Source organism: Arthrobacter sp. Y3223166 (assembly GCF_059090935.1).
Genome location: NZ_JBNHGE010000003.1, coordinates 114,428 through 170,275 on the forward strand (window position 1 = coordinate 114,428; position 55,848 = coordinate 170,275).

The 55,848-nt window shown below is 67.0% G+C and carries 54 protein-coding genes, 1 pseudogene and 1 riboswitch (2 of these 56 only partly in view); of the genes and pseudogenes, 24 read left to right on the forward strand and 31 right to left on the reverse strand.

Features of this window, described 5'->3' with window-relative positions; translation table 11 throughout:
* Positions 1-772 carry the 5' portion of a kynureninase gene (locus AC5RUH_RS03175; protein ID WP_494127858.1) on the reverse strand. The gene continues 458 nt to the left of window position 1, outside the view, so only the first 772 of its 1,230 coding nucleotides appear in the window; it begins with the start codon at positions 770-772; its stop codon lies beyond the left edge, outside the window.
* A 152-nt stretch (positions 773-924) separates the two neighbouring features.
* Here AC5RUH_RS03175 and AC5RUH_RS03180 point away from each other — a divergent pair, with 152 nt between their 5' ends.
* Entirely contained in the window at positions 925-1,368 is a 444-nt protein-coding gene (locus AC5RUH_RS03180) for a YciI family protein (protein ID WP_494013970.1), read from the forward strand.
* An 86-nt stretch (positions 1,369-1,454) separates the two neighbouring features.
* Positions 1,455-2,672: pseudogene (locus AC5RUH_RS03185) on the forward strand (RNA polymerase sigma factor).
* Positions 2,673-2,691: 19 nt separating this feature from the next.
* Here the strand turns inward: AC5RUH_RS03185 and AC5RUH_RS03190 are convergent.
* From AC5RUH_RS03190 to AC5RUH_RS03200, 3 genes are read right to left on the reverse strand one after another with little or no spacing between them, the layout of a single operon-like run.
* Complete coding sequence (locus AC5RUH_RS03190; RefSeq protein ID WP_494025906.1) at positions 2,692-3,588, reverse strand: MaoC family dehydratase; 897 nt, start codon at positions 3,586-3,588, stop codon at positions 2,692-2,694.
* Positions 3,585-4,925: a 3-oxoacyl-ACP reductase gene (locus tag AC5RUH_RS03195; RefSeq protein WP_494127859.1), complete on the reverse strand. Its 1,341-nt coding sequence runs from the start codon at positions 4,923-4,925 to the stop codon at positions 3,585-3,587. Before AC5RUH_RS03195 ends, AC5RUH_RS03190 begins: the two co-directional genes overlap by 4 nt.
* Positions 4,925-6,262: an acetyl-CoA C-acetyltransferase gene (locus AC5RUH_RS03200; protein WP_494127860.1), complete on the reverse strand. Its 1,338-nt coding sequence runs from the start codon at positions 6,260-6,262 to the stop codon at positions 4,925-4,927. Before AC5RUH_RS03200 ends, AC5RUH_RS03195 begins: the two co-directional genes overlap by 1 nt.
* Positions 6,263-6,340: 78 nt before the next feature.
* On the opposite strand from AC5RUH_RS03200, the gene AC5RUH_RS03205 reads away from it, so the two are divergent.
* The 6 genes from AC5RUH_RS03205 to AC5RUH_RS03230 all read left to right on the forward strand — a co-directional run bounded on the left by AC5RUH_RS03205 (position 6,341) and on the right by AC5RUH_RS03230 (position 16,342).
* The gene (locus AC5RUH_RS03205) at positions 6,341-7,126 is read left to right on the forward strand and encodes a TetR/AcrR family transcriptional regulator (RefSeq protein WP_494127861.1); all 786 of its coding nucleotides are present in this window, start codon (positions 6,341-6,343) and stop codon (positions 7,124-7,126) included.
* 73 nt (positions 7,127-7,199) lie between these two features.
* Positions 7,200-9,308, forward strand: a complete 2,109-nt coding sequence (locus AC5RUH_RS03210; protein ID WP_494127862.1) for an acyl-CoA dehydrogenase family protein — start codon at positions 7,200-7,202, stop codon at positions 9,306-9,308.
* Positions 9,309-9,547: 239 nt separating this feature from the next.
* Positions 9,548-11,008: a DUF3375 domain-containing protein gene (locus tag AC5RUH_RS03215; RefSeq protein ID WP_494023098.1), complete on the forward strand. Its 1,461-nt coding sequence runs from the start codon at positions 9,548-9,550 to the stop codon at positions 11,006-11,008.
* Positions 11,008-11,820 carry a DUF4194 domain-containing protein gene (locus AC5RUH_RS03220; protein ID WP_494127863.1) on the forward strand — a complete coding sequence of 271 codons (813 nt, stop codon included), beginning with the start codon at positions 11,008-11,010 and terminating at the stop codon, positions 11,818-11,820. Before AC5RUH_RS03215 ends, AC5RUH_RS03220 begins: the two co-directional genes overlap by 1 nt.
* A gap of 1 nt (position 11,821) precedes the next feature.
* Entirely contained in the window at positions 11,822-15,148 is a 3,327-nt protein-coding gene (locus tag AC5RUH_RS03225) for an ATP-binding protein (RefSeq protein ID WP_494127864.1), read from the forward strand.
* A gap of 171 nt (positions 15,149-15,319) precedes the next feature.
* Complete coding sequence (locus AC5RUH_RS03230) at positions 15,320-16,342, forward strand: DUF808 domain-containing protein (RefSeq protein ID WP_494049963.1); 1,023 nt, start codon at positions 15,320-15,322, stop codon at positions 16,340-16,342.
* Positions 16,343-16,490: 148 nt separating this feature from the next.
* On the opposite strand, the gene AC5RUH_RS03235 is transcribed toward AC5RUH_RS03230, so the two are convergent.
* Both AC5RUH_RS03235 and AC5RUH_RS03240 read right to left on the reverse strand, forming a co-directional pair.
* The gene (locus AC5RUH_RS03235) at positions 16,491-16,760 is read right to left on the reverse strand and encodes a DNA gyrase subunit A (protein WP_494127865.1); all 270 of its coding nucleotides are present in this window, start codon (positions 16,758-16,760) and stop codon (positions 16,491-16,493) included.
* A 323-nt stretch (positions 16,761-17,083) separates the two neighbouring features.
* On the reverse strand, positions 17,084-18,649 hold the full coding sequence (locus AC5RUH_RS03240; protein ID WP_494127866.1) for an endonuclease VII domain-containing protein: 1,566 nt from the start codon (positions 18,647-18,649) through the stop codon (positions 17,084-17,086).
* A gap of 727 nt (positions 18,650-19,376) precedes the next feature.
* Here AC5RUH_RS03240 and AC5RUH_RS03245 point away from each other — a divergent pair.
* Positions 19,377-20,069, forward strand: coding sequence for a hypothetical protein (locus AC5RUH_RS03245; RefSeq protein WP_494127867.1), 693 nt, complete (start codon positions 19,377-19,379; stop codon positions 20,067-20,069).
* 54 nt (positions 20,070-20,123) lie between these two features.
* Positions 20,124-21,248: a YncE family protein gene (locus tag AC5RUH_RS03250; RefSeq protein WP_494127868.1), complete on the forward strand. Its 1,125-nt coding sequence runs from the start codon at positions 20,124-20,126 to the stop codon at positions 21,246-21,248.
* Positions 21,249-21,316: 68 nt separating this feature from the next.
* Here AC5RUH_RS03250 and AC5RUH_RS03255 read toward each other — a convergent pair whose 3' ends face one another.
* The 7 genes from AC5RUH_RS03255 to AC5RUH_RS03285 all read right to left on the reverse strand — a co-directional run bounded on the left by AC5RUH_RS03255 (position 21,317) and on the right by AC5RUH_RS03285 (position 26,957).
* Entirely contained in the window at positions 21,317-21,643 is a 327-nt protein-coding gene (locus AC5RUH_RS03255; protein ID WP_494127869.1) for a hypothetical protein, read from the reverse strand.
* Between the two features lie 108 nt (positions 21,644-21,751).
* Entirely contained in the window at positions 21,752-22,012 is a 261-nt protein-coding gene (locus AC5RUH_RS03260) for a hypothetical protein (RefSeq protein WP_494127870.1), read from the reverse strand.
* A gap of 93 nt (positions 22,013-22,105) precedes the next feature.
* A complete protein-coding gene (locus AC5RUH_RS03265) occupies positions 22,106-22,606 on the reverse strand; it encodes a hypothetical protein (protein ID WP_494127871.1) in 501 nt (166 codons plus the stop codon).
* Between the two features lie 380 nt (positions 22,607-22,986).
* Positions 22,987-23,829 carry a hypothetical protein gene (locus AC5RUH_RS03270; RefSeq protein WP_494127872.1) on the reverse strand — a complete coding sequence of 281 codons (843 nt, stop codon included), beginning with the start codon at positions 23,827-23,829 and terminating at the stop codon, positions 22,987-22,989.
* A gap of 191 nt (positions 23,830-24,020) precedes the next feature.
* Positions 24,021-25,364 carry a hypothetical protein gene (locus AC5RUH_RS03275; RefSeq protein WP_494127873.1) on the reverse strand — a complete coding sequence of 448 codons (1,344 nt, stop codon included), beginning with the start codon at positions 25,362-25,364 and terminating at the stop codon, positions 24,021-24,023.
* 3 nt (positions 25,365-25,367) lie between these two features.
* Positions 25,368-25,850, reverse strand: a complete 483-nt coding sequence (locus tag AC5RUH_RS03280) for a hypothetical protein (RefSeq protein ID WP_494127874.1) — start codon at positions 25,848-25,850, stop codon at positions 25,368-25,370.
* 261 nt (positions 25,851-26,111) lie between these two features.
* Complete coding sequence (locus AC5RUH_RS03285) at positions 26,112-26,957, reverse strand: hypothetical protein (RefSeq protein ID WP_494127875.1); 846 nt, start codon at positions 26,955-26,957, stop codon at positions 26,112-26,114.
* A gap of 196 nt (positions 26,958-27,153) precedes the next feature.
* Here AC5RUH_RS03285 and AC5RUH_RS03290 point away from each other — a divergent pair, with 196 nt between their 5' ends.
* Positions 27,154-27,591, forward strand: coding sequence for a protein-tyrosine phosphatase family protein (locus AC5RUH_RS03290; protein ID WP_494127876.1), 438 nt, complete (start codon positions 27,154-27,156; stop codon positions 27,589-27,591).
* Positions 27,592-27,604: 13 nt separating this feature from the next.
* On the opposite strand, the gene glgA is transcribed toward AC5RUH_RS03290, so the two are convergent.
* Positions 27,605-28,801: a glycogen synthase gene (gene glgA / locus AC5RUH_RS03295; protein WP_494127877.1), complete on the reverse strand. Its 1,197-nt coding sequence runs from the start codon at positions 28,799-28,801 to the stop codon at positions 27,605-27,607.
* 89 nt (positions 28,802-28,890) lie between these two features.
* Here glgA and glgC point away from each other — a divergent pair, with 89 nt between their 5' ends.
* The 4 genes from glgC (at position 28,891) to AC5RUH_RS03315 (ending at position 34,880) form a co-directional block, all read left to right on the forward strand.
* The gene (gene glgC, locus AC5RUH_RS03300; RefSeq protein WP_493999684.1) at positions 28,891-30,183 is read left to right on the forward strand and encodes a glucose-1-phosphate adenylyltransferase; all 1,293 of its coding nucleotides are present in this window, start codon (positions 28,891-28,893) and stop codon (positions 30,181-30,183) included.
* Between the two features lie 190 nt (positions 30,184-30,373).
* Positions 30,374-31,393: a YeiH family protein gene (locus AC5RUH_RS03305; RefSeq protein ID WP_494127912.1), complete on the forward strand. Its 1,020-nt coding sequence runs from the start codon at positions 30,374-30,376 to the stop codon at positions 31,391-31,393.
* 39 nt (positions 31,394-31,432) lie between these two features.
* Positions 31,433-34,048, forward strand: coding sequence for an aminopeptidase N (gene pepN, locus AC5RUH_RS03310; protein ID WP_494127878.1), 2,616 nt, complete (start codon positions 31,433-31,435; stop codon positions 34,046-34,048).
* Positions 34,049-34,226: 178 nt separating this feature from the next.
* Entirely contained in the window at positions 34,227-34,880 is a 654-nt protein-coding gene (locus AC5RUH_RS03315; RefSeq protein WP_494127879.1) for a dihydrofolate reductase family protein, read from the forward strand.
* Between the two features lie 28 nt (positions 34,881-34,908).
* On the opposite strand, the gene lplAB is transcribed toward AC5RUH_RS03315, so the two are convergent.
* The 4 genes from lplAB to AC5RUH_RS03335 all read right to left on the reverse strand — a co-directional run bounded on the left by lplAB (position 34,909) and on the right by AC5RUH_RS03335 (position 37,374).
* Positions 34,909-35,970: a lipoate-protein ligase LplAB gene (lplAB, locus tag AC5RUH_RS03320; protein WP_494127880.1), complete on the reverse strand. Its 1,062-nt coding sequence runs from the start codon at positions 35,968-35,970 to the stop codon at positions 34,909-34,911.
* A 284-nt stretch (positions 35,971-36,254) separates the two neighbouring features.
* Complete coding sequence (locus AC5RUH_RS03325; protein ID WP_494013950.1) at positions 36,255-36,590, reverse strand: DMT family transporter; 336 nt, start codon at positions 36,588-36,590, stop codon at positions 36,255-36,257.
* A gap of 10 nt (positions 36,591-36,600) precedes the next feature.
* A complete protein-coding gene (locus AC5RUH_RS03330; RefSeq protein WP_493978495.1) occupies positions 36,601-36,915 on the reverse strand; it encodes a DMT family transporter in 315 nt (104 codons plus the stop codon).
* Between the two features lie 10 nt (positions 36,916-36,925).
* Positions 36,926-36,991, reverse strand: a riboswitch (guanidine-III (ykkC-III) riboswitch).
* 89 nt (positions 36,992-37,080) lie between these two features.
* The gene (locus AC5RUH_RS03335; protein WP_494013949.1) at positions 37,081-37,374 is read right to left on the reverse strand and encodes a hypothetical protein; all 294 of its coding nucleotides are present in this window, start codon (positions 37,372-37,374) and stop codon (positions 37,081-37,083) included.
* 812 nt (positions 37,375-38,186) lie between these two features.
* Between AC5RUH_RS03335 and AC5RUH_RS03340 the strand changes: the two genes are divergently transcribed.
* Both AC5RUH_RS03340 and AC5RUH_RS03345 read left to right on the forward strand, forming a co-directional pair.
* Entirely contained in the window at positions 38,187-39,032 is an 846-nt protein-coding gene (locus tag AC5RUH_RS03340) for an HNH endonuclease family protein (protein WP_494127881.1), read from the forward strand.
* Between the two features lie 401 nt (positions 39,033-39,433).
* Positions 39,434-40,228 (forward strand): hypothetical protein, encoded by a 795-nt coding sequence (locus tag AC5RUH_RS03345; protein WP_494127882.1) that lies wholly within the window; start codon positions 39,434-39,436, stop codon positions 40,226-40,228.
* Here the strand turns inward: AC5RUH_RS03345 and AC5RUH_RS03350 are convergent.
* Both AC5RUH_RS03350 and AC5RUH_RS03355 read right to left on the reverse strand, forming a co-directional pair.
* The gene (locus tag AC5RUH_RS03350) at positions 40,208-40,570 is read right to left on the reverse strand and encodes a tyrosine-protein phosphatase (RefSeq protein ID WP_494127913.1); all 363 of its coding nucleotides are present in this window, start codon (positions 40,568-40,570) and stop codon (positions 40,208-40,210) included. The two genes, AC5RUH_RS03345 and AC5RUH_RS03350, sit on opposite strands and share 21 nt — an antisense overlap.
* Positions 40,455-41,324: a tyrosine-protein phosphatase gene (locus tag AC5RUH_RS03355; RefSeq protein WP_494127883.1), complete on the reverse strand. Its 870-nt coding sequence runs from the start codon at positions 41,322-41,324 to the stop codon at positions 40,455-40,457. Before AC5RUH_RS03355 ends, AC5RUH_RS03350 begins: the two co-directional genes overlap by 116 nt.
* Between AC5RUH_RS03355 and AC5RUH_RS03360 the strand changes: the two genes are divergently transcribed.
* Positions 41,274-41,660, forward strand: a complete 387-nt coding sequence (locus AC5RUH_RS03360) for a hypothetical protein (protein ID WP_494023119.1) — start codon at positions 41,274-41,276, stop codon at positions 41,658-41,660. The two genes, AC5RUH_RS03355 and AC5RUH_RS03360, sit on opposite strands and share 51 nt — an antisense overlap.
* A gap of 55 nt (positions 41,661-41,715) precedes the next feature.
* Here the strand turns inward: AC5RUH_RS03360 and AC5RUH_RS03365 are convergent, their stop codons facing one another.
* From AC5RUH_RS03365 to AC5RUH_RS03385, 5 genes are all read right to left on the reverse strand, one after another.
* Positions 41,716-42,210: a hypothetical protein gene (locus AC5RUH_RS03365; RefSeq protein ID WP_494127884.1), complete on the reverse strand. Its 495-nt coding sequence runs from the start codon at positions 42,208-42,210 to the stop codon at positions 41,716-41,718.
* Positions 42,211-42,368: 158 nt separating this feature from the next.
* Positions 42,369-42,626, reverse strand: coding sequence for a type B 50S ribosomal protein L31 (locus tag AC5RUH_RS03370; protein ID WP_493978504.1), 258 nt, complete (start codon positions 42,624-42,626; stop codon positions 42,369-42,371).
* A gap of 105 nt (positions 42,627-42,731) precedes the next feature.
* Positions 42,732-43,544 carry a TrmH family RNA methyltransferase gene (locus AC5RUH_RS03375; RefSeq protein ID WP_494127885.1) on the reverse strand — a complete coding sequence of 271 codons (813 nt, stop codon included), beginning with the start codon at positions 43,542-43,544 and terminating at the stop codon, positions 42,732-42,734.
* Positions 43,541-44,317 (reverse strand): sulfite exporter TauE/SafE family protein, encoded by a 777-nt coding sequence (locus tag AC5RUH_RS03380; RefSeq protein WP_493999668.1) that lies wholly within the window; start codon positions 44,315-44,317, stop codon positions 43,541-43,543. Before AC5RUH_RS03380 ends, AC5RUH_RS03375 begins: the two co-directional genes overlap by 4 nt.
* 14 nt (positions 44,318-44,331) lie before the next feature.
* A complete protein-coding gene (locus AC5RUH_RS03385; protein WP_493999667.1) occupies positions 44,332-45,120 on the reverse strand; it encodes an ABC transporter ATP-binding protein in 789 nt (262 codons plus the stop codon).
* Positions 45,121-45,226: 106 nt separating this feature from the next.
* Here AC5RUH_RS03385 and serB point away from each other — a divergent pair, with 106 nt between their 5' ends.
* Together serB and AC5RUH_RS03395 are read left to right on the forward strand one after the other, a co-directional pair.
* Positions 45,227-46,120: a phosphoserine phosphatase SerB gene (serB, locus tag AC5RUH_RS03390; protein ID WP_494127886.1), complete on the forward strand. Its 894-nt coding sequence runs from the start codon at positions 45,227-45,229 to the stop codon at positions 46,118-46,120.
* A gap of 192 nt (positions 46,121-46,312) precedes the next feature.
* Complete coding sequence (locus AC5RUH_RS03395) at positions 46,313-48,202, forward strand: transketolase (RefSeq protein WP_494127887.1); 1,890 nt, start codon at positions 46,313-46,315, stop codon at positions 48,200-48,202.
* Positions 48,203-48,220: 18 nt separating this feature from the next.
* Here AC5RUH_RS03395 and AC5RUH_RS03400 read toward each other — a convergent pair whose 3' ends face one another.
* Both AC5RUH_RS03400 and AC5RUH_RS03405 read right to left on the reverse strand, forming a co-directional pair.
* Positions 48,221-48,973 (reverse strand): SDR family oxidoreductase, encoded by a 753-nt coding sequence (locus AC5RUH_RS03400; protein ID WP_494025888.1) that lies wholly within the window; start codon positions 48,971-48,973, stop codon positions 48,221-48,223.
* A 154-nt stretch (positions 48,974-49,127) separates the two neighbouring features.
* Positions 49,128-49,850, reverse strand: a complete 723-nt coding sequence (locus AC5RUH_RS03405) for a beta-ketoacyl-ACP reductase (protein WP_494127888.1) — start codon at positions 49,848-49,850, stop codon at positions 49,128-49,130.
* A 129-nt stretch (positions 49,851-49,979) separates the two neighbouring features.
* On the opposite strand from AC5RUH_RS03405, the gene AC5RUH_RS03410 reads away from it, so the two are divergent.
* Genes AC5RUH_RS03410 through AC5RUH_RS03420 form a run of 3 tightly spaced genes read left to right on the forward strand, consistent with a single transcriptional unit; the run spans position 49,980 to position 51,697 of the window.
* Positions 49,980-50,570, forward strand: a complete 591-nt coding sequence (locus AC5RUH_RS03410) for a DUF3099 domain-containing protein (RefSeq protein ID WP_494127889.1) — start codon at positions 49,980-49,982, stop codon at positions 50,568-50,570.
* Positions 50,567-50,797, forward strand: a complete 231-nt coding sequence (locus AC5RUH_RS03415; protein WP_493999662.1) for a hypothetical protein — start codon at positions 50,567-50,569, stop codon at positions 50,795-50,797. The genes AC5RUH_RS03410 and AC5RUH_RS03415 overlap by 4 nt, the downstream gene beginning before the upstream one ends.
* On the forward strand, positions 50,798-51,697 hold the full coding sequence (locus AC5RUH_RS03420; protein WP_494127890.1) for an SURF1 family cytochrome oxidase biogenesis protein: 900 nt from the start codon (positions 50,798-50,800) through the stop codon (positions 51,695-51,697).
* Positions 51,698-51,808: 111 nt separating this feature from the next.
* Here AC5RUH_RS03420 and abc-f read toward each other — a convergent pair whose 3' ends face one another.
* Positions 51,809-53,407 (reverse strand): ribosomal protection-like ABC-F family protein, encoded by a 1,599-nt coding sequence (gene abc-f, locus AC5RUH_RS03425; RefSeq protein ID WP_494127891.1) that lies wholly within the window; start codon positions 53,405-53,407, stop codon positions 51,809-51,811.
* A gap of 145 nt (positions 53,408-53,552) precedes the next feature.
* On the opposite strand from abc-f, the gene ypfJ reads away from it, so the two are divergent.
* Positions 53,553-54,452: a KPN_02809 family neutral zinc metallopeptidase gene (ypfJ, locus tag AC5RUH_RS03430; protein ID WP_494127892.1), complete on the forward strand. Its 900-nt coding sequence runs from the start codon at positions 53,553-53,555 to the stop codon at positions 54,450-54,452.
* 43 nt (positions 54,453-54,495) lie between these two features.
* Here the strand turns inward: ypfJ and AC5RUH_RS03435 are convergent, their stop codons facing one another.
* From AC5RUH_RS03435 to sufC, 3 genes are all read right to left on the reverse strand, one after another.
* Positions 54,496-55,320 (reverse strand): Pr6Pr family membrane protein, encoded by an 825-nt coding sequence (locus tag AC5RUH_RS03435; RefSeq protein ID WP_494127893.1) that lies wholly within the window; start codon positions 55,318-55,320, stop codon positions 54,496-54,498.
* Positions 55,321-55,405: 85 nt separating this feature from the next.
* On the reverse strand, positions 55,406-55,735 hold the full coding sequence (locus tag AC5RUH_RS03440) for a metal-sulfur cluster assembly factor (RefSeq protein WP_493999657.1): 330 nt from the start codon (positions 55,733-55,735) through the stop codon (positions 55,406-55,408).
* 2 nt (positions 55,736-55,737) lie between these two features.
* Positions 55,738-55,848, reverse strand: partial view of a Fe-S cluster assembly ATPase SufC gene (gene sufC, locus AC5RUH_RS03445; RefSeq protein WP_493999656.1) — the 3' end only. It continues 651 nt past the right edge of the window; only the last 111 of its 762 coding nucleotides appear in the window; the start codon falls outside the window, past its right edge; it ends in the stop codon at positions 55,738-55,740.

A 55,848-nucleotide genomic window follows, 5' to 3' on the forward strand; every position in this document is an offset into this window, starting at 1 on the left:
GGCTCAGGTGCTGGTGCTCGGTCCGCACGTAGGCCCAGGCCGGGGCGCCCGGACCGCCGTTAAGGTACTTGTAGCTGCAGCCTGCGGCCAGGTCGACGCCCCAGCCGTCCAGTTCCACGGGCAGCACCCCGGCGGAATGGCACAGGTCCCACAAAACCAGGGCACCGGCGTCGTGCGCGGCGGCGGTGATGGCCGGAATGTCCGCAACATAGCCGGAGCGGTAGGCCACGTGGCTGAGCAGCACGAGCGCCGTGTCGGGGCCCACGGCGGCCCGGACCGCTTCTGCCGTCACTCCCCCGGCGTGCGGGGGCTCGAGCCAGTCCAGCTCCAGGCCGCACTCGGCGGCGATGCCTTCAACGATGAAGCGGTCGGACGGAAAATTGTCCCGGTCCACCAGGATGCGCCGGCGCCCCGGGCGCGCGTCGATTGCGGCGCGGGCCAGCTTGTACAGCAGCACCGTGGTGGAGTCGGCCACCACGCATTGGCCCGGCGCGGCTCCCAGCACGACCCGGCCCAGCTCGTCGCCGATCTGCTCCGGCAGCTGGAGCCAGACCTCGTCCCAGGCCCGGATCAGCCGGCCGCCCCACTGCTGCGCCATGACGTCCCGGACGCGCTCGATGCTGGCGGCCAGCGGCCGGCCCAGCGAATTGCCGTCGAGGTAGGCCACGACGGCGTCGTCGTCATGGCCTGCGAACCGGGTCCGGTATCCGGCCAGCGGGTCTGCGGCGTCAAGCATCCGGGCGCGGTCACGCAATTGATCGTCGTTGGTCATACGGCAAGCATAGAGGCGGCTGCCGCGGGGCCGCCGAACCGCGGCGCGAAGAATCCGAAAAAAATTCCCGGGCCTGTCGATATCCACGGCCCCCGTTCGACGGCATAGTAGAAGGCGCATGCCCGCGTCTCGTTCCGAGAAGGAGAAAAGCCATGAAGTACATGTTCATCATGCGGTCCACGGATGCAGCCCTTGAGGCGTCCAAATCCATGCCGTTCGAAGAAATGATCAACAAGATGGGCGCCTACAACGAGGCGATGATCAACGCCGGCGTCATGCTGGCGGGAGAAGGCCTGGCGGATCTTTCCGACGGCAGCGGATTCGTCGTGGACTTCTCGGAGGAGCCGCCGATTGTGACCGACGGCCCGTACGGCGAAACGCACGAACTGTTCAACGGTTTTTGGATCGTCCAGGTGGCCTCCAAGGAGGAAGCCGCGGAGTGGGCCAGCCGCTGCCCGCTGGGACCGGGCTCCAAGCTGGAGGTCCGCCGCGTGACCGAGGCCGCCGATTTCGCGGACTTCGCCGACAACGAGTACATCCGGAAGGAAGAAGGATGGCGCGAGGAAGAGGCGAGGCTCCGCTCGGAGAACGCCTGACCCCCGGGGCCGAGGCCCGGGAGCCCGGGGCGGCGGGGGCCGAGGCCCAGGAGCCTGGGGCGGCGGGGGCCGAGGCCCAGGCGGCAATCCGGCGCCGGATCGATGCGTTGTGGCGGATCGAGGGCGCCCGGATTGTCGCCGCCCTGGCCCGTGCCACCGGGGATGTCGGTTTCGCCGAGGACGTCGCGCAGGAAGCCGTGGCCGATGCGCTGGCCCGGTGGCCGCACGCCGGCGTCCCCCGCAACCCGGCGGCGTGACTGACCACCGTGGCCAAGCGCCGGGCCATCGACTCCTGGCGGCGGGCCGAACGCCTGGAGGACCGTTACCAGGTGCTGGCCCGCGGGCTGCGGGACGAAGAAGACCTGCGTTGGGACCCCGTACCCGACGACGTGCTCCGGCTCGTCTTTACCGCCTGCCACCCGGTCCTCTCGCGGGAAGCGCAGGTATGCCTGACGCTCCGGGTCGTCGCCGGCCTGTCTGCCGAGGAGATCGGCCGGCTCTTCGTGATTCCGGTCGCCACGGTGCAACAGCGCATCGTCCGGGCCAAGAAAACCCTGGCCGCGGCGAAGGTCCCCTTCGAAGTCCCCGAACCGAACGACTGGGGCCCGCGGCTGGGCGCCGTCCTGCGCGTGGTCTACCTCCTGTTCACGGAAGGGTACGCGGCGACCTCCGGGAACCGTTGGATCCGGTCGGACCTGGCCGGCGAAGCCCTGCGGATCGGACGCCTCCTGGTGTCACTGGTGCCCCGGGAGCCCGAAGCGCACGCACTGGTGGCCCTGATGGAGTTCCAGGCGTCGCGTTTCGGCGCCCGCACACGGCCGGACGGCAGCGCGGTCCTGCTCGCCGACCAGGACCGGACGCGTTGGGACCGCGCCCAGATTGAACGCGGCCGAGCCGCCCTGGCCAGGGCCGACGCGCTGGGCCGCGGCCGGGGCAGCTACGCCCTGCAGGCGGCCATCGCCGCATGCCATGCGGCCGCCCCCAGCGTCGCCGGCACCGACTGGGCGCAGATCGTGCTGCTCTACGAAGCGCTTGGCCGGGTGGCGCCGAGCCCGGTGGTGGAGCTCAACCGTGCTGTGGCAGTGTCCATGGCCACCGGCCCCGCCACCGCCCTGGCGATCGTGGACCGGCTGGCCTCGGAAGGCGCCCTGAGCGGCTCCCACCTGCTCCCGAGCGTCCGCGGCGAGCTGCTGGCCCGGCTCGGCCGGGCGGACGAGGCCCGCTCCGAGTTCGCCGCCGCCGCCGCGCTGGCGAAGAATGATCGCGAACGGGAGGTCCTCGAACGCCGGGCCGTCACCGGCTGACCCGGTCCGGCCACGCCACTCAGCCGGCGAGCGTGTGGACGCTGCCCGTGAAGTGCAGCCGGTGGCTGCGCTCCCCCCAGCCGGTGAACTCGGAAGCTTCCCAGGACCCGTCGCGTTCCGTGTCATGGATCCTGACGGCCACGGTGGCGGGCAGGAAGACCGGAGCGGCAAAGTCGATGCGCCAGCTGAAGGGTTCGCTGGCCGTGGCTTCCACGCTGGTCAGGACTCGTGAGGCCAGGTACATCCCGTGGGCGATGGACCGCTTGAGCCCCAGCATCTTCGCGGACACCGCGCTCAGGTGGATCGGGTTGAAGTCGCCGGACACCCCGGCGTACTCGCGCCCGGCCTCCGGCCCGAGCCGCCAGCGGGCCGTCGGCTGCGGCGGCGTGAAATCGGCGCGCTCCGGGCGGGCTGCCTTGTCCAGGCCGGGCAAGTAGACCGCCTTGGCCAGGTAGTCCGAGACACCTTCCCACACGGCCTCGCCGTCGGCCTCGATCCGGGTGTGCAGTTCGACCTGCGTGCCCGCGTGGTGGCCGCGGAGGCCCTCGGCCCAGGCCGTGACGGCCAGGGGCTCGGTGAAGTGGACCGGCCGCAAGTGCCGCACCCGATTGGCCAGATGGACCATGCCGAGCAGCGGCAGCGGAAAGTCCGGCCGCGTCATCACGCTCATCGCCACGGGGAACGCGACCGAGTGCAGGAACACGGAGGGCAGGGTGTCCCGCACGGTGCCGTGGACCAACTGCTGGAATCCGCTGATCCGCTCGGGGGTGATCTGAACTCCGTGCAGGGTATGCCGCGCCGCCGGGACCTGCTCGGCGTGCTGTCCCACGCCCAGCTTGTGCCGCGCGGCCGTCGACGCCGCCGTCAGGTAGAGGCGCGAGAGCGTGGGCATCTCCCCCAGGATGACTTCGTTCATGCGCCGACCATGCTTTGCCCGCAGACCCGCAGGGTTTGGCCGTTGATGCCGCCCGCAGCATCGCTGGCCAAGAAGGAGACGGCCTCGGCGACATCGCGTGGCTGTCCGCCCTGTTGCAGCGAGGAGAGCCGGCGTGCCACTTCCCGGGTCAGGAACGGCATCCGGGCGGTCATGTCCGTCTCGATGAAGCCCGGTGCCACGGCGTTGATGCTGCCGCCGGCCTCGGCGAACCCGGCAGCCGAGGCCCGGACCATGCCGATGATTCCCGCCTTCGACGCGGCGTAATTGGTTTGCCCGCGGTTGCCCGCAATGCCGCTGGTTGAGGCCAGCGAAACCACGCGCGGCCGCCCGCGGAACGCGCCCGAGGCCAGGAGCTGCCCGTTCATCGTCAGCTGCGACGTGAGGTTGACGGCGATCACGGAGTCCCATTTGGCCTGGTCCATGTTGGCCAACAGTTTGTCGCGGGTGATGCCGGCGTTGTGGACCACGATGTCCAGCCCGTGGTGCCGCTCCACGGCATGGGCGGCGATCTTCGCGCCGGCATCGGCCGCGGTGATGTCCAACTGCAGGGCCGTGCCGCCCACCCGGTTCGCGACCTGCGCCAGCTGTTCCCCCGCCGCGGGGACATCGACGACGACGAGTTGTGCGCCGTCGCGGTGCAGGGTCTCGGCGATGGCAGCGCCGATGCCGCGCGCGGCGCCGGTGACGACGGCGACCTTGCCGGCGAGCGGACGGTCCGGATCCGCGGGGAGCGATCCGTCGTCGGAGCCGACCAGCAGGAACTGCCCGCTGACGTAGGCGCTCCGGGCCGAGAGCAGGAAGCGCAGGGGTCCCAGGACGGCAGGTGCTCCGGCGTCCACGCCTTCGCCGAGCAGGATGCCGTTGGCGGTGGCACCGCCGCGCAGCTCGTGGGCCAGTGAGCGCAGCGACCCGTCCACCGCCTGGCGCGCGGCGGCCTGGGCGGGCCGGGCGGCACCGTCGGCGGGCCGGGATACGGTGATCACGCGGCCGCCGGGGGCCAGGTCCCTGAGGCTGGCGCCGGCGCTGAGCATGGGCTCCGACAGGTCCTCGGGCGCTTCCAGCTCGTCGAGCACCAGCACGATGCCGCCGAGGCGTTCCTTTGGTGCCGCATGCCGGCGAACGTCGAGGTCCCACCCGAGCATTTCCTTGGCCACCGTGTCGGCGCCGGCACCCGCGCCGAGCACCAGGACAGGTCCGGGCAGCAGCGGTGCGCCGGGCCGGTAGCGCCGCAGCACGGCGGGCTGCGGCAGCCCCAGCTTCTTGGCCAGGCTCTTCACCGGTCCGGCGTTGACCAAATCCACGTACCGGTCGGTCATCAGTTCGCCTCCAGGATGGCGACGACGCCCATGCCGCCTGCGGCGCAGACGGAAATCAGGCCGCGGGTGGTGCGGGACTCGGCGTCGGCCTTCTCGCGCAGCATCTTGGCCAGGCTGGCCACCAGGCGTCCGCCGGTGGCCGCGAAGGGATGGCCGGTGGCCAGCGAGGAGCCATTGATGTTGAGGCAGTTCCGGTCGATGGCGCCCAGGGGCTTCTCGAGGCCCAGCTTGTTGCGGCAGAACTCCTCGCTTTCCCACGCGGCCAGGTGGCACAGCACCGTCCCGGCGAAGGCCTCGTGGATCTCGAAGAAATCGAAGTCGGCGAACGTCAGGGCCTGCCGGGCCAGCAGCCGGGGCACGGCATAGGCCGGCGCCATCAGCAGTCCTTCCTTGCCGTGCACAAAATCAACGGCGGCGGCCTCGGAGTCCACCACCTCCGCCAGCACCGGCAGGTCGTTGCTCCGGGCGTACTCTTCCGAACTGAGCAGCACGGTGGAGGCCCCGTCGGTCAGCGGCGTGGAGTTGCCGGCCGTCATGGTTGCCTCGGCGCCGAGGTTCTTGCCGAACACCGGCTGCAGCTTGCCCAGCTTCTCCAAGGTGGTGTCGGCGCGCAGGTTGGAGTCCTTGGCCAGGCCCCGGTAGGGCGTCATGAGGTCATCGAAAAATCCGCGCTCATAAGCTGCCGCGAGGTTGTGGTGGCTGGCCAGGGCGAGTTCGTCCTGCGCGTCGCGGCTGATGTTCCAGGCCGCGGTGGTCAGCGCCTGGTGCTCGCCCATCGACAGCCCGGTCCGCGGCTCGGCCGTGCCCGGCGCGTTGGGTGCCAGGTCCTTGGGCCGCAATTTGGCGATGGCGGTCAGCTTCTGCTGCATGCTCTTGGCGCGGTTCAGTTCCAGGAGGACGGCCCGGAGTCCTTCGCTGACCGCGATCGGTGCGTCCGAGGCGGAGTCCACGCCGCCGGCGATCGCGGAGTCGATCTGCCCCAGTTTGATCTTGTTCGCCAAGCCCATCACGGTTTCCAAACCGGTGGCGCACGCCTGCTGCAGGTCGTACGCAGGTGTTTGCGGTGAAAGCGCCGAGCCGAGCACCGCCTCGCGGGTGAGGTTGAAGTCGCGCGAGTGTTTAAGGACAGCCCCGGCGGCCACCTCGCCGATGCGTTCGTCCTGCAGCCCGAACCGTGCCACCAGCCCGTCCAGGGCCGCGGTGAGCATGTCCTGGTTGCTGGCCTGGGTGTAGGCTCCGTTCGCGCGGGCGAAGGGGATGCGGTTGCCGCCGACGACTACTGCCCTGCGCAGTCCGTTGGCGGAGCGGGTGCCGGTGGCGTCAGGTGAAGTGGCCATGTGGGCTCTCCTCGATTGGGTGCGGAGCGGAACAAACGACAGTTACCGTAACCAAGCGTACCTGATACGCTGAGTTACGTGAACACCGCCACAGGCCGCCAGGCCGCCTCGAATCCGGCGACGCCCGCGGACGGCCGCTCGGCCCGCTGGGACCGTCACCGGACGGAACGCCGCCGGGAGCTGATCCGCGCGGCGCGGCACGCGGTACACCGGCTTGGCCCCGACGCGTCCATGGAGGAGATCGCGGCGGCGGCCGGGACGTCCAAACCCGTCTTCTACCGCTACTTCGGTGACAAGGCCGGCCTGCAGCGGGCCATGGGCGAGGTGGTGATCGGCCGGATGCAGGCCCGGCTCCAGGAGGCCGCCGCCACAGCGACGACGGCCCGGGAGGGCCTGCACGCCATGGTGTCCGTCTACCTGCAAATGGCCGAATCCTCGCCGCACGTGTACGCGTTCGTCACCCGCGCCGCGCCGTCCGAGCCGCCGGCCGTTCCGCCACCCGGTCGGGACGATGCGCGGCCGGCGGCCGCACCGGAGGACGGCAGTTCCGCCGTCCTGCAGGACTTTTTCGCCAACGTCACCGCCATGATCGAGGCCCCGCTGCGCGACCACCTGGCCGCGGCAGCGGGGAATGCCGCGGAATTGGCGGCCGCATCCTACTGGCCCCGGGCCGCCATCGGCATGGTGCGTGCGGCCGGTGAATGCTGGCTGGCGGCTCCCGCCGATGAAACCAAGCCGAGCCGGGAAGTCATGACGGGCCTGCTCACCCAATGGCTGCTGGGTGGCGTCGCACCGGACAACGGAGCTCCCGCAGCGGGCTCCGGGCCACCCGGCCGTTCCCACAACACTCCGGGCATGGACTGACCGCCCGCACCCGGCCGCCCCGCCGCCTTCCCCGGCCCCACCGACACACACCTGACGACCGAAGGAACATCCGATGACGTATACGCCCGCCCTGGAAACCCCGGAACCGGTTGAAGACAACGGAGCCACCGTGGATGTGGCCGAACTCGGCCGGCTCCTGCTGGGCCGCTGGGCCGACATCCGCCAGGCGGCACGCGACCTGGCCGGCCGCCCGGAACTCCACCGCATCGGCGGGCTGACGATGGAGGAGCACCGGCAGCGGGTCTTCGGGCAGTTGAAGTACCTGGTGGACACCGGCGCCGTGCACCGTGCCTTCCCCGCACGGCTCGGCGGCGAAGACAATCACGGCGGCAACGTGGCCGGTTTCGAGGAACTCGTCACCGCCGACCCCTCGCTGCAGATCAAGGCCGGTGTGCAGTGGGGCCTGTTCGGCGCGGCGGTGCTGCACCTGGGCACCCGGGAACACCATGACCAGTGGCTGCCGGACATCATGAGCCTCAAGACGCCGGGCGCCTTCGCCATGACCGAAACCGGCCACGGATCCGACGTGGCAAGCATCGCCACCACCGCCACCTACGAACCGGCCACGCAGGAATTCGTCATCCACACACCCTTCCGGGCCGCGTGGAAGGACTACCTGGGAAACGCCGCCAACGACGGCCTGGCCGCGGTGGTGTTCGCGCATCTCATCACCCGGGGCGTCGACCACGGCGTCCACGCCTTCTATGTGCCCATCCGGGACGAACAGCACAACTTCCTGCCCGGCATCGGCGGCGAAGACGACGGTTACAAGGGCGGGCTCAACGGCATCGACAACGGCCGCCTGCACTTCGACCATGTCCGCATCCCGCGCACTAACCTGTTGAACAGGTACGGCGACGTGGCCGAGGACGGCACCTACACCTCCCCCATCGCCAGCCCGGGCCGCCGCTTCTTCACCATGCTGGGAACCCTGGTGCAGGGCCGCGTTTCGCTCGACGGCGCCGCGGTGGCCGCCAGCAAGGTAGCCCTGGCCATCGCGGTGCGCTACGGCACCGAGCGCCGGCAGTTCAATGCGTCCTCGGACACCTCCGAAGAGGTCTTGCTGGACTACCAGCGCCACCAGCGGCGCCTGCTGCCGCGGCTGGCCACCACCTACGCGGCGTCCTTCGCGCACGAACAACTGCTGGAGAAGTTCGACGACGTGTTCTCCGGCGCCCACGACACCGACGAGGACCGGCAGGACCTGGAAACCCTGGCCGCCGCCCTGAAGTCGCTCAGCACGTGGCACGCGCTGGACACCCTGCAGGAATGCCGGGAGGCCACCGGCGGGGCAGGGTTCCTGGCCGAAAACCGCTTCGCGGCGCTGCGCGCCGACCTGGACATCTACGCCACCTTCGAGGGCGACAACACGGTGCTGCTGCAGCTGGTCGCCAAGCGGCTGCTCGCGGACTACGCCAAGGAGTTCCGCCACGCAGACTTCGGCGTGATGGCCCGGTGGGTTGCCCACCAGGCGGCCGACGCCACCTTCCACCGCACCGGCCTGCGCCAGGTGGCCCAGACGTTCGCAGACAGCGGCTCGGAGCGCAAGAGCGCCAACTACCTGAAGGATCCGGAGTCGCAGCGCCAGCTGCTCACCGACCGGGTCTCCACCATGGTCGCCGGCATTGGCGGCGCGCTCCGCAATGCCACGAGGCTGCCCCAGGCGGAGGCCGCGGCACTGTTCAACGAACACCAGCATGAGCTGATCGAGGCCGCCCGCGCACACGCGGAACTGCTGCAGTGGGAGGCCTTTACCGCCGCACTCGGGCAGATCGACGACGACGGTACCCGCCAGGTGCTGACCTGGTTGCGGGACCTGTTCGGCCTGTCGCTGGTGGAGAAAAACCTGGGCTGGTACCTCATGCACGGGCGGCTCTCCGCCCAGCGCGCCCGCATCCTCGGGGGGTACATCAACCGTCTGCTGTCCAGGCTGCGTCCGCACGCCCTCGACCTCGTGGACGCCTTTGGCTATGGGCCTGAGCATCTGCGCGCGAAGATTGCCACCGGCGCAGAGCAGGAACGCCAGGACGAAGCCATGGCCTATGCCCGCTCGCGGCGGGCCAGCGGCGACGCCCCAGTGGACGAGAAGGTGCTCGTCGCCCGCCGGAAGGCCGCCGAAAAGCTCGCCGCGCGACGCCAGAAGGCGCCGGCAAGCAGCTAGGCGAACGACGGCGGGGCCCAGGCCGGAGGCGATCCGTTTCGCCACGGCGGGCACACCGCCGTCGTCAGCGGGTATCCCCCCCGGGCGACACGGCCCACCCGTGACGGCCGCCGCCGTCGTCAGCGGGTTAAGCCCGGGCGACACGGCCCACCCGTGGCGGCCGCCGCCGTCGTCAGCCCAGTTGGAGCGGCTAAGATTTTCTGGGCCCGCTTTTCCCTTCCGCGGGCGGAAAGCACAGCATGTCCTTCACCCAGAACGCCCTTGCCCGCTGGCAGGAGCTGCAGGCCTTGTCCGCGACGCCGGGCCTCAAGCTCGCCGCCGCCAGCCCGTGGGTGCCCGCGCTGTTCCGGACCGCTTTCACGCGCTCCCGGCCGCAGCTGCCGCTGGAGGAGTTCCACCGCAACACCGACGCCATCCTGGCCGAGCTGCGGCGCGCCGGGGTGCCGCTGCGGGAGGATTGGTCCGCCCGCCAGTACGCCGACGACTGGGTGGCCCGCAGGTTCCTCTCCCGCTTGCGCGAGGGCGGGCGGTTCGTTTACGAGCCCACCGAAGCGACAGTGCGCTTCCTGGAGTATCTGGACGGCTTGACCGGAGCTTCCTCCTCCCTGAACAGCTCCCGCCTGGCCACGCTGCTCACCCGGGTCGAGGCCCTGGCCCATGAGACCGATCCCGACCCCGAGGCGCGCATTGCCGTGCTCCGGGCCGAAATCGCCGAACGGCAGGAAAAGATCCGCGCGCTGGAAGCAGGCGACGCGCCGGCGGCGGTGCCCGCAGCCGCGGCGGCGGAGGCGGCACGCGACATCCTGGCGCTGGCGGCCGGGTTGCCGGCCGACTTCAAGCGGATGCGCGACGGCTTGGAGCGCATGCTGCACACGCTGCGCGCCGAAATCGTCGAGTCGAATGCCACCAAGGGCATCACCATGGGCGAGGTGCTCGACGCCGACAAACGGCTGCGCGGCACCAGCGAAGGCCGGACGTACGAGAGCTTCACGGCGTTCCTGAACGACGAGGACCAGCAGCAGCGTTTCCGCCAGGCGATCGCCGACGTGCTCGAGCGGGACTTCGCCGACGGCCTGGAGCCGGAGGACCGGAGGGCCCTGCAGCAGCTCATGCCCCAGTTGCGGGCGCAGGCGGCCGAGATCCACCGCATCTACGGGCGGCTCTCGGAGAGCATGCACACCTTCGTGCAGTCGGACGACTACCGCGAATCGGTCCAGCTGCGCCAGGCGATCCGGGCTGCCGAGGCGGCGATCTTCAAGTCGCGGCACAGCCTGCCGGGCCGGCGTGCGGTGGTACCGGCGCCGCAGTTGTACGGCTCCGGCTTCGAATCGGTGAGCATGATCCGGCTCTACGACCCGCAGGATCACCAGGCGCCGGCGAAGTTGCCGCCGCCGCCCGAGTTCACCGAAGCGGACATCCGCCGCGCGGTACGCACGCCGCAGGCTGACGCCGAGGTGCTCTCCCGTGCGGTGCGCACCGCCGTCGAAGCACGCGGGCCGGCGCCGTTGTCGGCGGTCTACGACCAGCTGGAACCGGAACACCGGCACCTGAACAGCCTGCGCTGGCTGCTGCACCGGGCCTTGAATACCGGCGGCGTGCTCGATCCGGATGCGACCGACAGCGTGACCCTGATCCAAATCGACGGCAGCGAACGAACCGCGGTGCTGCCCGCCGTCACTTTCACGAAAGCTGCAGACTAATGAACGAGTTGACCGAGGACGAGTTGACCGGGGTTTCCGCCCATCCGTCCGCAGGGCCCGAGGACGCGGCCGCACCGGAGGAGGCGGATCCCGCCCAGGCTGCCGGGCCGGAGGAGGCGGATCCCGCCGAGGCTGTAGAGGCGACCGCCCGCAACGAGATTGTGGACGGGCCCGAACTCTTCGACGGCGATACCGGCAAGCTTCCCCTGAAGCTGCGCCAGGCCCTGGTCCGGCTGCTGCGCGGCCCCTACCTGCACGCCGGCTCCACGGACCGGGTCTACGACACCGTGGTGGAACACCGCCGCGTCCTCGCCTCCCGGCTCAGCGAGCTGTTCCTGCAACTGATCATCGACGAAGACCGCAAGGTCGCCATGCTGCGGCCGGTCCCCATGGCCGAACCGCACACCAACGCCCTGCAGCGGCAGCGGGAGATGACGCGCGAGGAGACGCTGCTGCTCCTGCGCATGCGGCTCATCCAGGATCGCCACGCCGGCACCGGGACGGAGCCGCTGATCAGCCGGGACGACGTGATCGACGTGCTGCAGGACTACGTGGACCCCGAACAGCACGACGCCAAACACGTCGAGGACCTGGCCGATGCCTCCATCCGCAAGCTGTCCAACGAGCGCCGGCTGCTGGAAGCCACCGAACTTTCGGACGTGTGGGTCATTTCCCCGGCCCTGCCGCTGGCCTTGCCCTTCGAGAACATCGGCGACATTCCGGCGGTGATCGGCTCGCTGGCCGGTACTCTCCCGCCGGCAGGCGAGGCACCGGAGACCGACCAGTTGGCTGTCGACGGCGAGGAGGCCTGACATGAGCATCGAGACGATCCTGCCCCTCGACGGGCTGCTCAATCCCGGCCAGCACCGCCTCAGCCGCGTGCAGCTGGTCAATTGGGGCACCTTCGACGGCTCCCACACCATCCGCGTGGACCGCGCCGGAACGTTGCTGACCGGCGGCTCCGGGGTGGGCAAGTCCACCATCTTCGACGGCATGCTGCAGGTGCTGGACGCGCGGCCGAAGATGAACGAGGCCGCCCAAACCAGCGCCGGCAGCGCCGCCGAGGAACGGCGCACCGCGTTCAGCTACATGCGCGGACGGCTGGGCGCCACCCCGGCGGACGGCGACGGTTCCCGGAACGCCACGTTCTACCAGCGTCCCGGTGCCACCTGGTCGGCGGTCTGCCTGACCTTCGACAACGCCCTGGGGCAGACCACCAGCCTGTCCGTGCTGCTGGACCTGCCGGCCAACGGGACCGAACACAATGTGGGCCGTTTCTATGTGCTGCATAACAAGGCCCTGGACATTCCCGCCCTGGAGGCCCGCATGCTGGGCCGGTTCAGCAAGACCTCGCTGGAGGCCCTGTTGCCGGGCAGCCAGGTCTTCGATTCGCACAAGGCTTTTGCCGAGCGATTCCGGCAAGCGCTGGGCATCGACCAGGAAAAGGCCTTCGGCCTGCTGCGGACGCTGCAGACGGGCAGGGGCCTGGGCGGCACCGTGAACGACTTCTTCCGCAACCATGTGCTGGACACGCCCCGGACGCTGGCCGCCGCGGAGGAGGCCGTGGAAGACTTCAGCCACCTCAGCAGCATCAGGCGGCAGCTGGAACGCGCCCGGCAGCAGCGGGACCTGCTGGCCCCCGTGCCCCGACTGCATCGGGAGCTGCAGCAGGCGCAGGCCGGGCTGGAGCGCAACCAGGTGTTGGCGGACGAGGCCCTGCCGCTCTACCGGCGACGTTTGGCGCTGGACTGCCATGGCCGGCAGATCGACCGGCTGGAAGCGGAAGCAACGGCGGCGACGGCCGCGCTGGCAACCGCCGAAGCGGCACGCGACGGGCTCCGGGAGAAGGCGGCGTCGCTCAGGGCGCGCTACGGCAGCGAAGGAGGCTCCGCCGTCGCCACCCTGGAACGGGAGCTGGCGGCGGCCCAGGCCGAGCTGCGGGCCCGCCAGTCCGTCGAAGATGCCCTCCGGGGCGAGCTGGCGGCTGCCGGGATTGAAGCAGATTTCAGTCCCGCCGGCCTCGCTGCCGCGCGCAGCCGTGCCGCCGTGCTGGCCAAGGACCTGGCCAAGGAGGCCGAGTCGGCCCGCGAACGGAGCAACGATGCCCAGGGCGAGGCTTGGACCCTCAAGGGCCGGATCCGTGCGCTGGAGGAAGAAATCGAGTCCTTCCGGCGCCGCACCAGCAACATCCGTCCCGACAGCCTGGAGCGCCGCCGGCAGATCTGTGCCGCCACCGGCATCGCGGAAGAGGAACTTCCGTTCGCCGGCGAGCTGATCGACATGGCCGCCGCCGAGGCCCGCTGGCGCCCGGCCGCCGAACGCGCACTGCGGTCGCTGGCCGCCGCAATGCTGGTCCCGGGCGACCGGATGAAGGCCGTCACGCGCTACCTGAACGAGCACAATATCTGTGGCTTCCTGCGGATCATCGACGTCAGCGCCCCGCTGGACGGAAAGGCCGACGCCGGCGACGATGACCTGGTCACCAAACTGGTCACCAAGGACACCGCCATGGGGCACTGGGTCCGGCGCAAGATCACGGCGCACTACGACTACGTCTGCGTCGACGACCCGGACGAACTGGCACACGTCGCCCGCGGCGTCACCCTGGGCGGCGCGGTAAAGCGCAGCAGCAGCACCACGGAAAAGGACGACCGGCACACCGGGGCGTCCGATTATTTGCTCGGCTTCGACAACCAGGACAAGATTGCCGCCCTCGCCGCGCGGTTGTTGGAACTGCGCGAGACGTACGGCACTGCGGATGCCGAATCCGCCGAACGCGCCCGCGAGCAGCAGGATCTGGGCCGCCGGCTGGCCGCAGCCAAGGCCGTGGCGGCCGACACCCGCGACTGGGAGGAGGTTTCCGCCGAAGCACACGCCGCCGCCGTGGAAGCGGCGGCGGAACGCCTGGAGCAGGCCCGGGATGCCAACGCGGACTTGGAGCAGCTGCGGTTCGAGCTGGAAACGGCGGAACTGGACCTCACGGCCGCCACGGAGAAGATCGGTGTGCTCAAGGGCGACGCCGCCCGGTTGACCGTCGAACTGGACGCCGCGCGCAGTCGCCGGGACACCCTGGCCGCCACCGGTGAGGCCGCCGGGCAACTGACGGACGAACTGGCCTCCGAGCTGGATGCCCTCTTTGCCCCCCACGGGGAGATCACCGACCTGGCCTTCCTGAGGGACGTCTGCACCCGGATCGAGCGCGCGCTGCTGGAATCCCGCGGCCTGCTGGAGCGGACCAGGCTGGAGGCCGGCAACCAGCTGGTGAAGATCTTCGAGTCCTACGGCAGGCAGTGGGGCTCAGACCGCGGCACGTCGCTGGAGGCCGCCGCCGACTACGAGGCGCGCTACCACGACATCGTGGGCGAAGGGCTGCCGCAGCGGGAGGCGGAATTCCGCGAGTACTTCAACAACCGCACCTACGAACGCTTCAGCGACCTGCTCCAGTTGCTGGACGAAGAACGCCGCAGCATTGCGTCCCGCCTGCAGCCGCTGAACCAAATCCTGCGGCGCGTGAAGTACCACGAGGACAGCCACCTGCAGATTGAGATCGCCAACGCGGTGCCGGACGCGTCGCACAAGTTCCGCACCGACCTGAAGAACGCGCTGCCGGTCATGGGCAGGCGGCAGACCGCCGAGGACATGGACGCCCGCTACCTCGCCCTGGAGCGGATTGTGGAGAGGCTGGCCTCCGAGGACGAGCGCCGCTGGCGCGCCGAGGTCCTGGACGTGCGGTCGCACGTGGACATCACCTGCACCAATCTCCTGGCGGACGGCCGCGCCTACACCAACCTGCAGGCCAGCCTGATGTCCGGCGGCGAGGGCCAGCGCTTCACCGCGTTCATCATGGCGTCGGCGCTGGCCTACCAACTGGGCATCGCCGGGCAGGGCTTCAGCACCTTCGGCACGGTGATGATGGACGAGGCCTTCGTGAAATCATCGCTGGCGTTCGCCGAGGCCAGCATCAACGCGCTGCACGAATTCGGTTTCCAGCTGCTGTTGGCCGCCCCCGAGGACAAGGTGGACCTGGCCCGCTTCCTCGGTTCGGTCACCGAAGTCCTGCGCGATGAATCCGCCAACCGGTCGGGCATTCTGGAACGAGGCCACTCCCTGGCGCGGCCGGTGGACATCGTGTTGCGCTGATGGGTTGTCCCCGGCCGCCCTCGATGAACGCCTTCCGTCTGGCCTCCATCAACGCACTCCCCCGGGCGGGCGGGCGTCGCGCCGCCGTATACTTTTGAGCATGCCGATCACGCACCTCAACCGTGGCCTCTACGTCCAGCAGTCCGCCGTCGAGCAATGCGGAGGCGATCTGTGAGCGGCGGTCTCGTCGCCCTGCTCGACGACGTCGCAGCCTTGGCCCGCATCGCGGCCGCCTCGGTGGACGACGTCGCGGCTGGCGCCGCCAAGGCCGGGGCCAAGGCCGCCGGCGTGGTGATCGACGACGCCGCCGTCACCCCGCAGTATGTGTCCGGGGCGGACCCGTCCCGCGAACTGCCGATGATCAAGCGCATCTTCTGGGGCTCGCTCCGGAACAAGCTGCTGATCATCCTGCCGGCGCTGCTGCTGATCAGCGCCTTCATCCCGGGGGCGATCCCGTTCATCCTCATGCTGGGCGGCACCTACCTCTGCTACGAGGGCGCCGAGAAGGTCTGGCACAAGCTGCGCGGCCACCACGCGGCCGAAAAGGCGCCGGCGGTCGAGCGGGGTCCGGAGGCGGAGTCCAAGGTCGTCAAGGGCGCCATCACCACCGACTTCATCCTGTCCTGCGAGATCATGGTGATCTCGATGAACGAGGTGGGCGACGCCTCCCTGTGGGTCCGGGCGCTCATCCTGGTCGTCGTGGCGATTGCGATCACGGTGCTCGTGTACGGCGCCGTCGGGCTCATCGTCAAGATGGACGACATCGGCCTGCACCTGACCACCAAGGACTCCGCGGGCTCGCAGCGCTTCGGCGCGCTGCTCGTCAAGGGCATGCCCGCGGTGCTGGCCGCGATCACCTTCGTCGGCACGATCGCGATGCTCTGGGTCGGCGGCCACATCATGCTCCAAGGGGCATACGACCTCGGCTGGCACGCTCCCTATGACCTGGTCCACGTCCTCGAGGGCCCGTTCGCCGGGATCCCGGTGGCTGGCGGCTTCCTGGCCTGGCTCGTGAACACCCTATGCTCGGCCGTCCTCGGACTCGCCTGGGGCCTGGTCGTCATGGCTATCCTGCACCCGCTGCTCAAGGTGCTGCCGTTCGGCAAGAAGAAGGACGGGCACGAAGAGGGCGACGCCCGCGCCGCCACAGCAGGCCATCGGCCGCCGGGACGCGACGCCGATCCCGCCCCCTGATTCATAAGCTGCCGGGTAGCCTGTTTCCCCGCCGAATACTGGCCTTGGGCCCGCGCAGCGGCTCTTCCATAGCGGTCCCACTCTTGAGGAGTGGGACCGCTTCCGCATTCAGAGATGCTCTACCGTGAGCGGATCGCACGTGACCAAGTCAGCGTCCATCGGTCAACATCGACCGGAGTTCGTCTGCCTGGGCAGCAATGGCCCGCCGCTGGTCTCGAGTAAATCTTCTGGCCTGCACGTTCAGGACGGCGAGGCTGCGATCTTTTCCCACCCCCAAAAGTTGACCCACGCGACGGGTTGCTTCGTCTATGTCCTCTGAATCCTCAATCACCTGAAAGACCTCGTCGCGTCGATCCATTGCATCCAGCAGCGCCTCGAGGGTCATCAAGTGACCCCTCGTCTGCTCCTCCTCATTCATGCGGCGATTCTCCCACGCCGGGAAGAACTACACCCTGCGATGCGGCAAGGGCCGGATTAACAGGCCTGGGACCACTTACAGCCGCACCGTACGCTGGGCAGGCATGGAAGGCACCGCCCCCCCTACAGGCCATCACCGCCCCTTCAGGCGCACGTATGAAATGACGTGTACCTCAGGCCCGTCGTCTAAATCACGTTCACGAACGATGCGACACCGCCCTAGCTTGGGCCGCCCCTGTGTGGCCTGAGGAAAATGGCGACGTTCTACGATCGCTTAGTGTCACTCTGGGGCGAATGGGACGCAATGAGAGCTCCGGCTGCGGCTTACTGGGCAAGCATGCCCCGCTCCACGAGGAGGCGGATGTGTTCGGGTGGTTCACCGGTGAGGTAGTCCGCCGCCGCCGTGAGGAGGACCGGGTCGTTCCTCAGGTAGCCGATGCCCGCATTGCACGGTTGGCAGAGCAGCCCCCTGATGCACTTACCACAGGTCCGATCCCCCGGGCAGCAGTCGTGATCGTGGTCGAGCACCAGCACCTTGTGGATGGTCGGGGTTTTTTTGCAGAGGTGGCAGAGTCCTCCCTGGACTTCCACCAAGGCCAGAAACTGTTCATGGCTGATCCCGAAGCGCGCTTCACGGACCGACTGGGCTCCGCACTCCTTGCAGCGTCCGACGAGGCAGTCCTTGTACCCGGCTGCGGATGTGAACTCGCTCTCCAGCAGCCAGCGTTCGCAGTCGATGCACTTCTTCCTGCCGGACTCGTCGCGCACGGTGGAGTCGGACTTCGGCCGCCGCGGCTCGAGGATCGTCATTTCGCCCTTGCGGCGGTACTGGGAAGCGTGCGAATCACAACAGACAATCGGCACCCTTTGCTTGGCGGGCCGCCCGCACTTTCCGTCCACGATGCCGGGCGCCTGGCAGGTAAGCCCGACCATGGTGGAGCCGCCCCGGGCTTTCTTCGAGCCGACGGGTGTGAAGGGCTTGCCCTTTGTGAACTCCCGATAATGCCACGTGCAGTAAAGCCCTCCCTCCCCTGAGCGTTGGTAGGCCGCTTCGGCGCAGTCCTCGACCGTACACACTGGCCAGGTGATGGCGGCAGCCACGGTGGCCTTGACGACCTGTTCCGCGAGAGCACGGATGTGTTCGGGTCGTTCGCCCGTCAGGTAGGTCGCCGCCGCCACTAGGAGGACTGGGTCGTTCCGCAGGTAGCCGATGCCGGCGTTGCAGGGCTGGCAGAGCAACCCCCGAATGCACCTACCGCAGGTCCGGTCCCCCGGGCAGCAGTCGTGGTCGTGATCCACAACCAGCACCCTGTGAATGGTCGGTGGCTTTTTGCAGAGGTGGCAGACGCCGGTCTGGGCTTCCACGAGGGCAAGAAACGTCTCCTGGTTGATTCCAAAGCGAGATTGACGGCTCCGTTGGGCTCCGCACTCTTTGCAGTTCCCGACCCGACCGTCCCGGGTGTTCTTGGTGGGTGTGAACTCGCTCTCGGGCAGCCATAGTCCACAATCGATGCATTGCTTCCGTTCGAACTCGTCGCGCACCGTGCTGTCCGACCTAGGTGGCCGCGGCGCCAGGATCGTCATTTCGCCCTTATGGCGGTACTGGGCACCGTGCGCGCTGCAGCAGATAATTGGGACCCGTTGCCCGGCGGGACGCCCGCACTTTCCGTTTACCAAACCCGGTCCTTGGCAGGTCAACCCGGCGAGCACCGATCCACCTCGGGCGGACCGTGTGCCGGGTGGGGTGAACGGCTTGCCGCGCTGGTACTCCTGGTAATGCAAGGCGCAGTACAGGCCCGAGTCGCCTGAGCGGCTGCATGCTTTGCATTCGCAGCCGTTGACGGTGCAGACTGGCCAATTTTCGAGGATGGCCTTGAGCGCTTCTTCCATGTGCGCATACTAGCGACCGGCTCTGTCGCTTTGGGCGGACAGGCCGATCAGCCACATCGGGCGCCCTCTGGACGTAATCCGGCCCAAGGCGTAAGGCATCGTCTGACCACCGCCAAAACGGCCCGGAACCTCACATCAGCTTGGTCTGTCTCCGACGGCAGCCAGGGCTGCGGTCTGCTTCGGAGCAAGGATGCCGCGGCGGCAGGCGGTGCGCTGGCGGATGAGCCAGGCGGCCAGCGCCCGTTCGGTCGCGTCCGCCGCTGGTTCCAGATGCGGGCCGGAGCCCGGAAAGTCCGTACCCTGCCTGTCTCGGGGTTGAGGGTGCGTCGCTACGTCCTACAAAGGTGCCAGTTGCGGTATTAATAACCACATCGGCACCACGTACAAGAAATCGTGCCTTATCAATCCGATTACCACCGATGGGCTTGAATCAATCCGCAGTGCACCGGCGACGCCTTGGACCGTCAGCGATTTGTGATTACTTGGTGTCGCCAAATAAGGCGTTGGGTTGCCATGTATCAGGCCATGGAAGTCATATCCCCCCCCCATCCTGACCGATCGTCTCCCCACACGTCTTGGCGAGGATCTCGTCTGCTAGCGTGACGTACCCCTTTTTTCCCGTCGAGATATAGGATGTCGGATATCTGGTTGAACGATTGTCTCGCCGTGCAGAGGGCACTTTCTGGGGGTTCATGTGCGTTTTAGGTTGGCTGTCCCCGCGGCGTTGATGAGCCTAGTGCTTGGAGGATGCGGCGCCGCTGCGGAGGCCGAACCGGAGCACAAATGGTCCGGTTCGTTTCAGGTCACGCTCAACGAGGAAACCACGGCAAGCTTCCTCGACGGCTACTCTTTCCAGGTCGATCTGAGCCTGGACCAACCGATGCGTGACCACTTCAATGTCGTAGATGCGGCTGAGCTAGGTATGACCGAGCTCTCCTACAACGTGCCCAGCTTCGCTACGGTTCAAAGCACCACGGAGGGTGACCGCGAGATGCCTTTCGGAATGCTAGCGACCCTGCGTGTGCACGGCACTTTCGATGCGGGCTCTACCGTCTGTTCCACCTTTGCCTCGCCTGCATCCCCTTGCATGCTGCTGCTTAGCAGCATCGGACTTCAGGATTTCGAGGGGACGGAGGTCCTCATGCACGATTACCGCGAAAAGGTGGCGTTTGGCAAAGAGCCCCTGACCTCGCGATCTCACGGACTTATCAAGCCGGAAATAACGGTGCCTACCGAGGACGTCGACGCGCTGCTCGAGGAGATTTACGCGGTCGAGCGGTTGACTGTGACGCTGTTCGATGACGGGGCGGGCCTGGAGATAGATCCGGCCTGTCCCTTGAGGGAAGACCACGGAGCCCCGAAGTACGAGGAGTACCTCGGCATGCTGGACATTCCGTGCGGCGCATCGCAAACCGACTGACACCTTCTGCTGGGCTGGGCAGGAACGGCTACATGGGCAGGTAGAGTCTGCGGCATGGGAAACATGAGACCGGCGCCGGTGATCAATGAAGCTGTTGTGAATCGCTTTCGTCGCGATGCGGAACCCGCGAGGCCTACGCCGCTTGTACCGGAACCCGGGATGGAACCGCCGCTTCCTTCGTACCCACGCTCCGAAAAGCCCCTTCGCCAGCAGAGCCTCGAAACTGTCGAAAAGTGGCCAAAACTGGACGTAATCGGGTCGGTGCTAAGTCCGGAGCTGCGGCATGCAAGGATCTCGGAGACTTTCACCGTGGGCGATCAGTTCTTGGTTTTCACCGGACGTGGGAAGGCTACCGACGGAACTCCGTTCAATCACGTGGAAGTCAGGGCCGCCAGCGGTGAAATCCTGCGCAAGGTCGAGTTGCCCTACCAGGGCTACCTGAACTCTCTCGCAGCCGACTGCGTCATCGCGCACCAAGACGAAATTGCACGAGTCTACTCACCTGATGCCACCCTCGAAGGCGCCTTCTCATTCAAGGATTTGCCCGAAATTGGCGTCGCCAAGAGTCTTCACGATCAGTTTTATCGAGATCAGGATCTTCCCTTTTCAATGCCGCGAAAGGATGTCCGTCCCCGTTGTGTGACCGCAAGCCTTACACGCCGTTTACTTGCCGTCACCATGGTGGACCACGTGTTCGTTTACGACTTTGACGGGAACGTCTTAATGGCCGCCAGCCTCCCTCGGACTCCGTCACGTGAGGACTGGGTTTACTTCGTGCGGTTCAGCCGGAACGGAAGCTCGCTGTACGTCGGTGGCTACTCGGGCTTGGTCGTAAGAGTGGATCTCCAAGGAGTTGTTCAGGACACATGGCGGCTTGGACAGGCCCCGTGGAGGGCAGTCGAATGCGAGGGCGGACTATCAGGTATCACTTCTGCCCACAGTGCGTTCCGCTTGGAGTCGGGCGGTGTGATTCACCTTGAGCCGCCTGCCACGCTCCCCGTCGGGGAGATGATCGGTAGCTTCATGGTCTCGACTGAACGCAAGGAAATTGCGGTCTTCGATCTTGGCTCACTATCCGGGTTCCGCGTGACACTCCCCCAGCCGCGAACAGCCTGTTACTCGGAGAATGGCCGACTAGTATTCGAGACGGCTACTAAGAAGTTCATTTTAAAGGACTAGGTACCAACTGCTGTTGCCAACGACTTAGCGGCCGTAGGAGTCTAGGAATGACTCGGTCTCCCGCTCGCCTAGAGTTCGAAAACAGCATTCGGGTCTTCCATGGCGCGCCTCAGCTCTCCAAGGTTGCCGATGCCAGCGAGGGGTGAAGTCTGCGCAACTTCGACAATGCCTCCGACAATGGTCTGCATTGCCGCGACGTCGCGAGACTCGAGCGCCAAGTCCAGGCTTTCGAACAGCGACTTGTTTGTCTCGCGGCGCTCTTCAAAGATCCGGTCGAAGTACTCCCGCAAAGTCTCCTTATAGGCCTGAATCCGCTGGACCTCAGTCTCGCGATATGTCCTGAGCTTCTCTCGTTTGGTGCTTTCGGACTGGTGGACCTGGACCATCTCGCGCACACCGTCCACTAGATGGATGAGTGCGCCCAGCGCATCGGTTTGGGTGGACTATGTGAAGCCTCAACCACGTTCCCCGAGAGAGTCTCCCCCTTTAGGACGTTCTTCTGATCAGGCATCCGCCGTCTCCGTATCTGCATCTCGGTACTTGAAGGTGAGCTGTTCGGTGTTCGCGTCCAAGGTGCCGTGCTTGTCAACGATCGGTGCTGCTACTACATCCCCCACCGAGGTGACGAGCACCAAAGCCGTCTGGAGCCGCTCCTCGTGAGAGTTCATATTAAAGGGCTCGGATTCGAGCAGGTCGAGAGCTTTCGCTGTCCGAGACACCAGCATGGTCAGGACGTCGCTCAGCTCGCGTGCCCGTTTTCGCACCCCACGGAGGACTTCATCACGTTCATCCAGTCGCGCAACCTCAGATTCCACTTCCGCACAGTGCGCGTCCGCCGCGTTCTGGGCCTTTACTCCCTAACCTTTAACTGCGAGGCCGGCGAACAAGAGACCGGAGCCCGCAGCTGCGACATTGATAGCAGGTCTGCCCAGCTTTCCGCCCCAACCACCGGAAGCTTCGCTTCCGCCGCCGAAAAATGCGAGCATCGCTTTCTCCTGAACCGCCCCATTGAGGGCGACCAGCGGGGTCCCTGTGCTGGCTTTGGCCCAACGTTTCGCTGCCGCGGGAAGGGCTGCGCGGGTCGTGCGACTTGCGGCTAATGAACCGAAGAGGCCAAAGGCCCAGCCGGCGACGTCCGAGTTGAGCTTAGCCATTTCCACTACCGGCTTCGTTGGACCGTCGACTCCGTCTAGGATGAAGCACGCTTTCACCCGGACCTGCTTGTCCTGACGCTCAAGGAAGGCCCGCATCCGGAGGATGACATCCCGAAAGCCGATCCTGCGACCGGCGTCCTGATTCGCTCCGTTGACGATGCCGCCGGAGCCATAGCAGAGAGTGTTCGCGGCGTCTGCAATCAAATTTCAAGGCGCACCTAGGTTCTTGGCTTCCGCGCGATCTCCGCGGCCGTACATCAGGTCACAGCGAAGTGCCCTACCGACTCTCAGCAGGCATCGGAGGAGACCACACGATTGACGACTTCATCGAAGGCTTCGGAAGACAGACAGAAATGGACCGCGGTCATCACATGCATGAGCAATGGGCCGGAGGATGTGCCGGGCGCCGCTAGAGGTTAGCCAGTCAGGAACGCTTGCGTGAAAACCGAAGGAGCCTTGCCTCACGTTCGCGTCGCTCGCGGCGAATCTCCTTCACCGTCTCTTCGAACGGTTGCTTGAGTTCAGCCTCACGCGCTTTTCGTCGAGCCTCCACTATCTCGGGAGCGAGACTTATCGGTCTAAACTCAACGGTCGCTCTGGCTGCCATCCTCTTCACCTCCATCGTTCTCTAATTGTATCGCCACAGAGCCTTTGTCAAGCTCTCGTGCCGACGCGCGCCGCCCGCGTTCCGCCGCTGCACAGAATGAAGCGAGCACATCTGCGACAAATCGGAGATTTACTTCATCAGACTGGTCGAAGCTCCCAGGGGCGGTCGAATCCAGCGAGAGGATCCCATACAGCTCGCTATCCTGTGACACAGACGCTGCGGTGAATGAAGCATAGTCGCGCCCCACAACCTCGTTCTCACGATAAGTTTCACTCACCCCGTTGAGAAGCTCGATCATCGCCGCGAAGCGCTCGGATCCATCCCTGTGTACGCTTGGCTCGTCGGCCCTGCCCTCCGATACAAACGGTACGAGTTGAGACGCTCCGTTGACCGCTGTAAGCGTGTAGAAGACGGCACGGACACCTTCCACGGCAGGATATATCGATCCTGCCAGCCCTCTGACCGCTTCACTGATCGCTTGGTCTCGAACCAGTTCGCGCTCTTTCCTGCCCTTTGTGTTTGTTGCAGGAATTCTTGAGACGAGGGACGCGACAAGCCTCAAGCAGGTACGCTCGCGGGCGTCTATCACGTCCTGGTTCCGCTGAATATGCTCGCCGTAATGCTCCTTCACTCCGAGCGGCACAGCACCGATCAGGATCAAGGCTGTGCCGGACGCGACGTACAGCCAATCCAGATTGCTGCCGATGTGGGTCGAGATGAGAAGGCCACCGAAAACCGGAAGAACCCATGGAGCCACCGCCATGTAGAAGTACCGTCTCGCAACCCAGCCGACGACGGACCAGTACACTCGTTTCACCAAACCTCGATCCTTGGGATCAGTTTTCGCCAGACTCCACCAGAGTTTGCCTCCGCAAACGATGCTAGCTCTTCGAGGCACCCTCCTCGCTTGGGACACGGCTAGGCGTCTGCGCCGGCATGTCTGAGCATGTATCCGCGGCCCTTGCGGGTGTCGTGAATGCCGCGCCCCGCGCCGCTGGTGGCAGATCAGGATCAGGCTGCAGTAGCCGAGAATCCTGCCTCTCGCAGGAGCCAAGCAGCTGCGTTCGCCGCTGCACGCTCATCGTGCCCCTGGTACAGCAGACGCGCCTCGGCCTCCGAACGGACCGCCTCCATCGTCCCTGCCGTCATCCCCCACCCGGCCAGCTTCGAACGCAGTCCGGCCAGCCACGCACGCTGTTCGCTCACGGGCACGGTTACAGCCGGGAAATCGGTGCGAGAGGCGCGCGGACCGTCAAGCGCCATGCCCGCCTTGATCCGCCGCTGCCGGGCCAGAGGACCATCCTCAATCTCCACCTTTGAGAGCACCCAGAAAGCTACTGCTGCGGCCGCTCCCCTACCGGCCACCATTTTCTCAGCCCGGCGGGTCAGTTCGCGCTCCAGAGTGGCGTCCACTGCTGCCGGGTAAAAGCGACCAGCAAACGCTGCGGTTGCAGCAGCAATCCAAGACTCGGTGCCGCCCCCATCACCGCCCTTGGATACCGTTATCCCCTGCAGCACGTGGTCCACAATTTCCTTGGCTTCCATCTTCTTGGCGCGGTGCGTGTTGAACCGCTCGTTGAATTCGTCGGCTTGTTCGCGCCAAGCCTTCTCAGCTGCAGCGCGGGCCTCGGTGCAACCATGCTCGGCGGCGTACGCATCCAGTGCCGTCATCAGTTCCGTGGGGTCCCCTTCCGCGGTAATGCCGGCCGCGGCCAGGACCTTCCGATCGGAGGCAGCATTCCGCTTCGAGACCGCTAAGACGGCGACCGGATCAACGCCGGCAGCATCGGCGACCGCCACCAGCCAAGCCCGGTGACCGAGGCCGTCCGCATACCCCCATGCCGGGTGGGCCACGGAAGCGAGGATGGCGCCGGGCAGGGATTCTGCGCCCTCCTCCCCCGCCAGCCGTTGAGTTGCTTCCCGTTGGTCCTTGGCGGTGGCTTTCTGCTCTGCGGTGAGCCGGCGCGCAGCCCGGAATCGGCGTGGCACCGACTTCCGCGCCGTCGGCAATTCATGGAGCCAGCCCATCTCGACGACCTGATTCAGAGCCCGCTTCGCTGTCGCTGTGGACCACCCGGTCAGCAGGGCCACGCGGGGGTAGCTCAGCTGCGCCGTCTCCCAGCCTTTCTCCTCCACTGAGCCAAGCAACTCAGTTGCCGCGACGGCGAGCATGACCCTGGCTCGCAGTTGGTGCGCCGGACTCATCCGCGCCTGGTTCAGAACCCGCCTGATCCGGTATCGAGTCTTTTGGAGCGTTATCCAGAATTTTGGATAACCGTTGAACGCACTCACAAGGCAAGGGAGCAGCTTTTCAGGCTTATTAGGGTTTATCGCCTTATTTAACTGCCGCAGCATCCTTCACCACGCGATGCCCTCGGTCTTCCGAAATATCTGCAGCACCATTTCCGGGTCCTCTCGCAGCCAGCCAGCCGGCACGTACCGCCCATCGGGGAGATACGTCGTGGGAGCAAAGAGCCACTGCGTCAAGTCGTTCTCGCCGTAACCACGCTCCTTGGCCACCGCGAGCAGCTCCGAAATAACCGGCAGCACTTGGCCGCCGGTGAACTGGAGGGCAGGGTAGAAAACCTCCTCGCCGGGCAGTTCGATCCCGATCAACTTTCCCTGCGCGCGGAGCTCCGCCGCGGATTGGCCAAGCAGCTCGGTGGCCTCGGCTTCGCTATACGGCCGACAACTCTGCCTCAGACGGCGAAAGAACCGAGCAGTGTTGAAGAGCCCTTGCGCATGCTGGCGCGATATCTTCTTCCATCCGGGGCAGAGCTCCTCCACAACAACGGGGACCAGGTCCGCCGCCTCCCGGCAGGCCGCAACGGTGACTGTCACAGTGCGGGCATCATCATCGTGGTCGACACGCACTGTGAGGCCCGGTGAGTCAAGTCGTCCGTCAGTTCCGCCACTTGGGCGGTGATGTCTGCACTGACCGGCAACCGATAGTGGTGGAGTTCCAAGGCGGGTTTCATCATCCCAAGCTAGCGGCCTGCAGTGACGGGAAGGAATCTTCCTCCCGCCGCACACATGGATGCCCATGGAAGAAAAGTTTGCTCGTGAACTTGTCAACGCCCAAGCACCTGAGTGCGATGCCCCTTAGGGCGAGCCGTTTGGAAAGGACCTCATCACAGGCCGCAGAAGCGCTTTGTCATGCACATCTGAGAGGTCTGGAACGCAATTCAGAATCCCCAACCTTGCGAAGTCGCGCTCGGTTTGAACCCCTACAGCCCCGACGATCCCCTCGCCAGAGATGCGGTACATGTTCATTGAGTACTCGGGAGAATTCGGGATCACCTCCCCGAGGCCGCGAAACATGAACCCAACAATCAGGTCCAAGCCCGTAGAAGAGACGTCCACCAAGAACATTTCATGGTCACCAGAGGTGAAGGACACGGGCGAATCTTCGCTAACTCGACCCCGAGCAGCTTCAGACAACTTCGATCTGTCGTAGGCAACCACGTGCAGGGACAAGGACTTCATCCCCGGTCGATCCTGGATGAAGATGGCATCTCGCTGTCTCAGCCTGCCGGCCAGAGGGAGCCAACCCGGAAATGTTGTGTAAACGTGCGCGAATTGTTGCATGTGCAATTCACCCAAAGCGGGCAGCCGGGTCGACAACCTCTCGCCACCCTCTTCGGACTGCGCAGAGGTCCATCCGCTCTTGTGGTAATGGCACTTGGCAACCCCACTTTGGCCGACCTTCACCGTTGTTTCCGCGACCGGCAGGATGCCTTCATTCTGTGGCCTGAATTCAGAGAGAAACAAGCCGCTTCGCCGCTCCCACGGCGTTGACAAGATGATGCCGCCATCCGAATTGACGATGAGTCGTGCGAGCAACCGAAATTCACCGCTCTCGTATTCACGAACGGCGATCCGTATCGACCTCTTGATCTTCGGAGCAGGTTCGATGATGGCGTTCTCAACACTCAAAATCTTATCCATTCAACCGATCCTATGCTCAGTGCGGACACGACTGCGATTGCGGATTGAAAGGTTTCGAAGGCCTCATCTTCCTTGGCTTGTAACGCCGCGTGCGTACACGCTTTTCTATACGTGCGACGTCGGGTGCACTGTTCGCGTGTATCCGATCATTTGATGGGGTGAGACGTGAAGTCCCGTCCCGGCTATCCTCTCTGCCATGGGATCAGCGTGGGATCCCGGGCTGCCGGGAGTGCTGCGGCTGCCGTCGGGGAGGCTGTTGCGCGGCCGCGCGCTGCGTCTTCCGCTGCCGCCGGGTCCCGCGCCGGAATTCGCCTTGTACCTGAAGCACCGGACGCCGGCCCCCACCCTGTGGGAGCAGGGGTGGGTGCGCTGGCGCGATCTCCGGCTGCCGGAAGACCTGTCGGACGCCGAGGCGGCCTTCCGCGAAGCCTGGCTGCGCGCCGGGGACGAACGGGTGGAGGTCGCCTGCTACGGAGGCCGGGGGCGGACCGGCACAGCGCTGGCCTGCATCGCGGTTCTCGACGGCGTTCCCGCCGCCGAGGCCACCCGCTACGTACGTGAGCACTACCGCCCCGGCGCCGTCGAAACCCCGTGCCAGCGACGGTTTGTGCGCCGGTTCCCCCTACGCCAGTAGCGGGCTGCGCCTCCTACGCGAGCACGCTGCGGTAAAGACTAAGGGTCTTCTCGGCGATGGAGTCCCAGGAGAAGTGCTCCTCGGCGCGCCGGCGGCCCGCCTCGCCCTGGCGGCGGGCGGCGGCCGGGTCATCCAGCGTCTTGTTGAGTGCGGCGGCGAAATCGCGGACAAACTGTTCCTCGTCCAGCGGGGTGCCCGTCCCGTCGCTCGCCTGCTCCAACGGCACCAGCGTGCCGGTGACGCCGTCCTCGACGACCTCCGGAATGCCGCCGGTGGCGCTGGCTACCACCGGGGCACCGCAGGCCATGGCTTCAAGGTTCACGATGCCCAGCGGTTCGTAGATCGACGGGCACGCGAAGACGGTGGCATGGCTGAGCACCTGGATCAGTTCCGGCCGCGGGAGCATCCGCTCGATCACCACGACGCCGTCGCGGCTCCCGCGCAGCCCGGCCACCAGGGCATTCACCGAGGCCGCCAGTTCCGGGGTGTCGGCGGCGCCGGCACACAGCACCAGCTGTACTTCCGGCGGCAGCAACGCCGCGGCGCGCAGCAGGTACGGCACGCCCTTCTGCCGGGTAATCCGCCCCACGAAGACCACGCTGGGCCGGTCCGGGTCGATTCCCAAGGCGCGCACAGCGTCGTCGTCGTCATCCGGTTTCCATTCCTGCACGTCCACGCCGTTGTGGACCACGTGCACCCGGTCCGGATCCACATCGGGGTAGCTGCGCAGAATGTCCCTGCGCATCCCGGCGGAAACGGCCACGACGGCGGCGGCCGCCTCGTAGGCGGTGCGCTCCGCCCAGGACGAGAGCCGATAGCCCCCACCCAACTGCTCCGCCTTCCACGGTCGCAACGGTTCCAGCGAATGCGCGCTGAGCACGTGCGGCACATCGTGCAGCAGCGACCCCAAATGCCCGGCCATATTGGCATACCAGGTGTGGGAATGAATCAGGTCCGCGCCGGCGAAGCCGTCAAGCATCTCAAGGTCGACGCCGAGGGTCTGCACCGCGGCATTGGCTTTCCGCAGTCCGGCCGGGACCCCGTAGCTGCGCACCGTCGCGCCATGGAAGTCGGACGGCCGGTCGGCCCCGAAGGCATGCACGTGCAGATCCACCCTGCCGGCCAGCACCCGGCTGAGCTCGGCCACGTGAACGCCGGCTCCGCCGTAGATTTCCGGCGGGAATTCTTTTGTCACAATGTCTACACGCACGACACCTAACGTAGTGCACGCCCGGCCCTTCCTCTACTGTGTGTTGACAAGGGGGACGTGTGTCGGTCCGGCACTGGACCGCGAATGCGATGGGATGGACGATGCCACAGAAGAAGGTTTTGGCCGTTGTGCTAGCCGGCGGCGAGGGAAAGCGCCTGATGCCGCTCACAGCCGACCGGGCCAAACCGGCCGTGCCCTTTGCGGGCAGCTACCGGCTGATCGATTTCGCGTTGTCCAACCTGGTCAATTCCGGATACCGGGAGATCGTGGTGCTGACGCAGTACAAATCGCACAGCCTGGACCGGCACATTTCCGAAACCTGGCGCATGGCTGCGCAGCTGGGCAACTACGTTGCCTCGGTACCGGCGCAGCAACGGCGGGGCAAGAGCTGGTTTCTGGGCAGCGCCAATGCCATCTACCAGTCCCTGAACCTGATCCATGACGCCCGGCCGGACATCGTGGTGGTGGTCGGCGCGGACCACGTCTACCGGATGGACTTCTCCCAGATGGTGGAGGAGCACATAGCGTCCGGCGCGGCCGCCAGTGTGGCCGCGGTGCGCCAGCCGCTCGCGCTGGCCAATCAGTTTGGCGTGATCGAGTCCGAGCCCGATGCGCCCACCAAGATCCGCGCCTTCGTGGAGAAGCCCGCGACCACTCCCGGCCTGGCGGATGACCCGGACAGTTTCCTGGCGTCCATGGGAAACTACGTCTTCAACACTGACGCACTGCTGCAGGCCCTGGAAGCCGACGCCGAACGGTTGGACACCAACCACGACATGGGCGGCGACATCATCCCCTATTTCGTGGAACGCGGCGAAGCGGCCGTCTACGATTTCACCGCGAACGACATTCCCGGCTCCACCGGGGCCGACCAGCAGTACTGGCGCGACGTCGGCACGCTGGATTCCTACTACGAGGCCCACATGGACCTGATCAGCCCGCTGCCCGCCTTCAACCTCTACAACCTGCGGTGGCCGATCTATACGCGCCAGTCGGTGTCTCCCCCGGCCAAGCTGGTGCGCGGAGTCAGCGGCACCGCCGGCACGGCGCACGACTCCCTCCTGTCCCAGGGCGTGGTGGTTTCGGGAGCAGAAGTCACCGAGTCGGTGCTCTCCACCGACGTCTTCGTCGCCGAAGGCGCCCAGATCCACGGGAGCGTGCTGTTGGACAAGGTGACGGTGGGTGAGGGAGCCGTGGTCCGGAGGGCCATAGTGGACAAGAACGTCCGCATCCCGGCCGGTGCCACCATCGGCGTCGATCCGGAACTGGACCGCGCGCGGGGCTTCACTGTCACCGAGTCCGGGCTGACCGTCCTGAGCAAGGACCAGAAGGTGATCCTCGGCCCCACGGCGAGCGCCGAGCACAAGGCTGCTTCTTTGTAACAGCGGGCACAAGTTCATGGCGTTGTCCCGCCGCCCATTCTGTTGAAGGGAGGGTGCCGCTTGCGCCCGGACCGCGGACTGCAGGCGGTACGGTAGCGAAGTGCCTCAACCTCAGTCACCGGAGTCCCGCCCTGCCCGGCCCGGAGAGCCCGCGGGGCCGCAGGATCCGGGGCCGCGCGCCACACCTTGGCTGCTCCGCGTCGGACCGGGGCTGCTCTTTGCGGCGGCCGCCGTAGTTGCCGCCCACGGCCTGCACTGGCTCGCGCCGGCCGTCCCGGTGATGAGCTTCGCCGTGGTGCTGGGTATCCTGGCGGCGAACCTGCCGCCTACTGCTTCGTGGACGGCTGGAGCGGCGCTTCCCGGGCTGGCCTTCTGCGGACGGGCGCTGATGCGTGCAGGGATTGTGCTGCTGGGCGCCCGGCTGGCGCTCTCGGACCTGGCCGAGCTGGGCTGGTTCGCCTTGGTGCTGGTGGTCCTGGTGCTGTTGCTGGCGTTCGGCGGAACCTTCCTGTTAGCGCGCTGGCATCGTTTGCCCGGCGACCAGCCCGTGCTGCTGGCCGCCGGATTCTCCATCTGCGGGGCCTCGGCCATCGGCGCCGTCGCCGCGGCCCGGGGCAGCCGGAGCCAGGACACGCTGATGCCCGTCGCCCTGGTGACGCTGTGCGGCACGCTGGCCATCGGCGTCCTGCCGGCCGTCATGGCGGTAACCGGCATGACTCCGGAAGTGTTCGGCTTTTGGGCCGGGGCCTCCGTGCACGACGTCGGACAGGTGGTCGCCACCGCCCAGAGCGCCGGCACGGCGGCCCTGACCATCGCCGTCGTCGTCAAGCTCGCCCGCGTGGTGATGCTGGCACCCGTCACGGCCGCCTCGGCCTTGCACAGCCGGCGGAGGGCCAAGGCCGGAGCCGTCCACGCGGACGGGACCGCCGGGCCCGGCAAGCAGCCGCCGCTGGTGCCGCTCTTCGTGCTCGGGTTCCTCGCCCTGATGATGCTGCGCAGCGCGGGGTGGTTGCCGCAGCCGGTCCTGGACGGCATGGCGTCCGTGCAGGAACTATTGCTGGCCGCAGCACTGTTCGGGCTGGGCGCTGCCGTCCGCCTGCGGGAACTACTCCGCTCCTCGCTGCCGGCCGTCTCCACGGCCCTGCTCTCCTGGCTGCTGATTGCCGGACTGGGGATTGGCGCAGCCTGGCTGGCGATGGGCGGACGCTAAGGGGCCGCGACCGCGCCCGCGCATGGTTAAATGGGCCGGATGACGAACCAGAACCTCAGCCGCGACGAAGCGGCCGCACGGTCACGCATCCTGCACGTGGAGCGCTATGAGGTCTCGCTGGACCTGCGCAATGCCGAGGACTCCGACGCGCCGGGTTTCGTCTCCAGCACCGTCATCACGTTCAACTGCAGCGAACCGGGCGCCACGGTGTTTGCCGACTTCATCCACGGCGGTGTCCACTCCGTCACGCTCAACGGCCGGCCCCTGGACCTCGACGACGTGGTGGACGGTTCCCGGATCACCCTGCCCGGCCTCGAGGCCGAGAACCAGGCCACGATCACGGGCACCGCTCTGTACGGCAGCAGCGGCGAAGGGCTCCACCGGTTCGTCGATCCGGTGGACGCGCGAACGTACCTCTACACCCAATACGAACCGGCCGACGCGCGCCGCGTCTTCGCCAATTTCGAGCAGCCGGACCTGAAGGCCAGCTTCAGCTTCCACGTCGCCGCCCCCGCCCACTGGCTGGTGGCCTCGAACGCCGCGGTGGCCGTGACCGAGCCGATGGGCTCCACGCCCGGCTACTCCGTGCGCCGCTTCGAGCCGACGCCACGCATCTCCACCTACATCACCACGATCCTGGCCGGGCCCTACCACGCGGCCACGGACACCTGGCAGGGCACCCTGCCCGACGGCGGACAACTGAGTGTGCCGCTTGGCGCCTACTGCCGGGCCTCGCTGGCCGACTCCTTCGATCCGGAGCAGATCTTCGCCGTCACCAAGGCCGGCCTGAATTTTTTCCACGAACTTTTCGACTACCCCTACCCGTTCGGCAAGTACGAGCAGGCGTTCGTGCCCGAATACAACCTGGGCGCCATGGAGAACCCCGGCCTGGTCACCTTCACCGAGGCCTACGTGTTCTCCTCTCGGGCCACCGACGCCCAGTACCAGGCCCGCGCCAACACCATCCTGCACGAGATGGCGCACATGTGGTTCGGCGACCTGGTCACCATGAAGTGGTGGGACGACCTCTGGCTGAAGGAATCGTTCGCCGACTACATGGGGTCCCTGGCGTCCGCCGAGGCTACGCAATGGACCAACGCCTGGATCACGTTCGCCAACCGGCGCAAGGGGTGGGCGTACGTGCAGGACCAGCTGCCCACCACCCACCCCATCGTCGCCGACATCCCTGACCTGGAAGCGGCCAAGCAGAACTTCGACGGCATCACGTATGCCAAGGGCGCCTCGGTGCTCAAACAGCTGGTGGCCTATGCCGGTTTCGACTCCTTCGTCGGCGCCTCGCGCCGGTATTTCCGCGAACATGCCTACGGCAATACGTCGCTGGCCGATTTCCTCACCGCTCTCAGCGCGGCTTCCGGCCGGGACATGGAGCAGTGGGCGCGGCAGTGGCTGCAAACCGCCGGCATCTCCACCCTGGGCGTGGACCTCGAGTACGACGGCGGTGCGATCGCCTCCGCGGCCGTCGTCCAGGAGGCGGTGGATCCGGTGACGCAGGAACCGTCCTTCCGGCCGCACCGGTTGCGGCTGGGCCTGTACAACCCGGACGCCTCCGGTCGGCTGGTCCGCACGGACCAGCTGGAGCTGGACGTGGCGGGGCCGCGGACCGAGGTTCCGGAACTGGCGGGCCGCGAGGTTCCCGCCCTGCTGCTGCTCAACGATGAGGACTTGAGCTACGCCAAGGTTGTCTTCGACACCGGCTCCCTGGAGACGGTGCTTTCCTCCTTGGACAAGGTCACCGATCCGCTGGCTCGCGCCCTGTGCTGGTCGACCCTGTGGGACATGGCCCGCGACGGGCGCCTCCCCGCCGCCGACTACGTGGAGGCTGTGCAGCGCTTCGCGCCGGCAGAAACCGAGAACAGCGTGCTGCAGGTGGTCCTGGACTGCGCCAAGACGGCGATGGACCGCTACGCGCCGGCGGAACTCCGGACAGGCCTGCGGGAAGCTTTTCTGGCCGCCGCCCGCCGGGAGGCGGAAGCGGCGGAGCCGGGCAGCGACCGGCAGCTGACCTGGGCGCGGTCGCTGGCGGCGGTCGCGCGCGCCGATGACGGCCAGGCGCCTTTCCTGCGCGGCCTGCTGGACAAGGCCACCGTGCTGGAGGGGCTGAAGCTGGACACCGATTTACGCTGGCGCTTCTGGCAGGCGCTGGCGGCCACCGGCCACGCCTCGGCGGCGGAGCTGGATGCGGCCCTGGAAGCCGACCGCAACGCGGCGGCGCGTGCCGGCCATCTGGCCGCCATGACCGCGCGGCCCGTTCCGGAGGTGAAGGCCGAGGCCTGGCACACCGCGGTGCATACCGATTCGCTGTCCAACGAGCTGCTGGACGCCACCATCGATGGTTTCTGCCAGGGCCCGCCCGGGCTTCACGCCGGGTATGTGGAACCGTACTTTGAGGAACTCGATCGAATCTGGTCGGTGAAGAGCATCGAGATAGCGGGCAGGCTGGTTTGGGGGCTCTACCCCATCACACAGGACCTGGTCTCCGGACAGGCACCTGCTGAACACCCCGTCGTCGTACGCACCGATGCCTGGCTCGACAGCCACGCGGAGGCGCCGGCCGCGCTTCGCCGAATCGTCATAGAACAGCGCGACCATCTGCTCCGGGCACTACGCGCGCAGCAGGCCGGCGCCCGGGGCTGAGCGCAGTGCGGCCGAGCGGACGACGGCTGCGGACGGCGGACGAGCGGCTGAAGGCGCATCGGCGGGCGATGGCGCGCCGATAGCCGCTGCACGGTTCCCTGCGCCGCCGCCGTGGAATAGGCTGTCGTCTTCCAGGGACCCGGCCCCTTGGACGCCGGGGCCAGGAGCAGGAGGATTCGTGCCGAGACTGCGAGTGCACAATTTTTCCGTATCGCTTGACGGCTACGCCGCCGGCCCGAACCAGAGCGTTGAGGACCCGTTGGGAGTGGGCGGCGAACAGCTGCACGAGTGGGTGTTCCGGACCGCGGCCGGCAAGCGGATGGGCGGCGAGGGCGGGGGTTCCACCGGGCTGGACAACGACTTTGTCGAGGCCGGGCAGGAGGGCATCGGGGCCACCATCATGGGCCGGAACATGTTCGGGCCGGTGCGCGGTGAGTGGCCCTCCGTGGAGTGGCGGGGCTGGTGGGGCGAAGACCCACCGTTCCATCATCCGGTCTTCGTGCTGACGAACTACCCGCGGCCGCCCATCACCATGGCCGGCGGGACCGTCTTCCACTTTGTCGACGACGGGATCGAGTCCGCCCTGCGCCAGGCCTTCGACGCAGCCGCCGGGCAGGACGTCCGGCTCGGCGGCGGCGCATCTGCAGTCCGTCAATACCTGCGAGCGCGGCTCGTGGACGAACTGCACCTGGCCATGGTGCCCGTTCTGCTCGGCTCCGGCGAGCGCGTGTTCGACGATCTGGACGCCGCGGCTCTCGGCTACGAATGCGTCGAATTCGCCGCCTCGCCTGCCGCGGCTCACGCCCGCCTGGTCAGGAGCAGGGACCGGTAGCCCGGCCGCTTGGCTTCCGCCGCTCACCCTACGGTACGCGGTGCAGCCATTCTTCCGTGCCGAACTTGGTCTCCACGAGTTCCCGGGCCATGGCCAGCTCTTCCTCGGAAAAACCGCTGTCCTCGGCGGCATAGCGGTCCTTGAAGGTTCGGATCATCACGTCGATGATTTCCTCGCGGGTCAGGCCGGTCTGCCGGCGCAGCGGATCCACCCGCTTCTTGGCGCTGGCGATGCCCTTGTCGGAGATTTTTTCCTTGCCGATCCGAAGGACGTCGGTCATCTTGTCCGCGTCGATGTCGTAGGACATGGTCACGTGGTGCAGCATCCCGCCATTGGCCAACCGCTTCTGCGCCGCGCCGCCGATCTTGCCCTCCGGCGTGGCGATGTCGTTGAGCGGCTGGTAGAACGCCTTGATGCCGACCTTCTCCAGCGACGCCATGACCCAGGCGTCGAGGTACGCGTAGGACGCTTCAAAGCTCTGCCCGTCCACCAGAGTCTGCGGGAGGTACAGCGAGTAGGTAATCGCGTTACCGCGTTCCATGAACATGGCGCCGCCGCCGCTGATCCGGCGCACCACGGTGATGCCGTGGCGTTCCACCCCGTCCGGGTCCACTTCGTTGCGGACCGATTGGAAGCTGCCGATCACCACCGACGGCGCCTCCCATTCCCAGAACCTCAGCGTCGGCGGGCGCTTCCCGGCCCCCACCTGGCGGGTCAGGACCTCGTCCATCGCGACATGCAGGTGCGTCGGCAGCGGGGTGGGTGGAATAACCTGCCATTGATGGTCAAGCCAACCGGTGGCCTTGTTGAGCGCGCGGCGCACGGCCACGGCCACCGCATCGGCCGAGAAGCCAAACATTTGCGCGTCCGGCCGCAATGCAGCGTTTATCGCGCTGGCATAGTGGCCGTGGGCGCTTTCGATGCTCATCCCGTCAAGCGCTGCGTTGATGTCTGCCAGTGCTTCATCCGGTTCCAGAAAGAAGTCTCCGCTGACGGACGGCCGGGTGATCTGTCCGTCCGCCACCTCGAAGTCCACGACCACGAGCTTGCCGCCCTGGACCTTGTACTCTCCATGGCGGTGGTCGGTCATGTGCACTCCTTGGCTGTCTTGCGGCTATCTTGGCGGCGGACGGTGTTGGCCGTCAGGCGGCGCGGTCGTCGGTTTTCCCAGTCTAATCAAGGCCCGGGGGCGGCCCGTGCGGCGCGGGACTCAGGTTCCTCCCAGCTGCTGCCGGGGCTGTGCCCAGAACCCGCTCGTAGTGTCATAGACACCTCATCACGGTGCGAGTGAAAGAGGGGCCGGACGTGCCCGGTCCAAGCGCCGGCGGGTATGGAGTAACTCCCCCAACCTCTCCACTACCCGCCGGCGCTTTTTCATGACTTGTTCCCGTCGCCCGTATCGGCAAGCTTCAGCCCGATCACGCAACCGATGATCCCGGCAACGAACAGCAGTTTGAGCACGCTCGCAGGTTCTCCGCCGAACAGCATGGCGTAGCCGACGGTCAGCGCTGCCCCGGCTCCGGTCCACACCGCATATGCCGTGCCGATGGGGATGCCGCGCATGGCATAGCCCAGGCCCACCATGCTCAGGGTCAGGGCCACGAAGAACACCACGGCGGGCACCGTGCGGCTCAGTCCGTCCGACATCCCCAGGGCTGTTGCCCACACAGCTTCCAGGACGGCGCTGATCAACAAGACAGTCCAATGCATGCCAGCCCCCTTAGCCGATCGCCTTGAGGCCGACAACGCAGCCGATGATGCCCAGCAGCAGGAGGACGCGTATCAAGGTCGCCTTCTCGGCGCCGGTGACCATGGCAACCGCCGCGGTCAGCACCGCACCGATGCCGACCCAGACCGCATAGGCGGTCCCTACCGGTATGGCAGTCATGGCGTAGGCCAGGCCGGCCATGCTCAGGGCCATGGATACTACGAAAATGATGGTGGGCCAGAGCCGGCGGAAATTCTTTGATGCGCCCAGGGCCGTGGCCCAGACGGCTTCCAGGACGCCGGACAGAACAAGTATCAGCCATTCCATGTGTGATTCCTTTGGCCAGTCTTGTCGCACACCGGGTACTGAACCGTCGTCCGGAGACCCAAGGAACAGGTCTTGGACTTGAAAATAGCAAAGTACGACGCCGGTGCGCAGCTTTGGTGGCCAACCTCACCAGCCTGTGGCCTGGCCCCGGTCGTTGATGGCCCTCTAATCGTTTGTTGCTTTCCTGCGTTTCGCCAGGTGCCACGCAGCTCGAAGGGCCGATACAACTGCAATCACGAAGCCGAGCGCGCCTAGCCCGAGGAAAACCAGAACGAAACCGATCCTGAGAGGGGCAGGAGCCAGTCCTTGATCGGCCTCGCTGATTCCCCCGAAACCAATCCACGTAAACAAGGCCAACACGAGGCCAAGGAACACCATGGAGATGCCGGATGCGAAGGCTGCCGCAACGGGGATTTTTTTCATGAACTGCCGGCCCCTTTCGCTGCGTTTTAGGTGCATGCTGCGGACTCCTTGGGACATTGAACGGACGGCCACTCCTCAAACTATCGAATGATACGTCCTGTAGGGATACCCTGATCAGAAAAGTCTGGGCACTGGAAGGCCGAAATTGGAAGAGGGCAATGCGTAGAACATTTAAGATCGCGGTTGCCTTAGTAATCGGCATGATCCTGGTCAGCGCCGGGTTGTTCTTCATTGGATATACGAAATGGGGAGGATATGCCACCGAGGGTTTGATGCTCATCGCCGTGGTATTTGTAGCCAGGCTTGCGCTTGGAGGTAGAAAGAGCATCACTCAACCGATGGCGGAGCCCGGAGAGACGCTCAACGATTTATACCTGGGCGCCACCTACACAGGCCCACGACTCCTCGCCCCTCCCCGAGGAACGCATGCAGAGTTGGTCATCGATGATGATGAGCGGTTGCAGTTCCTTGAGGCCCTCAAGAACGCAGACGCACGCTCACCCCGCGAAATCCCTGGGGGGCGGCACCGCCCCTACCCGTATAGACAGTTCCTGTCGCAGCTTTCCCGCGGCGCCTTCCCTGGAATTCCAACAACCTGCGATCAGCCAAGCGAAACCACTTTCCTACTCGCCCTGCCTGGTTTTATCGCTAGTTGGATTTCGGCCTGCTTGAGGGCCATTCCGTCTACATAACCGATGAGCTCCGGATCTTCGACGTGGGAAAGGAAGGCCTGCCGCACAAAGGCAGGCCTTTTGTATGGCAGGATAATTCCCAGGCAATCGCACTGAATGCATGCGTGACTGATGCCGGACATATTGGGGGAATACTTGCGCAAGAATCCGGGCCGAATGCTGGCCTCCATCGTTACCGCCGGAGCCCTGCTGCTTGGCGGGTTCACGGCCGCAGCCCCGGCTGAGGCCCTCGGGCCGAAAGCCACGGGGCCGAGCGCCTCCTCGGTGCTGAACACCCTGCCGGTCAAGGGCAAGGCCGCCAAGACCGGCTATTCCCGGGACAAGTTCGGACCCTCATGGAAGGACACCGATCGCATCGGCTGTGATACCCGGAACGATATCCTCAAGCGCGACCTCACCAAGGACAGGTTTAAGCCCGGCACGAATAACTGCGTCATCGCTTCCGGGACCCTGAAGGATCCCTACACCGGCAAGACCATCAGCTACGTCCGCGGCGGCAACAAGGTCGACATCGACCACGTCGTGGCACTGGGCCAGGCCTGGGTGTCCGGTGCCCAGAAGCTCTCTACCGCCCAGCGCACCGCCCTGGCCAACGACCCGCTGAACCTGCTGGCCGTGGATTCCTCCGCGAATCGGGCGAAGGGCGACCGCGAGGCCAGTGCGTGGCTGCCCAAGAACAAGTCCTTCCGTTGTCCCCTCGTCGCCACCCAAATCGCGGTCAAGAAGAAGTACGCCCTGTCGGTCACTCCCGCCGAGAAGGCCGCTATGAAGCGGGTCCTCACCTCCTGCCCCGGGCAGAAGACGGTGAAGGTCACCGCCATCAAGCCGGCCAGCAAGGCAACGCCGACGAAGGCCGCCAAGCCCTCCACTGCATTGAAGGTCTCCCCGGGTGCTTTCTGCGCCTCGTCCATGAAGGGCAAGAAGGGCATCGGCAAAACCAATGGCAAGACCTACACCTGCAAGGCGTCCTCCACGGACAGCCGCCTCCGGTGGCGGGCCTGATTGGGGGTTCAGGGGGGAAAGGAAGTGCACCACACGTGCGGGAGAACCCACAACAATGGAATTATCGGGCACGCCCTTCGTAACTACGGAGGCAGCCGCCCTCGCCCTCCAAGTGCGACGATGATCGAATGCAGAACAGGGCCGACTTGCTCCTTGAGGGACCGCGCGGGCGACGCCTATGCCTCGAGCTGGCGAAGGCGCTCAGCCCGGACGTCAGAACGGCCGCATCCAGGCTGGCATACGAACTCGATTCTGGAAGGGGCTCCTCAACAGTCCTGCTGACCGCCGGTCAAGGTGTTGCTCTCCCTCCTGCATCACCGAAAGAGTTTGCGGCAGCGATTGCTTCCCTGGATCCGGGTGCCCTGAAGGGTGTACTCATTCAATCGGCGCTGCAACTAGCCGTGGCGTCGGCCAGGTACTGGCAGGAGCCGGAGGGTGAAGACGTGCTCGCCGGGCAGCCCGACGTCGTCGGCGCCCTCTACCCCGTGGCCGAACAGGTCATGGATTCGTCGACGGGGCGGCAATGGGGTCTGCCTCGCCGGATCGAGCAGTGGGCAATTGACTGGCGATCGGCGGAGGATCCGTCGCCGCTGCCCAAAGACCCCCAGCGAACCTTGGCTGAGTGGGGACGTGGAGAGCGAGCCGAAGAAGCTCGGGCTGCGAAAGACCGGCCCGATGACCCCGGGGCACCTTGGTCCGGCACGTGGTGGTCTATCCCGCAGGGGTTGCTCCAGACCGTCGGGCAGATTCCGTCAGGGTTGGACCTCGTCGAAGACAGCCTTGGCGGGGAAGATGCCACCACCATCCCGGTCCGTGGAGTGGGGCGAACCTATGAGATCCGCACGGGGGATGACTGGATCCGCCTGTGCCGCGCCTTCCCCCTGGAGGTTACCGCCTCCCGCCGGCACGACTGGTACCGCACTACCGGACGGACCGGCCGATGGGTGATTCCGGACTGGGCACAAGTTGCGCAGGAATGGGATGCCGTCCACCTGACTGTTGTCGCATATCTCAACGGCGCCACGCGCCCGCTCCGGATTGATTCAGCCACGGCAAGTGTCATCGCAGGGTGGAACCCCGATACCACGATCTGGCTCACCGACGTCGCACGCGAATGGGAAGGGCCCCGCCAGACGTGGCATCGTGGGCCGCAAGACGGCTGCTGGTCTGCGGGGTCACCGCCGACCGAGCCATGAACCAGCTGGCGCCCGCACGGAGTGAGCTACGCCCCTGCCGAACCTGCGGGTCGCAAGCGACTTTTCAGAAGCTCGATTTCTTCTGGTAATGAGTTCCGTCCGTCGCTCCGCAATACGGTCCTCTAACTCTTCGATGGAGTGCACCCTCACCTTGCTGTGCGTCGGGTTGCGGCGCGCGTGTTTGTCCACGCTGCGAACCGCACGCCCATAGTCGCTGGCAATCGCTTCAACCTGCACTCCGGCAAGTGCGAGGAGAACGGCGGCGATCATTCCGGTCCGATCGCGACCGCCTGCACAGTGAAACAGCACCGCTCCTTCGGCGTGGGCTATCGTCCAGAAGATTTGGGGGATAGAAGGCAAGATTGTCCCGGTAGGACGCAGTGTGATCCAGCAGAGGTCCGCAGACCCGCATGAAGTCCTCGTCGTCGGGGTCCTCGGTCGGCAAGTTTGCGATCACCAGGTCTTCGAGCACCTTTTCGTCGATAACGGGATGATGCCGCTCCCTTTTGATTTCGCCGGGGTTTCGCAGGTCAATTACAGTGGTGAGGCCGGAGTCCAGCGCATCCTGCCACCCCTGGAGAGACAAGTACTCGCGCGCCCCGGACCGGTATAACTGCCCCCGGCGTGTTAGACCACCTGCAGGCAGCGGCATGCCGCCAAGGTCGCTGAGGTTGAACGCTCCGTCCCACGGTGTCCTGTTCACGACAGGGCAGTCTACAGATGAGCGATGCCGCACCCCCATACTTCGCATATGCTGTTCCGAAACCCGCCCGTCAGGTGGCAGGTCACGGCCATTGGGAAGAAGCAGGGGCTTATGTCGGGGGTCAAAAGGAAACGATCCACTCAATTCCTCAGCGTTGCGGCGGTCAGCGCAATGTTCATCGCAGTGGCCGGGTGTGCGGAAGCGACCGCGCAAGCAACACAGGACCTCCCGCCAGCAGCATCTTCCCCCGCGTCCACCTCGCTTCCACCCTCCACGCCGGCGTCCACCCCACCGTCCGACCCGCTGCCGGAACCACCCGCGGGCGTCCCCGGGTTTGTCAGCATGGCCGAGATTCCCGCTTTGTACCGGAACGCGCTCGATGACTTTCCCCATCCCCTTCCCGCCGGGGTCGATTGGCCTGCCGGCATTCCCGGCGGTTACGACGACCCGACCGGGCTGTATGAGTCGGGTGGGCTCGGCGAATCCATTGCCTCGCATTACTGGCGTTGCGCCTGGGAGGGTGAATTCCTTGGCGCCTTCGAGAGCAATGAGCAGGGCCGGCAGGCCGCAGCCCTTGCCATGCTCGACACTTGGGTTTCGGATCCGTACTTCACCCAGATTTTCGAAGACCCCGAGCAGGTGTGGAAGGGTTATGTGCTCGACCCGGCCAAGAGCGGCGATGTCACACGGATGAAGTTTGAGCACAGCCACTGCCCGCCCCTCGACTAGCCGGTCCGGGCGCTGTTCCGCCGGTTGGGATCCGCGATCACTCCCGCCCGGCAACCTACCCGTCGGCGGCGCAGAACAGCTGCAGTTCAGCTTCTCCGTCGCGGATGTAGTGCAGCCCTGTGAACCCGTGTCCCCCGGCGAAGCGGGACTTCAGGGAGGCGCCGTCCTCCAGCTGGTACAGCATGGTCGCCAGCGCTTTGCCGGACTCGTCGGTGATGGCCAGCGAGACGGCGCGGCCGTCCGGGGCCTCCCCCGTGTAGCTTCCGGACAGCCGGAACGAGCCGGCGATCAACTGCTGCCGGTCCCCCGTCGTGCCGTCGACCCTGGGCAGGACCAACTGGCCGGCTTCCTCTCCGGTGCTGCTGCCAAAGTCCGGACGGTACTGCGTGGTGCAGGTGATTTCGGCCGGTAGTTGCTGTTGCCCTGCTGCGCATGCCGTGAGCAGAAGGGCGGAAACGGCCAGCGTGACCGGGCCCCCGATCGCCCGCGGGCGGCGATGGTCCCGGTGCCGCCCAGTGCGGACCGCTTCACGGTGTGGAGTTGGTGCCATGCCAGCAGCCTAACGTCGCGGCCGGCAGGGGACGCCAGGAGCCGGTGCGCGACGCGCCAGGCCCCGGGCGACAAACCCGAGCCAATAGGCCGCCGCATTAAACGGCGAAGCCCGCACCGGGCGGTGCGGGCTTCGCCGAAGACTTGCGGGGAGAAGTGTTACTTCTTGCCGCCGAAGCCCTTGAAGCGTGCGTTGAAGCGCTCCACGCGGCCGGCGCTGTCCATGATGCGCTGCTTGCCGGTGTAGAACGGGTGGGACTCCGAGGAGATTTCAACCTCGATCAGCGGGTAGCTGTTGCCGTCTTCCCACTCCACCGTCCGCTTGGACGTCGCGGTGGACTTGGTCAGGAAGGAAACGCCGGAGGCCAGGTCGCGGAACACAACCGGGGCGTATGCCGGATGGATATCAGACTTCATAGTTGTACCTTTTCTACGCGCCCCTGGATTTTGCCAGCGGCTAGAAGGATGGAAAGATGGCAGCCCTATCAGGGCCAGCACACAACTCTACCGCATTCGGCGGGCTTACGTCGAAGTGACACGGCAGGCCCAGAACGCCACCGCGCTGGCGGCCGCGACATTCAGGGAATCCACTCCCGCACGCATGGGGATCATCACGGTTAGGTCCACCCGGTCGAGCGTTTGCTCCCTCACGCCCGCGCCCTCGGTGCCCAGCACCAGCGCCAGCTTGTCGTAGCTGCGCCGTTCCAGCTCATCCAGGGTGATGGCGTCCTCTGCCAGCTCCAACGCCGCCGTGGTGAACCCGGCGTCGCGGAGCGCGGCAACACCCTCCGGCCACTCCGGCAGCCGGGCCCACGGAATCTGGAAGACCGTGCCCATGGAGACCCGGATGCTGCGCCGGTACAACGGGTCGGCGCACTGTGGACTGAGCAGCACCGCGTCCATGCCCATGGCGGCGGCGGATCGGAAGATCGCGCCCACGTTGGTGTGGTCCACGATGTCCTCCAGCACTGCCACCCGGCGGGCACCGGCCAGCACGTCCTCGACGGGCAGCGGCGCGGGCCGGTGCATGGCGGCCATCGCGCCGCGGTGCAGGTGGAATCCGGTGATCGCCTCCAGCACCTCGGGCGTCCCGACGAACACGGGCACCTCGGGGAACCTGTCGATCACATCGCGCAGGTCGTCCAGCCACTTGTCGGTCAGGAAGAAAGACCGCGGGGTGTGGCCGACGGCGATGGCGCGGCGCAGCACCTTGGAGCTTTCGGCGATGTACATCCCCTCGGCGGGCTCGCGGCGGCGGCGCAGCGCGGTGTCCGTCAACTGCGCGTAGTCGGCCACCCGCGGATCGGCGGCGGAGTCCAGGCGCACCAGGTTCATGCGAAGAGGTTCCTGACCAGCACGAACAGCGCCACAAGGCCAAGGGTAACAATGATGCTGCGCAGCACCACCGGCTTCAGCCGGCGTCCCACGGCGGAGCCAATCAGCGCACCGATCAGCGAACTGATGGCGATGACCAGCACCACCGGCCAGTCGATCCGGTCGAACGCGAAGAGCATGTAGGAGATGGCGGCGATGATGTTCACGCCCAGCACCAGCACGTTCTTCACCGCGTTGGCCTGCTGCAGGGTGCCGTGCAGGAAGACCCCGAGGATTCCCACCAGCAGCACGCCCTGCGCGGCCACGAAGTAGCCGCCGTAGACACCGGCGAAATAGACCAGACCCAGCAGCAGCCACGGCCGCGGCCGGGTCCGGGCCTGCGCGGCCTGGCGGTCCCGCACCCAGGCCTGGAGCTTCGGTTGGAACACCACGAACAGCAGCGCCACCACGATCAGGAACGGGGCCGCCACGCCGAAGACTTCCTCCGGCAGGTGCAGCAGCAGCCAAGCGCCGGTGATCCCGCCCAGCAGTGAGGCCGGAAGCAGGATGGCCAGGGTGCGGCGCAGCCCGGCCAGTTCCCTCCGGTAGCCGTAGACGCCGCCCACATTGCCGGCGATCAGGCCCATCGCGTTCGAAATGGTCGCGGTCACCGGCGCATAGCCCAGCGCCACGAGAATGGGGAACGTGACCAGCGTGCCGGAGCCGACAATGCTGTTGATGGTGCCGGCCCACAGCCCGCCCAGCCCGATCAGGGCAGCGTTCAGCACATCCATGAGGCGGGCGCCGCCTAGGCGCGCTTGGCTACGGCAGTGTAGCGGCCGCCGTCGTGCTTGACGCTCAGCGGCATGTCGAAGGCGGTGCTCAGGTTCTCTTCGGTCAGCACCTCCGCGATGGGCCCCTGGGCCACCACCCCGCCCTCGCGCAGCAGCATGGCGTGGGTGAAGCCCGGCGGCACTTCCTCCAGGTGGTGGGTGACCAGCACCAGCGCCGGCGCGTCCTCGTCCCGGGCCAGTTCGCTCAGCCGCCGCACCAGATCCTCGCGGCCGGCCAGGTCCAGGCCGGCACCCGGCTCGTCCAGCAGCAGCAGTTCGGGATCGGACATCAGGGCCCGGGCAATTTGCACGCGCTTGCGTTCGCCCTCGCTCAGGGTGGCGAAGGTGCGGTTCATGAAGGTGGACATGCCCCAGGCATCCAGCAGCCGGAAGGCCCGGCGCTCGTCCATCTTGTCGTACTGTTCGCGCCAGCGGCCGGTCACCCCGTAGGCGGCGGTGACCACCACATTGAGCACCTGCTCGTGCTCGGGGATCTGGCCCGCCAGCGCGGCGGAGGCCAGGCCGATCCGCGGCCGCAGCTCGAACACGTCGACCTTGCCCATGGTCTCGTCCAGGATCCCGGCGATCCCGCGGGTGGGATGCAGGCGTGCGCCGGCGATCTGCAGCAGCGTGGTCTTGCCCGCCCCGTTGGGGCCGAGCACTACCCAGCGCTCCCCCTCCTTGACCTGCCAGTCAATGCCGTCGAGCAGGGTTTTCCGCCCGCGGACAACAGTGACCCCGGCAAATTCAAGTACATCGCTCATATCAGTAGACAGTAGGCTAAAACGCGTAGTATTCGCCAAACGCGGCGCCGGAGCCTGCCATGATGGATTCGGCCCTCCCCCAAGCTTTGCGTAGAACGGACTCACCATGCCCTCGCTCCTCCGTGTCGTCTCCTACGGCCGGGAACTCCCCGACGCCTACCTCGCTGCCGTGCAGGCAGCGGTCACCGGAGCCGGCGGGAGCATCAGGGAGCTGGAGAACGCGGCCAACGACCGTTTCCAGGTCACCGTCCTGACGGTGGAGTACGACGGCGGTGCCTCCGACGGGGTCGCGGCCTTGCGGGCGGCGCTGGCCCCCGTCCTCACCGACGACCTGGGCACGGCCGTGATGGACGCGTCGCTGGCCGGGCCGCAGCGCAAGCTGCTGCTCATGGACGTGGACTCCACGCTCATCCAGCAGGAGGTCATCGAGCTGCTGGCCGAGCATGCGGGCAAGCGCGAGGAGGTGGCCGCCGTGACCGAGGCGGCGATGCGCGGTGAACTGGACTTCGCCCAGAGCCTGCACGCCCGGGTGGCCACCCTGAAGGACCTTCCGCTCGACGTGATCGACCGTGTCCGTGCCGCGGTGCGGCTGACGGACGGCGCCCGGGAACTCGTGGAGGCTTTCCTGGCCGCCGGCCACGCGGTGGCCGTAGTCTCCGGCGGCTTCAGCCAGATCCTGGATCCGCTGGCCGCCGAGCTCAAGCTGACCTACCACCGGGCCAACCTGCTGGGCATCGACGCGGAGCTGCTGACCGGCACGGTGGACGGCGACGTGGTGGACCGGGCGGTGAAAGAGGCAGTGCTGCGCGAATGGGCCGCGGCGGAGGCCATCGACCTGGCGCAGACCATTGCCATCGGCGACGGCGCCAACGACCTGGACATGCTCGCGGCCGCCGGCCTGGGCGTGGCGTTCAACGCCAAGCCTGCCGTCCGGGCCGCCGCCGACGCCGCCATCAACATTCCCTACCTGGATGTGGCCCGCTACTTCGCCGGCGTCTGACACCGCCCGCGGAGTCTGACCCCGCCCGCGGCGGCCGGGCCCGCCATCCCGTGCCGGCCGGTTTCCGCCGGACCCGGACCCTACCGCAGGGCCACGTGCCGGAGTAGGGTCGGTTGAACCTTCCCGGACAGCGCCCGTGCTGCCGGCCTCCGGGCAGGGGTTCCCGGAAACTGTCGTGAAGGAGAACCAGCGATGGTCACGCATTCCACACCAACCGCCGCCCTGGATCCGGACGCGGCCGAGACGTGCCGGCGCCTGGCGGCGCAGCTGCGGGTCGACTCCATCCGGGCCACCACCCGCGCCGGCTCCGGCCACGCCACCTCGTCGCTCTCGGCAGCCGACCTCATGGCGGTGCTCCTGGCGAACCACCTGCACTACGACTGGCAGCGGCCGGAGCTCGCCGCGAACGACCACCTGGTGTTCTCCAAGGGGCATGCCTCGCCGCTGCTCTATGCCATGTTCCGGGCCGCCGGAGTGATCGACGAAACGGAGCTGCTCGATTCCTACCGGCAGTTCGGCGGCCGGCTGCAGGGACATCCCACGCCGGCCCTGCCCTGGGTGGATGTGGCAACCGGATCACTCGGCCAGGGGCTGCCCGTGGCCGTCGGCATCGCCCTGGCCGGCAAGTACCTGGACCGGCTCCCCTACCGGACATGGGTCCTCTGCGGGGACAGCGAGATGACCGAAGGATCCATGTGGGAGGCGCTGGACAAGGCCGCCTACTACCGGCTGGGAAACCTGACGGCGATCGTGGATGTGAACCGGCTGGGCCAGAACGGGCCGACCGCACTGGGCTGGGACCTGGACCGGTACTCCGCAAGGATCAGGGCTTTCGGCGCGCAGCCGCTGCCGATCGACGGCCATGACCTCGCCGCCATCGACGAAGCCTTCGCCACCGCGCGTGAGACCACCGACCGGCCCAGCGTCATCCTGGCCCGCACGGTCAAGGGCAAGGGCGTTCCCGCGGTGGAGGACAGGGACGGCTGGCACGGTAAGGCGCTGCCGGAGGACGTCGCCGCGACCGCCATCGAGGCACTGGGCGGCCCGACCAGGCTGCGGATCACCCCGCTGCCGCCGGAACCCGGCGACCCGGCCATCACACCCAACCCCGCGGCCGCCGTCGCGCTGCCCGCCTACACGGCGGGCGATTCCGTCGCCACCCGGACCGCCTTCGGCGAGGCTCTGGCTGCCCTCGCCGCCCGGCCCGAGGTGGTGGTCCTGGACGGCGAGGTGGGCAACTCCACCAAGGCCGGGGAGTTCAGCAAGGCGGCGCCCGAGCGCTTCTTCGAGATGTTCATCTCCGAACAGCAGATGGTGGCGGCGGCGGCCGGACTCTCCGTGCGCGGGTATGTGCCGTTTGCCGCCAGTTTTGCAGCGTTCCTCGTCTCCCGCGGCTACGACTTCATCCGGATGGCCGGGGTATCCGAGGTGGACATCCGCCTGGTCGGCACCCATGCCGGCGTCGAAATCGGCCAGGACGGGCCGTCGCAGATGGCGCTGGAGGACCTGGCCGCGATGCGGGCGATCCACACCTCGACCGTCCTCTACCCCGCCGACGCGCCCTCGACCGCCGGTTTGGTCCGCGCCATGGCGGACACTTCCGGCATCTGTTACCTCCGGGCCACGCGGGGCGATTACCCCGTGCTGTACGGGGAGGGCGAAGAATTCCCCATCGGCGGGGCGAAGGTGCACCGGGCTACGGACCACGACGACGTCACCCTCGTCGGAGCGGGCGTCACCCTGCACGAATGCCTGGCCGCGGCCGCCAGGCTCGCCGACGACGGCATCGGCGTGCGGGTGGTCGATCTCTATTCGATCAAGCCCATCGACCACCAGACGCTGCTGGCGGCGTGCCGGGTCACGGGCGGCCGGATCATCACGGTGGAGGACCACTATCCCGAAGGCGGGCTCGGTTCGGCCGTTGCCGATTCCCTGACCCAGGCGCGGGTACCGGACCTCAAACTGGTCCGGCTGGCCGTGGAAGGCTTGCCGACCTCCGGTGCGCCACAGGACCTGCTGGACGCGGCGGGCATCTCGGCGCGGCATATAGCCGCGGCCGCGCGCCGACTGGTCCGGGAGTAGTCGGGCTCTTGCGGGCCCTTAATCCTGCGCCTGCAGGAAGGACTCGGCCCCGCCCACGTATTCCGTGTGCCCGGAGGGGACATCGGCGGTAACCATCTTGGCCACTTCCGCGCCGAACTCTTCCACCGAGTAGAGCTTGCCGGCCTCGGCCCGGCGGGCCTCGATCGCGCCGGGGCGGGCACGGTCCAGCAGCGTCGCGGTCACGGTGCCTTCGATCATGTCGCCGGACACGACCACCAGCGAGATGCCCTTGGCCTCCAGCTCCGGCAGCAGTTCGCGCAGCGCGTCTTCGCCGGCGCGCTTGCTCAGGGCCACCGGCTCATACTCCGGCATGGTCGGCACGGTACGGATGAAGTGGGCCTGATGGCTGGTGACGAACACAACGCGGGAGCCGGCCGGCATCGCCTCGGCCGCGGCCTTGAGCATGTTCACCTGCGCGTCGCGGTTCAGGCGCAGGGCATAGTCCTCGCCCATGCTGGACTCCATGCCGCCCGACGCGTTGAGCACCAGCACATCGACGCCGCCGAAGTTCTGCCTGGCGGCCTCGACCAGCGCCTCGGCGCCCTCTGCCGCGGTGAGGTCGGCGGCAACGGCGACGGCGCGGCCGCCGGCTTCCTCGATCTGCGCCACTACCTTGTTGGCGCGGGGTGCCTTCTGGCGGTAGTTGACTACCACCGACGCTCCCTCGGCGGCCAGGAGCTTGGCCACCTCCGCGCCGATGCCGCGCGATGATCCCGTTACGATTGCTGCTTTGCCGTCCAGTGCGCCCATGGCTGCTCCTCGAGGTTCTCAGTAGTGGTCCGGTCGGGCGCGTTGTAGGAAACGCCCAACCGGAAAAGGCTTCGGGTTCCATCTTGCCAGTCCCCGAAGCCTTATCCGTTGTCGGGAGCCGACAAAACGCAGGCCGAACACCTGCCCGAGCTGCCTAGTGGCCCATTCCCAGTCCGCCGTCCACCGGGATCACCGCGCCGGAGATGTAGGCGGCTTCGTCGCTGGCAATCCAGCGCACCACCTTCGCGACTTCTTCCGGTTCGGCGAAGCGGCCGGCCGGGATGGACGCCAGGTAGTTCTTCTGCGTGTCCTCCGGCAGCACGGCAGTCATTTCCGTGTTGACGAAGCCCGGGGCCACCACGTTGGCGGTGATGTTGCGCGATCCGAGCTCGCGGGTCAGCGACCGGGCGATGCCCACCAGGCCGGCCTTGGACGCGGCATAGTTGATCTGGCCTGGCGACCCGTAGAGGCCCACCACCGAGGAGATCAGCACCACGCGGCCCTTCCGCAGCCTGATCATGCCCTTGGAGGCCCGCTTGATTACCCTGAACGCACCGGACAGGTTGGTATCCACCACGCTGGTGAAGTCTTCTTCGCTCATCCGCAGCAGCAGCATGTCGCGGGTGACGCCGGCATTGGCGACCAAGACCTCCACGGGACCGTGGGCAGCCTCGACCTCGGTGAAGGCAGCGTCCACGGACCCGGTATCAGTCACATCGGCCTTCACACCCAGGAGTCCGTCGGGAACCTCGCCGCTGCGGTAGGTGATCGCCACCTTGTCCCCGTTCGCTTCGAAGGCCCGGGCAATCGCCAGCCCGATTCCCCTGTTGCCGCCGGTGACCAGCACGCTGCGGCCGGGCTGCTGTTCGTTGCTCACTCTTACCTCCATCACGCTGCTGTTTTCCTATGGAATCCTAGCCCGGGATATCCGCCGCCCGGTCATCGTCGCGCGGCTTTAGACATTCCGGCCATCGTGGGAGAATTGATACAGCCCTGATGGAGTGTGATGAGCAAGCAGCCTGACGAGAAGCCGGAAGTCCTGAGCATTACGGACGTCCCCGAAAGCCATACCGATGAGATGCACCGGCGCATGGTCCAGTACACGCTCGCCATGGGTATCCGGCTGGCCTGTTTGCTGCTCTTTTTCTTCATCGACAGCTGGTTCCGCTGGTTCTTCGTGGGCGGCGCCGTTTTCCTGCCGTGGATCGCCGTGATCATCGCCAATGGCGGCAGCGACAAGTCGAACCTGCAGCACAGCACCGCCCTGCTGGACCAGGCGCCGCAGCCGGAGTTGGAGGCCCCCTCCGCCCGGGCGGGAGACGCAGGGGCAGGCCCGGACGACGTCCTCACCGGCGAACTGATCGACGACGCCGGGCAGGGACTGGATGGCAGCCCCGGCCCGTCCTCCCCGCCCGTCCGCCCCGCCTCCGCCGGGGACGGGTCCGGGCCTCACTCGCGCCCGGCCCCAGCAGCCGACGGGCCCCTCGCTGCCGACGCTGCCGCGCAGGAGGATCCCCAGGCCGACGACCAGCCGTCCGCGTTTCTCGGAAACCTGAGCCCCGTCACCAAGCGGCGCCGGCGGAAGGCGGCCGCGTGAATCTTTTGGACCAGCTCGGCGGCGGGCTGGCGGCCGACTCCCCCGTCTGCTCGCGCAAGGGCTGCCGTCAGGCCGCGCAGTGGCAGCTGCTGTGGAACAACCCGAAAATCCATACCCCCGAGCGCCGCAAAATCTGGCTGGCGTGCGGTGGACACCGGGAGTGGCTGCAGGACTATCTCATCCAGCGCAGCCTCTGGCGCGAAACGCTCCCCTTGGAAGGTGCCTGAATGTCCTACCGATTCCTGCTCAGCGGCAAGTGGCTGGGCTGGCTGCTGATCGTTGCCCTGCTGGCCGCGGTGTGCGTGCTGCTGGGCAACTGGCAGATGGACCGCCGGGACCAGGCCCGCGACGTCATCGCAGCGGTGGAGAACAATTACGACGCCGATCCGGTGCCGTTCAGCGAGGTGCCGGACATCTTCGCCAGCGCCGATGACGCGGTGGAATGGACGCCGGTGGTCCTCGCCGGCGAGTACGACGACGCCGGGCAGCGGATCGTGCGCAACCGCCCGCTGAACGGCCGGCCTGGCTACGAGGTACTTGCCCCGCTGCGCCTCCAGGACGGCAGCGCCGTCGTGATTAACCGGGGCTGGCTCCCGATCGGCAACAACCAGGCCGGCCATCCGGACACCGTTCCCGCCGCCCCGGAAGGCGACGTCACCGTCGTCGCGCGCGTCAAGCCAGGCGAAGGCCCGGTCAGCCGCGGTGCCCCGGAAGGCCAGCTCGCGTCCATTAACCTGGACGCCTATGCGGCCGAGCTGGTGTACCCGGTGCATACGGGCAGCTACGGCCTGATGGCGTCGGAATCCCCCGCCGCGGCCGTACAGCCCGTGCAGATCCCCAAACCGGCCATCGACGAAGGACCGCACCTGTCGTACTCGATGCAGTGGTACGCCTTCGGTGTGCTCCTGTTTGTCGGCTACGGCTATGCCGCCCGCCAGCAGGCGCACCACAGCCGGTACGCGGAGGAAGAGGAGGCGCTGAGCGGATACCACCAGGCCAATCCGGCGCCGCGCGCCGCTGCCCCGAAACGCCGGAGCAAGCGGCCGACGGCCGAAGAAGAGGAAGACGCCCTGCTGGACGCCCAGGGGTTCCGCACCGACGGCACCCTGCTCAGCCGCGACGACTGAACTGCAGCGCCGTCTATAACCTGAATTGCACGGCGCTTAGACACCTCGCTCGTTCCTCGCTCGGCGACGCGCTCCTTGGCAATTTCGATTGCGACGGCGCTATGCCCGGCATCAGGCCAGCGTGACCAGGTCCAGGTAGTCCTCATTCCAGAGGTCCTCGACGCCGTCCGGCAGCAGCACGACGCGCTCCGGGTTCAGGGCCGCCACGGCCCCTTCGTCGTGGCTCACCATGACGACGGCGCCGCTGTAATTGCGCAGTGCGCCCAGGATTTCCGCCCGGCTGGCGGGGTCCAGGTTGTTGGTCGGCTCATCCAGCAGCAGCACATTGGCCGACGACGCCACGATGGTGGCCAGGGCGAGCCGGGTCTTTTCGCCGCCGGACAGCACGCCCGCGGGCTTGTTCACGTCGTCCCCGGAGAACAGGAAGGAACCGAGGATGTTCCGCACCTCGGCATCCTGCAGGTCGGGGGCGGCCGAGCGCATGTTCTCCAGCACGGTCCGGTTCACGTCCAGGGTTTCGTGTTCCTGAGCGTAGTAGCCGATCTTCAGTCCGTGGCCGGGCAGCACATCGCCGGTGTCGGGGGTGTCCACCCCGGCCAGCATGCGCAGCAGCGTGGTCTTGCCGGCGCCGTTCAGGCCCAGGATGACCACGCGGGAGCCGCGGTCGATGGCCAGGTCCACATCCGTGAAGATCTCCAACGAGCCGTAGGACTTGCTCAGGCCTTCGGCGGTGAGCGGAGTCTTGCCGCAGGGTGCGGGATCGGGGAAGCGCAGGGCCGCCACCTTGTCCTGTGCGCGCACCTCGTCCAGGCCGCTGAGCAGGCGTTCGGCGCGCTTGGCCATGTTTTGGGCCGCCACCGCCTTGGTGGCCTTGGCGCGCATCTTGTTCGCCTGGTCCATGAGGACCTGGGCCTTTTTTTCGGCGTTGGCGCGCTCACGCTTGCGGGCCCGCTCGTCGGTCTCGCGCTGGGACAGGTAGCGCTTCCAGTTCATGTTGTAGATGTCGATGGTCGCGCGGTTGGCGTCCAGGTGGAACACCTTGTTGACGGTCGCTTCCAGCAGCCCGGTGTCGTGGCTGATCACGATCAGGCCGCCCTGGTGGTTTTTCAGGAACTCGCGCAGCCAGCTGATCGAGTCGGCGTCGAGGTGGTTGGTCGGCTCGTCGAGGAGCATGGTGTCGGCGCCGGAATACAGGATCCGGGCCAGCTCGACGCGGCGGCGCTGGCCGCCGGACAGCGTCCGCAGGGGCTGGTTCAGGATCCGCTCCGGCAGGGCCAGGTTGGAGGAGATGGCGGCCGCCTCGGCCTCGGCGGCGTAACCGCCGCCGGAGATGAACTCGGCCTCCAGCCGGTCGTAGCGGCGCATCGCCTTGGCCTGGACGTCGGCGTCGGTGCTGGCCATGTCCGACTGCGCTTCCCGCAGCTTGCGGGTCACCACGTCGAGGCCCCGCACCGAGAGGATCCGGTCGCGGGCCAGCTGTTCCATGTCGGGGGTGCGCGGGTCCTGGGGCAGGTAACCGATTTCACCGGTGCGCACCACGGTCCCGGCGGCAGGCATGCCTTCTCCGGCGAGGACGCGGGTCAGCGTGGTCTTGCCGGCGCCGTTGCGGCCCACCAGCCCCACCTTGTCGCCCTTGTCCACACGGAAGGACACCGCCTCCATGAGCAGACGGGCCCCGGCACGCAGCTCAAGATCGTTGACGGTAATCACAGTGGAAGCCTTTCGAAGGGGTGCGGGAGGGATGCCCGGGCGCCGTCCAGACGGGACGGGCGGAAATCAACCTTTCCAGTCTACCGGCAACCCAAGCCGTCCCCACCCCTCCGCCCCGCCCTGATCGGACGGTTATCCTTGGCGAATGAGTTTCTCCCGCGGCTCCCAGTTGGATACGTCACAGGTTCAGGACCGCCGCGGCGGCCTGGGCGGCAAGATCGCCATCGGCGGCGGCGGCCTCCTCGTCCTCATTGCCAGCCTCCTGGGCGTTTCGCCCGAAGTGCTGGAAGGCTTCGGCCTGGGCGCCGGCCAGGAACAGCAGCAACCGGGTGGTTCGGCCCTGCAGGAAGAATGCCGCACCGGCGCGGACGCCAACGATCGCACCGACTGCCGCATCGTGGGGACCGTCAACAGCCTCAACGATTTCTGGGCCGGCTATCTCCCCCGCTACAACATGCGGTACCCGGCCCCGCAGACCGTCCTGTTCGACGGCGGCGTCAGCACCGGCTGCGGCAGGGCCAGCAGCGCGGTGGGCCCGTTCTACTGTCCATCCGACCAGACCGCGTATTTCGACACCTCCTTCTTCACCGAACTGACCACCCGCTTCGGCGCCAGCGGCGGGCCGCTGGCCGAGGAATACGTGGTGGCGCACGAGTTCGGGCACCACATCCAGAACCTCACCGGTGCCATCGGCTACGCCCGGCAGGATCCCCAGGGACCCGAATCCGGCGCAGTCCGGGTGGAACTGCAGGCGGACTGCTATGCCGGGGTGTGGGCCGGCAACGCCACCGAGCAGATCGACGAACGGACCGGGGAACCCTTCATGCAGCCGCTGACCCAGCGGGACCTGCAGGACGCCCTCTCCGCCGCGGCCGCCGTCGGCGACGACCGCATCCAGCAAGCCGCCGCGGGGCAGGTCAACCCCCACACCTGGACGCACGGCTCCAGCGAGCAGCGGCAGCGCTGGTTCCTGCACGGCTACCAAACCGGTGACGCCGGCCGGTGCGATACGTTCTCGGCCCCGGACCTCGACCGACCCGCCTGACGCAGGTGCGAAGGCTGCAACTCCCGGACGCAGCCCGCGAAAGCTACAGGTCCCGTGGATCCACGGGGTCCGCCTCCCGGATGCCCGCGGCAAACGGCGGTGCACCCCCGGAGACCCCGGCCGGCGGGGTGCCCCCGGAGGTCCCGGCCCTGCCCTCGTCGGGATCCCCGGGCCCGAATCCCGGAAGATATCCGTCGGGCTCGCGGCCCATCGTCGTGTCCAGCAGCAGGAACACCATGCCCGCCCCCAGCCAGACCAGGATCAGGCCGATGCCCGTCATCAGCAACTCCCCCGGCCCCGCCGTCCCGGGGCTGTACGGCAGCCAACCCGTCGCGGCACCCCTGATGCCCGTCCAGAGCAGCCAGAAACCGGGGAAGGCCAGCCCGACCGTCACGGCGCCGGCGCCGATGCGGGGCCGCGGACCAAAGATGAGCCAGCCGGTCACGACGACGACGGGCAGCACGTAATGCAGGAGCCGGTCCGCCATCACCCAGGCAGCGGTCAGCCCGGCGGCTTCGGGAAAGCCCCCGAACGGGGTGAACTGGGCCAGGAAGACCAGCAGCATGGCCGCCAGGGTGGCGGTCCGGGCTGCCCGCCAGAGCCGTCCCCCGGCCATGGTCGAATCCATCAGCAGCGTCAGGCTCACCACAAAGACGAGCAGCGCGGCCTGCACCCCCGGGGCGCTGGCGTAGTTCCACCAGGCATGCGCGGGGGCCGCGCCATAGCCGGGCGCCGCCGGCACGGCGGTGATGCCGACGGCGAGGCCCACGACGGCCAGCAGGGCGGTCAGGCCGTGGAAGGCGGCGGCGACGTGGACCTCGTCATAGCGTCCCCGCCGCCGCTTCGTTGCCGCACTCGACGCACTCATGACCCGATCCTAGCCCGCGGGACGGCGTCAAGACAGGAGCGGACCGGCCACCCGAAGGTGACCGGTCCGCCGCCGATTCGTCGAATCAGATATTGAAGCCGAGGGCGCGCATCTGGTCGCGGCCGTCGTCGGTGATCCGCTCCGGACCCCACGGCGGCATCCATACCCAGTTGAGGCGCCACTCGTCCACCACGCCGTCCAGCGCCTGGCCGGTCTGCTCCTCGAGGACGTCGGTGAGCGGGCAGGCGGCGGTGGTCAGCGTCATGTCGATGAGCAGGGCACCGTCGTCGGCGTACTTCAGCCCGTACAGCAGGCCGAGGTCCACGATGTTGACGCCCAGCTCAGGGTCGATGACGTCCTTGAGCGCTTCCTCGACGTCCTCCAGGGACGTCTGCGGGGCATTGGCTTCTGTCATGATCAGGCCTTCGCTGCTGTCAGGTAGCGGTCGTAGCCCTCTTCTTCGAGACGGTCGGCCAGTTCGGGGCCGCCCTCTTCAGCGATGTGGCCATCCACGAAGACGTGCACGAA

What these genes read in the sequence shown, in the direction of transcription:
- AC5RUH_RS03180 (WP_494013970.1), top strand. Translation starts at nt 925, where the DNA reads ATGAAGTACATGTTCATCATGCGGTCCACGGATGCAGCCCTTGAGGCG.
- AC5RUH_RS03190 (WP_494025906.1), bottom strand. Translation starts at nt 3,588, where the DNA reads ATGAACGAAGTCATCCTGGGGGAGATGCCCACGCTCTCGCGCCTCTAC.
- AC5RUH_RS03195 (WP_494127859.1), bottom strand. Translation starts at nt 4,925, where the DNA reads ATGACCGACCGGTACGTGGATTTGGTCAACGCCGGACCGGTGAAGAGC.
- AC5RUH_RS03200 (WP_494127860.1), bottom strand. Translation starts at nt 6,262, where the DNA reads ATGGCCACTTCACCTGACGCCACCGGCACCCGCTCCGCCAACGGACTG.
- AC5RUH_RS03210 (WP_494127862.1), top strand. Translation starts at nt 7,200, where the DNA reads ATGACGTATACGCCCGCCCTGGAAACCCCGGAACCGGTTGAAGACAAC.
- AC5RUH_RS03215 (WP_494023098.1), top strand. Translation starts at nt 9,548, where the DNA reads ATGTCCTTCACCCAGAACGCCCTTGCCCGCTGGCAGGAGCTGCAGGCC.
- AC5RUH_RS03220 (WP_494127863.1), top strand. Translation starts at nt 11,008, where the DNA reads ATGAACGAGTTGACCGAGGACGAGTTGACCGGGGTTTCCGCCCATCCG.
- AC5RUH_RS03225 (WP_494127864.1), top strand. Translation starts at nt 11,822, where the DNA reads ATGAGCATCGAGACGATCCTGCCCCTCGACGGGCTGCTCAATCCCGGC.
- AC5RUH_RS03235 (WP_494127865.1), bottom strand. Translation starts at nt 16,760, where the DNA reads ATGAATGAGGAGGAGCAGACGAGGGGTCACTTGATGACCCTCGAGGCG.
- AC5RUH_RS03240 (WP_494127866.1), bottom strand. Translation starts at nt 18,649, where the DNA reads ATGGAAGAAGCGCTCAAGGCCATCCTCGAAAATTGGCCAGTCTGCACC.
- AC5RUH_RS03245 (WP_494127867.1), top strand. Translation starts at nt 19,377, where the DNA reads ATGAGCCTAGTGCTTGGAGGATGCGGCGCCGCTGCGGAGGCCGAACCG.
- AC5RUH_RS03250 (WP_494127868.1), top strand. Translation starts at nt 20,124, where the DNA reads ATGGGAAACATGAGACCGGCGCCGGTGATCAATGAAGCTGTTGTGAAT.
- AC5RUH_RS03275 (WP_494127873.1), bottom strand. Translation starts at nt 25,364, where the DNA reads ATGCTGCGGCAGTTAAATAAGGCGATAAACCCTAATAAGCCTGAAAAG.
- AC5RUH_RS03285 (WP_494127875.1), bottom strand. Translation starts at nt 26,957, where the DNA reads ATGGATAAGATTTTGAGTGTTGAGAACGCCATCATCGAACCTGCTCCG.
- AC5RUH_RS03290 (WP_494127876.1), top strand. Translation starts at nt 27,154, where the DNA reads ATGGGATCAGCGTGGGATCCCGGGCTGCCGGGAGTGCTGCGGCTGCCG.
- glgC (WP_493999684.1), top strand. Translation starts at nt 28,891, where the DNA reads ATGGGATGGACGATGCCACAGAAGAAGGTTTTGGCCGTTGTGCTAGCC.
- pepN (WP_494127878.1), top strand. Translation starts at nt 31,433, where the DNA reads ATGACGAACCAGAACCTCAGCCGCGACGAAGCGGCCGCACGGTCACGC.
- lplAB (WP_494127880.1), bottom strand. Translation starts at nt 35,970, where the DNA reads ATGACCGACCACCGCCATGGAGAGTACAAGGTCCAGGGCGGCAAGCTC.
- AC5RUH_RS03325 (WP_494013950.1), bottom strand. Translation starts at nt 36,590, where the DNA reads ATGCATTGGACTGTCTTGTTGATCAGCGCCGTCCTGGAAGCTGTGTGG.
- AC5RUH_RS03330 (WP_493978495.1), bottom strand. Translation starts at nt 36,915, where the DNA reads ATGGAATGGCTGATACTTGTTCTGTCCGGCGTCCTGGAAGCCGTCTGG.
- AC5RUH_RS03335 (WP_494013949.1), bottom strand. Translation starts at nt 37,374, where the DNA reads ATGCACCTAAAACGCAGCGAAAGGGGCCGGCAGTTCATGAAAAAAATC.
- AC5RUH_RS03340 (WP_494127881.1), top strand. Translation starts at nt 38,187, where the DNA reads ATGCTGGCCTCCATCGTTACCGCCGGAGCCCTGCTGCTTGGCGGGTTC.
- AC5RUH_RS03360 (WP_494023119.1), top strand. Translation starts at nt 41,274, where the DNA reads ATGGCCGAGATTCCCGCTTTGTACCGGAACGCGCTCGATGACTTTCCC.
- AC5RUH_RS03355 (WP_494127883.1), bottom strand. Translation starts at nt 41,324, where the DNA reads ATGGGGAAAGTCATCGAGCGCGTTCCGGTACAAAGCGGGAATCTCGGC.
- AC5RUH_RS03365 (WP_494127884.1), bottom strand. Translation starts at nt 42,210, where the DNA reads ATGGCACCAACTCCACACCGTGAAGCGGTCCGCACTGGGCGGCACCGG.
- AC5RUH_RS03370 (WP_493978504.1), bottom strand. Translation starts at nt 42,626, where the DNA reads ATGAAGTCTGATATCCATCCGGCATACGCCCCGGTTGTGTTCCGCGAC.
- AC5RUH_RS03375 (WP_494127885.1), bottom strand. Translation starts at nt 43,544, where the DNA reads ATGAACCTGGTGCGCCTGGACTCCGCCGCCGATCCGCGGGTGGCCGAC.
- AC5RUH_RS03380 (WP_493999668.1), bottom strand. Translation starts at nt 44,317, where the DNA reads ATGGATGTGCTGAACGCTGCCCTGATCGGGCTGGGCGGGCTGTGGGCC.
- AC5RUH_RS03385 (WP_493999667.1), bottom strand. Translation starts at nt 45,120, where the DNA reads ATGAGCGATGTACTTGAATTTGCCGGGGTCACTGTTGTCCGCGGGCGG.
- serB (WP_494127886.1), top strand. Translation starts at nt 45,227, where the DNA reads ATGCCCTCGCTCCTCCGTGTCGTCTCCTACGGCCGGGAACTCCCCGAC.
- AC5RUH_RS03395 (WP_494127887.1), top strand. Translation starts at nt 46,313, where the DNA reads ATGGTCACGCATTCCACACCAACCGCCGCCCTGGATCCGGACGCGGCC.
- AC5RUH_RS03400 (WP_494025888.1), bottom strand. Translation starts at nt 48,973, where the DNA reads ATGGGCGCACTGGACGGCAAAGCAGCAATCGTAACGGGATCATCGCGC.
- AC5RUH_RS03410 (WP_494127889.1), top strand. Translation starts at nt 49,980, where the DNA reads ATGAGCAAGCAGCCTGACGAGAAGCCGGAAGTCCTGAGCATTACGGAC.
- AC5RUH_RS03420 (WP_494127890.1), top strand. Translation starts at nt 50,798, where the DNA reads ATGTCCTACCGATTCCTGCTCAGCGGCAAGTGGCTGGGCTGGCTGCTG.
- ypfJ (WP_494127892.1), top strand. Translation starts at nt 53,553, where the DNA reads ATGAGTTTCTCCCGCGGCTCCCAGTTGGATACGTCACAGGTTCAGGAC.
- AC5RUH_RS03435 (WP_494127893.1), bottom strand. Translation starts at nt 55,320, where the DNA reads ATGAGTGCGTCGAGTGCGGCAACGAAGCGGCGGCGGGGACGCTATGAC.
- AC5RUH_RS03440 (WP_493999657.1), bottom strand. Translation starts at nt 55,735, where the DNA reads ATGACAGAAGCCAATGCCCCGCAGACGTCCCTGGAGGACGTCGAGGAA.